Here is a 42,363-nt window from a genome sequence, read left to right on the forward strand (position 1 = left end):
CGGTAGAGAAACGGATAGGAATCATTTATTCCTCTTTCGTGAGCCACGACATGACTACTTGTAAACAGCGAAGCCAGAATCCACTCCTGAGGACGTAAGAGTGTGTTATTTAAATGAATGAGGTCAATCTTTTCTCTTTTGATGAAACCGATACACTGGAAAGACGGCAGGAGAAACAAACGGAAATAGTTAATTAGCTTTTGCAAAACAAGAAGAGGAGGGCCATAGATGGAAGAGACTTTGTTTGAAGTATATTGGTTATTGTTCTTCTTGAAAAAATTCAATGGCATGGCTTTGTCGATGATATGGACCTTACAGCCCGCCTTTTCGTACCGCTCGATCAATTCGTTCTCTCTGTAGAAAGCAACCGTAGGGACATACTTAGTCTTATCAAGTCCCTGGATGAGATAGAGAAGGCTGAAATATGATCCGCCGATGGTCCCATCAACATTTGATTCGACATACAGTATTTTTTTGCGGTTGTCATTCACAATGGGTATGTCCTATATGCTTTATGAAATAACGGAAAGGCCAGTCCTTGAGCGGGTAAACTTATCATTTCATTTTAGATTCGTTCACCAGAAAGTGGGATGAATCAATAGAGAGGAGCACAAAAGTTGAACCTTATCTCATCTTTGCGCTCCTCTCCAGATTCGTACGATTACCTGTCGCCGTTGCCACTGATAGCCGGCACCACCATCATCAGTATGGCACTCTTTTTAGTGAACATGGCAGTACATACTTTCGACGCATCGAGTGTGACGTTGCCAGCGCTATCGCAATCACCGAGCCAGGTCCTGAAACGAGAGTCATCATCGGCTGTAGCGGTCAGGGACAGATTAGAACCGGCATCAAATACAGAATCGGCGTCGAAGAAAAATCTACAGTCGTCCCGGCAATATATGCCGACGTCGTCAGAGGTGGAGGTATAGGCGCCGGTGACTGTCCCCGATCCTGAACCGGGCATGGAGATGTCGAGGCTGTAATAGGTATTCTCTCCTCTTACGGCCCAACCGTTATTGCTGCTTGCCTCCCCCTGCCGTGCAATGATCCCATGCTCGAAGTTGGCCTTATATACTTGACCCTCATCCGGATACGTTGGATATGGCGAAGAACTCCAATAATCGTAATTGCCGCCGCTGCTCGGCACATTTATGAAGTGGGGCGTGGCCGGAAGAGCGGTAGTGTCGGTTCCGAAATCCATCAGACTCCACAATTCGAGAATATTGGGAAGGCGCCATTCCCCAGGGCTGTAGTCGTCAGTCAAACCGCAAACTCCACTGTCTAATGAATCCACCCAGGAAAGGGTTTCCTGCCAGTTATTCAGGCCTGCACAACCTGCATCGCGCAACCATATCAGGCCGGTGAGATTATCGGTTACCGTGCCGTTTCCGTTGGCGACAAACCTGGGTGAAGGAAGGGGAAAGCCGCGTTGCAGATCCCCATCTTCAAAGTCACTGTCACTGGAAAATGAAGTAGCCTGTCCGGTCATTGGCACATCCGCCGGGGCGGCGAAAAGATTTGTCACTGCCGTCACACTGAGCACAATCATGAGAAGCAAGGTATATATTTTCATATTTTTCTCTCCGTTGATCACGCAGCTGACTATAGCCGATGAACTGGTAGTATGGATGAGCTGCGATAAAATTTTCATTTATAAAAAAGTATAAAAATCTCGACATTGCCTGTCAGCATATTTCCTACCATGTGCTAATCGCATCCACCACCGCCTATGCTGCTGCAATCCTTTACCGGCCAGGAATAGATTTCTACCGCGATACCTATATCGTTTACCGGGTTGACCTTATCGTATGTTGCGGTAATTCCTCGAGCTATATTGACCGTATGAGCAAAATTATCCGCAAAAGCGGAAGTGGAGGTCCAGTAAAGCGCAGTACTCTGGAGAAACTGGCCGTTGTTGAAAGGATTGCCCTCACTCCACTGTGCTGAACCATTCGCATTCGACAATGCCGGCTGGCGATATTTAAAATTCATAAGGCTTACCAACTCACGAATATTAGGCAGCCGCCAGTCACCAGCGCCGGACCCGTCGCTCAGCCCGCACTCTCCATCGCTAACCGACACCGCCCAGTCGAGGGCATCTGTCCAGCTCATGTCACCGCCGCAGTTGACATTTTTCAGCCAAATAAGACCGGTAAGATTATCTCTGACCGTCCCGTCGCCATTGTCTATGAAGCTGGGAATGGGATGAGGCATGCCAGCCTGGATTTCACCGTCATCACCTGCGACTCCGCTTAGGTCTTCGGTTATACCGGTGCGTGGCATATTCTGTTCAGCCATCACCAGCGGGGAGATAAATAAAGTCGCCAGCGCTATAATTATTCCTGTTTTTCTCATACCCTTGTCTCCTTTACAAATGTTAAATCTTCAAATTCGTACGCAATTTCTACTCCGGTTCAAAAAAAATTACACAAATGAAGAACGATTGAATTACCACAAGGAAAACTACTGTTTGCCTCCGGGGCGAAAACCATATAAATGATTGATCCTGCCCCTTTTAGCTTGTTGTGAAGGATAACATAATTAAGTATAGCGATTTAGCGCCCAAACACAAGCAACTCATCTCAAGAATTACATAAAATCAGATTAACACATTGAATATGTGTCATTATATCCAGATAATTGTTTTTTGAATAAATTCAACTACTGTACCCATGGTTGCATCAATTATCTCCACTAATAATGTCTTTATGCAAATTCACCTGAAGCGGACTTTTTCGAAAACAAGAGCCGGCAACTTCTGTTTTTAGACTCATGGCATCATTGCTCAATCGTCACCAAAACCTTCAGGAATCATCAACAAACTCAAGGTGGGCTAACCTCTGGTATTTGGTACCCATATCTGATATTACATAATATTATTCATCAGAGATGAAAGCTCTGGGGCAAGCTTCCTAGAGAGGTGTCACCTCAATTCAAGGTACTTTTTTTTAAATGGCAAAGGTGGGGAAAAAGAAAACCGGGCGGTTGGGCGGGAACTGACAATTACGGACTCAACCCGCTCGATCCCACCTGTAATACCAGGTGGGACCGAGCGAGATTTACCAAAGCAATCAAACCTTAAAAAGGTGATCTAGATCCTTGAAAAGTGAGCTGACGGCAAGAAAGGAGGCAGGTTATTTATGAGACGAGGCAGAGGGGTTTAGATTGGATTGGTCTGCGCGAGAATCAGATCGTCATACCACTGCCTTCCATTGGAGCCGCTGCTGTCCGTGGCATAGCTTGATAGTATGAGCTTGTTCATGCCGTAATTACTACGTTGCCTGATATCGACGTTGTTGTAATCAATCTTGAGGGTATCGTTGACCCAAAGCCGTACGATGCCATCCGATGCTCCCGGTGTGTTCAACCGCACAAAGAGTTTCAATTTATCCCAGCGATCACCAACGACCGCTGCCGGTGAACCGATATTGGTCGGTAATCCGTTAAACTGCCAGGTGTCGATGTAAGAATGATCCACTGCGTATTGTCCATAACGGTTGACATAGACGTAGACCTGATAACGCCTCTGGCTGCTCTGACCGTCAGTCAGATTGATAATGGCGATTTTCTGGGAATTGCTCGGCCAGGAATATCCAGAGGAAAATTTCGAGTAAAGCTGCAAATACACCTCCTCCACCTTTTCTCTGTTGACATTGAAAAAATCGCCGAAGACGAAATCGGCATAGTTATCGCTGTGCGTACCCCTCGTCAGAGGGGCAGTCGCGCAATACGTACCGCTACGAGGGGCATCGCTGCTGACGGCGAGATTGGAGGTTACGCTGCGATTGAATTCGCTGAAATCTGCGGACTCAAAAGTCGCTCTCCAGGGTAAGCCTGTATCGGCAATGGGCTCCAGTGGCGTATTAGAGGTGGTGCTTGAGATCGAAAAACCAGAGGGTATGGAAACACCTGGCCTGATGCTCCCTTGGGAGCCGAAACCGGACGGCGGACCTATGTAGTTCGTATCAATGACGACCTCATCTAATTTGAAGTAGGCCGTCGGATCGGAACCGCTGAAAGACCGAGCTTCCCAATAGCCCATGATTCTCTGAACGTGATACCACCAGTTTGAGGTGTCGACATAGGTGTAGGTTTGATATGGACTCCTTCCGCCCTCGGAGTTCTGTTCCCCGTCGAGGGTATCGATAAAGAGCGAGAATACACCGGTGTTCAGATCAAGTTCCGCCTCGAAGGAGATCCACTCTTCAAGGTGATCGACTATATTGAATCTGGTTTTGCCCGGCTCCGGGGGCTCCTGTCCGCCGCACTCGATATTCTCGCAGATATAAGGCGACTGTTCAGCGGAATTATGGTGCTCCAATATCATACCGCGTTGACCGGAATCGCCTATGCCGGAAAAGTCGGCGTTGCTTCTTCTGACGATGAGTGTCTTCACCTCTGATGTCTGGGCGTTGTGATAACCGCTTCCGTAATAGGCAAGCCAGCGGATATTGATCCTCTTCACCCTGCTGCCGCTGCCGGAGGGAAGATTCCAGACACCCAGTCCGGAACCCTTCTCATTGCTGCCGCTGACAAAGGTGAATTTCGGGGCTCCGCTTCCCTGCCAGCCGCCGGAAGATTCATGGGTGAAGGTGGAGATATCGTCGTATTGCAGCACCAGTGCATCGACATACTCCGTCGAGTTGAAATTTTCGTGGTGCGGGAAAGAGGTTATGTTTCTGCCGCTGCCGATCATATCGGCCACGACGGGATTGCCCGCCAGGGCAATACTTCCAAAAATAATTAACAATACATAATACTTGCAGTTCATATACGTTTTCCTCTATTAAATGAAACTCATGACGCATGAACGCGCCAACACTTTTTATCCAGTTCTTAACTCCCTGCAGTTTTCCCTTCTTGGGAAAGTGCTTCCCGCCTTATTGCACATTCCATACCAAAAAAAAGAAAACCCAGTTTTACACACCGCTCCGGCGGAATAGCGTGACCAAGCTGCTGATAACATGTCGACATTGGTTTATTGAAGAAAAAGCGGTCTGCAATCCTCATTATGGATAAGAATCACCCTTGTGTCAGACAATCGGCAAAGATACAATCACTGCACACTTTCTGCAAAGACCTCACAAACTCTGCACACTTTCCGTAAAGACCCTATACAAGTCATTTACATGACAGTGAATTATACATTACATTCTTACCTATCGAAAAAAAAACAACACTGCTGAGGCGTTCATTGAACAATATGCGAAATGATAATTCGATGCATTTCAGATTGGGTCCATTGATTATTGCTTGAAAAGTATACTATGATATGAATACGTTCTCCTAGAGAAAAGAAGTGCACCATCGGCATCCCTCGCCAAGACAAGCGGAAAAGAAATTTATGTGTGGAATAGCAGGGTTCTTTAACATCCCCAGAAATTTGACGCCGGAAAGATCAATCCTCGAGAGGATGATTGTCACCTTGAAACACCGAGGACCTGACGGCTATGGTCTGTATTACGGAAACGGAGTAGGGTTGGGTCATGCCCGGCTCTCCATTATCGATCTTTCCACGGGCTGGCAGCCGTTGGCCAATGAGGATCGCACCCTCTGGATCATTTTCAACGGGGAGATTTTCAATTATCCCGAGCTGCGCAAGGAGCTTATCGGCCGTGGCCATGTCTTCGCCACAAATTCGGATACGGAAGTCATCATTCATCTTTTTGAGGAAAAGGGGTGGCAATGCCTTGAGCACCTCAACGGCCAGTTCGCCATTGCCATTTACGATTCCAGGAAAGACGAACTCTTTCTGGCCCGTGACAGAATGGGAATTCGACCGCTCTTCTACACCTTACACAATGGAAATTTCTATTTCGCATCCGAAATTAAAGCCCTGTTCAATGCCGACCCTGCGATTCCCAGGGAACTTGACCCTCGAGCAATCAGCGATATCTTCACCTTCTGGACCCCTACCCTGGAGGAAACCGTTTTTCAAAACGTCCATCAGCTGCCCGCCGGACACTGGCTGCGAGTCGACAAATCAGGAGTGCATACCCCCCGACGTTACTGGGAAATGCCTCTACGTCCTGACGTCCCCGGTATCATTTCAGAAGCGGAGTATGCAGATGAGCTGCGTGAGTTGCTCATCGATTCCGTCCGCCTGCGGTTGCGCGCCGATGTGCCAGTCGGCGCCTACCTCAGCGGCGGACTTGACTCGTCAACCATCACCTCGCTCATCAAAAACTTTACCAGCAATCCGCTCAAGACCTTTTCCGTCTCCTTCGCCGACAAGGTCTACGACGAAAAAGAGGAGCAACAGGAGATGGTGCGCTATCTGGGAACCGCTCACCATGAGGTAGCCTGCTCTTATGGTGACATTGCCGCCACTTTCCCCCAGGTCATCTGGCATACCGAAGTTCCCATTCTGCGCACAGCCCCATCACCACTCTACCTGCTCTCATCGCTGGTCCGAGACAATCAGTACAAGGTTGTGCTCACCGGCGAAGGTGCCGATGAAATGCTCGGTGGATACGATATTTTCAAGGAAGCGAAGATCCGTGCCTTTATCCATAAAAACCTCGACTCTTCTCTGCGGCCCCTGCTCCTCAAACGGCTTTATCCCTATCTGGCCCTTTCCCCGACCCGTTCGGCGGAGTATGCCAGGAAATTCTTCGATACCCATGCGGATCCCGGGAGTCTTTACTACGCCCATGGTCCGCGCTGGAAAACCACGGGTCGAACCCATGTCTTTCTAGATGAGAGGATCACAAGGGATATTTCTTCACCCCGAGAGCGTCTGGCCAATCTAGCAGACGACTTGCAGGGACTTGATTTTTTTCTGGGTGCCCAGTTTCTCGAGTCAAAACTGCTGCTGGGCAATTACCTGCTCTCCTCTCAGGGTGACAGGATGGCCATGGCTCATTCCGTTGAAGGCCGTTTTCCTTTCCTCGATCATCGCGTTGTTGAGTTTGCAGGGCGCATTCCGCCACAGCTGAAGATGAAGGTACTCAACGAAAAAAACATCTTGAAGAAAGCGGTACAGAATCTGCTGCCTCAACATATCGTCAGCCGTAAAAAGCAACCCTACATGGCACCTGACATACTCAGTTTTTTCGAAGAACAGGAAGCGGAGTATCTAGACCATTACCTCTCTCCCCATCTGCTCAGAGAATCGAAAATTTTCAAACCTGAGGCCGTGGCCGGACTCATGGCCAAATGTAGGAAAAAGAGCCGGCAGGGTTTCAGGGAAAACATGGCCTTTGTCGGAATATTGTCAACACAAATTATTTATGATAAATTCATTAAAAGCTTTCCGTTTGAAACACCTGATGAGCTCCCCCATGTCAAAGTGAGAGTGAACGACACAGGATCCAGATAATCCTTAATATATTGAGTTAAAACATGTCAGAACACATTGCCTCCATACGGTCCTTTCTTTTTGAGAATTTTCTCTTCGATGCCGAAGAGGATGCCCTGAAAAACGATGACTCCTTTCTCGAAATGGGTATCATCGATTCCACCGGCGTCCTTGAACTCGTCGAATGGCTTGAAGAAGAGTTCGACATCCAGATCGAGGATGAAGAGCTGGTTCCGGAAAACCTTGACAGCATCGAACAAATTGCTGCCTTTATACAACGCAAGAAGAGCTAATGCTTGTTCACAATCTACTGCAAAATTCTGCCGACAGGGCAGGCGGAAAGGCTGCCTTGATTTATGACAGCAAAAGAGTCACCTATCGCTCTCTTGCAGCATATTCCCGGCAAACAGCAGATCTGCTGACTGAAGAGGGACTGAAAATCGGTGATCGGGTAGCAATCCTCACCGATAATCCAGCACATTATATCGCCTGTTACTTTGGAATTATGCAGGCGGGAGGCATCGTTGTGGGTTTGAACACCCTAACCTCGGAAAGATCCCTGCAGAAAGTGCTTTCAGACTGTCAGCCTTCCTTTCTTCTTGTCTCCGGACGCAGCAAAAAATATAGCCGATATATCCTCAGCCACTGGGAAACTATCAAAATACTGGATATAGAAACCCCTGTCGCACGCGTTGAAAAGGGTATTTACAACACTCTCGCGAAGCCCTCCCTGCAACCGCATAATATCGCTCAAATCATTTACACTTCCGGCACCACAGGGCATCCTAAAGGAGTCATGCTCTCTCACAGGAATTTGACCGCAAACACAAGCTCAATCATTGAATATCTAGGCCTTACCGAAAATGATAGGGTTATGGCTGTCCTGCCCTTCTTCTACTCCTACGGAAATTCGGTAATGCTAACTCACATCGCCGCAGGCGGTAGTCTGGTTGTCAACCAAAGCTTTGTCTATCCCAACCTGATCCTGGACCAGATGGCTAAAGAAAAAGTTACCGGTCTTTCCGGGGTGCCCTCAACGTTTGCCATTCTGCTGCACCGCTCTGCAGCAAAAGAATATTCCTTTTCCCATCTTCGCTATCTGACTCAGGCCGGGGCTCCCATGTCCCCTAAACTGGCAAAACAGCTTCATCAGTTGTTCCCGCAGAGTGAAATATTTATTATGTATGGCCAAACTGAGGCATCTCCCCGCTTGTCCTATCTTGCCCCTCAAGATTTAACAAAAAAGCCCGGCTCTATCGGCAAAGCTATTCCTGGAGTTACCCTGGAAGTTCTAAAAGAGGATGCGACACCTGCGGCTGCTGGTGAAATAGGAGAAATTGTCGCCAGCGGCGACAATACCATGGCAGGCTATTGGCAACGACCTGAAGAGACCAGGAAGGTCCTGCGCCATGGAAAACTATGGACTGGCGATTTGGCTTATTACGACAAAGACGGCTTTTTATATATTGTCAGTCGCAAGTCAGACATGATCAAAAGTGGTTCCCATCTTATTGCGCCCAAAGAAATTGAGCAAATTATCGACGAGCTTGAAGGTATACAGGAGACCGCAGTGATCGGCACAGAAGATGAAATTCTCGGCCAAAAGATCCATGCCTATGTTGTTCTGCAGCCGGGATATTCTTTGACCGCCAAAGAAATCACTTCTTTCTGCCGCAAAAACCTCCCCATCTTCAAAGTACCTCACTTCGTCACCTTCCTCGACGAGTTGCCTAAATCCGAATCAGGAAAAATAAAAAAAAATGCTTTTAGCTTAATGGTGAAAAACTGAAATCCATTTAATTAACGGGGACATAATAAATATCAATGGTCGTTTGAGATGAAGGCATAAGGCTCCTGTTCGCCGTTTCCGGGGAGATAATGATCCGGGGAGTGTCAAGATCCTCTTCGGGATCAAATTCACCGTTTTTATAAAAAGTCGGCACCCCGTCGATCTCCCTGAATTCCCACTTTTCCAGATGGTCTTTATAGAAATCCACCACCTGCTCGACGGTATCAGGCGCTCCCATAAAGATACGGTTCGGCAAATCAGCCAGAACACCGGCTTGCTCGATGCGATTATCCATCTGAGTGAACAGAATCCTCGCCTTCGGATATGCCGGAATCCCGACCTCTTCCTGGGAAGGGATGACGCTCTTTTGGGTCGTTGCAGCTTCCAGAAAAGAAATATTGCTGCTGCTCAAATCGTCAGGAATATCCACAAGGGGTGCAAAAGGTTCCGCCATCACCAGTCCGCAAAGGATTGTCGCCCAAAAAAATCCCGTCATAACGGATATAACCTTCATCATATTCTCCTCTTCTATATTCCTGTTTTGCGCTTTCTGTAAGTTTCCCGGCCAACCTATCTTAATACTGCGATTTTTGCTATATTTTTCATTTTAATCGAGGAGAGCTCTTCGTTCTCTCCGTTGAGCAACACAAAAGAGGGCCCGAAGACGGCAGTCACTGAGATTTCTTTGCTCCAAGTATTCCTTTCACCGCCGGTCCCCAGAGTACTTTTCCGTCCTTGTCAAAGCGTGATCCATGGCACGGGCAATCGTATGTCTGATCATATTCATTGAATACCAGTCCGCATCCCATATGCGAACACATATGCTTTCCCTTTACCAGACTTCTCAAAGTATCCTTGCCTTTTTCGATTGCAGTCGAAATAAGCTTTCCCGTTCGCCACGGAGAATACAGGGTGGCCCAGGGGTTTTCCCTGCCGGCTATCTTATCGGCAATAATTTTTGCAGACACCATGGCATGAGTTATTCCCCAGGCTCCAAATCCAGTTGCGGCAAATCGTTTCCTGGTCATCGGATCATAGCTGCCGATAAAAGGAACCCGATCAGGGCTCTTCTGGTCATGTGCCGACCAGCGAGTCAGCTCTTTGCCGACTTTAAATTTCTTACGAGCCTTCTCTTCCAGTGTCTCGTAACTGTTTTTTTCTTCACCCATATGCTGATGCTGTCCAACAACAATAAGTGTATTTTTATAATAGCGAAATGAGATATCGTTAACGCCAATATACATGCCCTCATGTTCCTGCTCCTCTACAGAAAAGGCCATTCCATGGTGCAGGACCGGCCTGAGCCGCATGGCGAAGAGAGTATGATCAAGAATTGGATACAGTGTTGCATAAACTATAAATTCGGACTCATAGCTTCCTTTCTCGGTAGTGACTGTGCAAGAATCCTTTTTCTCTTCCACCTTGAGGACACGGGTATATTCGGCAATAGATCCCCCTTTGTCGATGATTTTGGACGCCAGTCCCATCATATATTCCCGCGGATGAAACTGTGCCTGCCGATGAAAAGCCAGCGCCTCGTTTTTGCTGAAGGATACACTGTCCATGGAGCATGGCAAACCCAGCTTTACCGCAGCATTATACTCTTGTTCCAGGGGGCTTGAATCTGAATGAGAATAAACATAGGCCGACTTTTCCCCGAGATGGCAGGCGATCCCTTCGTTGTTGATTAAATCGATATATTCCTGCACAGCCCATTGATTGGCATCTGCATACATTTTTGCTTTCTCTTCACCAAACTGATCAAGCAGATAGTGATAGATAAGGTGATGCTGACTGGTGATCTTCCCGGTTGTGTGTCCCGAGGTGCCGCACCCGACCTCGGCTGCTTCCAGCACGATAACATCACGCCCTTCCCGGCACAAGAGCCAGGCTGCAGCGAGACCGGTAAGCCCTGCACCAATGACGATAACGTCTGCCTTTTTCTTTTCTGCTGCATATCCGATACCTTGTGTATCTTTGAGCCATAATGACCGTTTCATTACACACCTCTTCATTTTGGGTGATGGATTACACTGCAGTTTCCTTTATAGATAGGGGTAAATAGCGTTAGGCGCTTCGTCAAGGGTTCTTCCGCTGCCGACATCACCACCAAAGATTCCGACCATTAGTTGAAGAAATTGTCGGTTATTTTCTACGATTATGCGTGCCGTGAATTTGAGTAGAGGGAAGACAGGAAATTCGATATTTCGCTGGTGCTAAGAGTTTTAAATGCTTGGGAATACAATTTCGTATGCAGGGAATATTATATACAACCCAGAAGCACTTCACGTCCTGCAGGGTCTATATAATGACAGAAAAAAATAAATTGCCGATAGCGGAATCCGAAAACATAAAATCTTCCGGATTCCGGTTAATTTTATTAACGCCATAAGGTAGTTGCGGCTGTAAGCGTCAGCAATACCCGATGATCCTCATAGGAATCGATGCTCAAGTCTCCATCCTGTTTGTAAAATATATAACCGACCGAAGCGGTGTACCATCTCCAGAAAGCATAATTTATCCCAGCCCCGACAGAAAAGGCGTCTCTGGTATAGGTCACATCTCCGATATCACTCTCAAGCGCCGGATCACCATTGCCAAGTGCCGCGATATAGTATTCTCCATCAGGATTGAGGATTTCCTCATACCGGTATAACGCGAAACCATCAAAGGTAACATTCGGACTCATCTCATAGTTGATATCAACTCTTACATCAGTGACATCCACCAGCCCGGTATCGCCTATACCGGAAAAGCTCCGCGGCAGATAACTCTTTGCTATCAACGCCTCGACCGTGCCGTGCTGATAACTTCTTATATAATTGGCAAATACATTATAGTCAAATTCACCACTCAAATCATCAGTTTTCGCATAAGACGGTCCAGCTCCGACAATAAAATGATTTCGGGAGTCCATTACATAATCCCAGCTGAATGTCAGTTCATTCCCCCAGGCGTCGTCCCGCAGATCTTCATAATCTATGCTTTGAAACCTGTAGCCAATGGGAAAAGAATTGTTCATATTTTTGCTGTACCTAAGTTCCAGATCCACCAAGTACTCCTGCAGATCCTGTGACAGTTCCTCAACTCCCGGATCATCGAAATCACCCTTGATATAGCCGAGGTCAAATTCGCTGCTCCAGGTCGGGGAGTACCTGTGGGACCAGAGCGCAGAGACGCCGTGCCTGTCGTATTCATCGTACTCGATAAGTTCATCACCCCCGGAATCATTACGCAAAACCCGATATTCATAACCGAATTCAGCATTACTCTCAGCGGCATAGGAATATATCGTCGACATACTCAGTAAATTTGTCCAATACCTCCTCGTGCCTAAGTTCTGGGTTAATCCATTTGCACCTATTAATTCATCTGTTGGATCTTCCAGGGGGGCTTCCTCAGCAACAGTTCCAAAAGGGCCTTCATAGCGGGTTGGATCACTGGAAAAAACAAATTGATCAGTCAATTCAAAGCTCCACTTCCGGTTTATCTGGGTAAGCCAGTTCAAGTCAAGATATTGATCTATATCCGTTTCGCTTTCCAGATCATCATATCTGACTACAGGTGAATAGCGTAACAGCAGGGAATCATGGATTCCGGAAGTTTCAAACTCGAACTCAGGCCATACTAAATAATCCCTCCGGTCCCCGAGGTCCTCTTCGATTATCTCTTCTTCATTATCATAGCTTCTTTCCCCATAGTGATAACCAGCGCCGATACCACCAGTCAGTGAATTCTGCCGAGCAAGGGTATTCCCAGACCAGAACATGACCATAAGTGCAGTCATTACAAGAACAAAATACAGCAATCCACCCTTCTTCTCCATAATGGCTCTCCTCATCCTTTATATTAATGAACGACTATGACATCTCCGGATTTGATCAGAATATTGCTCTCCAAATTCCTGCCTTTAAGAAAGTCATCAAAATCAAATTTGAATGACTCACCCTTAGCGTTTTTGGCATTGCCGGCCTTCAAGTTTGCCTTGTTGGGCCTAATGATGGTTATGTCGGATTTGGCCCACTCGGTAAATCCCCCCGCACGGGCAATGGCCCTGACAACCGTGAGGGGAAAATCGAGATGATAGAGGCCTGGCGAAATAACCTGGCCCATGACAGTATATTGCAGGCTGTTGCTCTGTACAAGAGTAACTGTAACATCGGGATCACTATAAACGGCTGAATAAAGCTGTTTCAGGTAATCTGCAATTTCGGTTACAGTCATGCCGACAACCGCTACGTCACCAATATGGCGCAGAGATATCCTGCCATCCAGGCGGACTTCTATGCCGGCCCCCCTTCCTCTGATAAAATCAACAGCGGGTGCCTCACCTTCCGCCATGGTTGCCGGTGGCTCTGCCTCAATGCCGCCTCCCACTGACATCGAACCCTCGCCATAAACACTAACGTGCAGTATGTCCCTGTAGCCTACCACATATTCGTCATCCACGGAGCCACCTTGGCCGATAATCTGTTGGCGCAGCTTTTCCTTGAGAGCGGGGTCCACCGTCACATCCGATGCGGATTGTGCCGCAAACACCAGCGCCGGCAGAGAAAAACAGATAAGGATGAACACCGCAACATACATCAGGGAACTTTTGTTATGCTGTTTCATACACTTTAACCTCTTGAGAAAAGGGGATCTTCACCACCCAGGCGGAAAGAAAGGGCAGTAAATCATAGTATAAACTCCGCCATCAGGCAGTTCCGCTGCATTATTCCGTTACTTAATCAAGAAAACGGTCGGCAAATAAAAACAGATTTCTATCAAACTGCCATCCTGGTCAAATTTCAAATGTTCAGAGGATGACAGAGAGTGTGCTCCTGATAGTTATCTCTTCAGACTTTCAGATCAAGTTGGTACCACAAAGAGCAAACGAGAGCTCCTTATCGACGAACACGAACACACTGAAAGCTTACTTCATTTTCAATTCGAATTCAAAAAAGCGAAGTAATTTTCTCATTTTTTTTTAACTACTAATCCCCTATTCCTCGTTTTTCGCCAGAAACATTAATATTCTCCAATATTGAAAAATCCCGACCATCTCCTTCCAAAACCATCCTGCAACACCATCATTCTCGTACAATTGGCCGCTTCATGACCGGATTAACAAGAGCTAATGTTATTTGTTCAACATCCGGACCTGCTTCGCTCTAGCTTTTCAGTTCTCGGAAAAATAGAGAAATTGCCCCGGCAATTTCCCTTCCGGAAATAGCAATTCACTTCCACTCCTCCGCCAGTGAGTGTGCAGGAAACGTCACTTCCCGTGTACACACTGAGCAAATTTTTACCTAAAACCATCCAGATTTCAGTAACCTTTTTTCCGCCAAAATTTAATTCTTCGCCCCTCATCTCCGATAAGTCATTGAAAGCCATAATTCATTTCACAGGCTGTTAAGGAGATTTTCCAAGGATGCATCAATAACACCAACGGGCATGAAACCTGCTCAAGGGCCAAAGACGTATATGCCTGCTGGAAAAGTTTCCATCAGGTTTAAAGATCAACCTCAAAACATTTAAAAACAAAATGACTTACGAAAAAGAAAAAGCACTACCCTTGAGAAGGCTTCAACTCAGCAGGATTTTTCTTTACTCTTTCTTCGCCTTTTTCATAAACACAATTCCGGCTGAAGCTTATGTCGGCGGAAGAATTTCTTTCCAATGGCAGGCAAACCCGGCCGCAGAAAATGTTACAAGCTACAGGCTCTATTACGGATCCCAGTCCAGATTTGACTCCCGTGGAAATCTAAAGAGCAACTTCGCCTATGATCACTACATAGATCTTTCAGAATCTGTACTGTGTAATAATTTGAGCTATAATAACGATTGCGAATATTTACCTAGAAGTGAATTCTACTGTGAAGGCTTAAACAGTGGTACTCCCCAATGTACACTATCGAATCTTCAAGGAACCTTGCATCTGGCCTTAACCGCTCTTAGTCCCTCAGAGGAAAGTAATTATACCCGGGAGATAAGGATAGCACCGAATAGTCAATCGACACCACCGGGCTCCGGAAGTTCAAATGTCAGAGCGCTCCCAGCTATCCGCATGCTGCTCCTTAATAGTGCTTCCTAGCCCGAACATTCCATGAAATACTCACACTCTAGGTATGAAAATATAGTATATATATAGAGTGTTCATGTATGTGCCGAGTATTTTTCATGCAAGTTTTTCACCCTTCGAACGAGCCTGGCAGGCTCCTGTACAGGGTTATCACGAACTTGCAGTAGATTACAACGGATTTACTCGTGATGCCTCGTCCATAAACCTGCCAGACTCGCGAAATATCCTGGCTAAGCGTTCTGCACTTTCATCATATTGAAAGATGATCTCAAAAAGCGGTCTGTGGAATAGTATGAGAAAATATTTAGGCAGAATTTGGGAAAAACATGGTTCACCATATACAAGAGCAAGAAAAATTTGTTATTGTTAATGAGAATGTTTTAAATCTAAAACCCGCAGTCACTCCAACTCCTGTGCAGGAGTGGCTGTGGTTTCAGCTTTTTATCGGCGTTAATGGCTATAACAAAAGAAATCTCCTGCGAATAGCACCAGGAAATGCTACTCAGGGAACTGAAATACCCTCTGTTGACAGGATAAGATAGTCTTCCGGTAATTTTCTAAGAACGATGAGGTTGCATATATGACAGATAGCTTTTCCGAAGCAGTCCTGAAGCTCGATCTCCAGCATGAGGCAGAGTTAATCTGTGAAAAAATTAAACACTACCTGAGAGTACCCTTAAAACGCAGGGGACTGATCGTTGCCATCTCTGGAGGAATAGATTCCAGTGCCAGCCTGGCGTTGGCTGTCAGGGCCGTCGGCAAAGACAAGGTCTTCTGTCTGCAGATGCCCGAGGCACATTCTTCGGAGGATACCATTGGCATCAGTTCAAGACTGGCCCAACATTTCGGAGTTGCGACGCAGCATGAGGATATCACCTCTATCCTTGAGGCCGTCGGCTTCTATAAGCGTTATGATGATGCCGTTCGTCAGGTTGTTCCTGAGTATGGACAGGGATGGAAATCAAAAATTGTCATACCCAATGTGGCAACCTCTAAAGGATTCACCTTTTTTTCTCTCATCGCACAGTCGCCAGACAATAATATCATTAAGCAACGTCTGCCGCATAAAACGTATCTGGCCATCGTCGCAGCGACGAACTTTAAACAACGCATCCGCAAGATGCTGGAATATTATCATGCCGACCGTTTGAATTACGCTGTGGTCGGCACACCAAACCGGCTTGAGTATGATCAAGGATTTTTCGTCAAGCTGGGCGATGGCGCGGGAGATATCAAACCTATTGCCCATCTTTATAAATCACAGGTCTACATGATGGCTTCTTATCTGGGTGTACCTGAGGAGATACGCAATCGCACACCGACCACAGACACCTATTCCCTGGAACAGGGGCAGGATGAATTTTATTTCTCGCTGCCTTATGCAGAGATGGATCTCTGCCTCTATGGAAAGAACCACAATATTGCTCCAAAAGAGGTAGCTCGAGCTATAGGTCTAAAAGAGGAACAAGTCAAAAGAATCTATCAGGACATTGACACCAAAAGGGCAACCACCACATACCTGCAACTTCCACCTTTATTAGTATCTCCGGTCGTGGAGATAAATCATGAAGTCTAGGAGTCCGTCGGATAATAGGCTTTTTTTTCATAAGAGAGCTTGTCCTTCACTGCTATATCATTAGGAGCTTTCATTGCAGCCTCTTTCTGAAAAGCTCTTCGTTATTTATCATATACTGCGAAAGGATTTTATAGCCCTCTTCGGAGATATGGCTACCGTCATCCTGAGTGAATTTTTTTTCCCGCATCAGTCCCTCTTCGTCAGCCAGTACTTGCTGGAACTCAAGCACAGACAGGCCCTGCTCAGCAGCATATTTCTTCAACCATTCATTCACTTTCCTGACATCTAAATTAACACGCTCCTGATAGCTGACTTTCCCCATCAACCCTGCTATAAATCTCACAATCGTCTCTTTGAAACCTCCCCTTGGGCCCATTGTTATCTCGGTTGCAAGCAGAGGTTCTATACTGTTTTCACGGGAGAGACGCACCATTTCACGATAGCTCTCCTGAATCCGGACGATAGCGTCATCCATCTTCCCAGGATCAGCTCTGAAAATATCATTTATGAATCCCCAGATCACAACCTTACGGGGATTGAGATTAATGACATCATCTTGAAAACGATCCAACATTTCAAAGGACTGCTGCCCTCCGACTCCCTTGTTGATCATCGTCATGCCGGCTACTTCATTCAACTTCAGGCCCTCAGCGTAAGATGCTCCAATAAGCACTATATCTATGTTGCTCTGTCTTTTCTGTTCGGGTGCAGAAAAGTCGGTTCCATGGGTTGGGGAAGTGGTTTCGCTATCTCCTCCATAGCCAACCGCCGGCAAAAAAACACATAAAATGCAAAAAATGCCGCTAATTATTTGCCACCAGCCTGTATGTACTGATAATGGCTTGCGATGATCTCCCTGTAGCATTTTAACCTCGAGTGTCGGTTATTCCGGACATTAATCCATCCACACATCGTTCGATTCTTGCAAAACATTCTGCAAACTCATCAGAAGACTTGCCGTAGGGATCCTTAATATGATAACGACTCCAGCCTCGATATTGAGAAACAGACTCTCCTTCAAAAAAGGTAAGCAGGAAAAATTTATCGGAGTACTCGGGGAATCTGTTTCGCAGCAATCTGATTTGCTTCGGCTCCATAGCCAATACCATATCTGCCGTCTCTATCATTTCTGCATCAACCTGTTTGGGAATATGGCCAGCCAGATTCACACCACGAGATTTTGCCGCAGAAATTGCTGTTTGAGGAGAACCCGCATCTTTTACATGCAGTCCTGCAGAAAAAACCTTAAGCTCTTGATTGTCCCTCTGAAATCTGGAGGCAACATAATGATGAGCATATCCGCTTCGGCAAATATTGCCGAGACAGACAAAGAGGATCTCCTTGGGTTTTAAAGGAATAGCGGGATTCTTCTCCTGTAGACCATATACCGACCAGAAGGAATCTCTCAGAACATGCTTTACTGTTTGTCTGGCTTTCCTCAGGATCTGCATATCCCTCGCTTTCTGCACCAGCAATTTTTTTATAGCCCTGCTGTTAATAATTTCTTTCTCCATAAAATTAAAGTATTTTCCTTGTTTCACGGTATCAGCTTGCATCAGTTTTCTTTGATGAGGTGCCGCCCCCAGGATTTTCAGGATTCCTGCCGCCTCCCTGCATGAAGTGCGATATCATGTCCATGGGCAGCGGAAAGACAATAGTCGAGGCATTGCCGGTACTCATATCAGACAAGGTCGACAGATAGCGCAACTGCATGGCTCCGGAATTTCTGGACATAACCTCGGCAGCCTCCACCAGTTTGACGGAGGCCTGCAATTCGCCCTCGGCATGTATGACCTTAGCCCGCCGTTCACGTTCAGCCTCAGCCTGCCGGGCGATGGCGCGTATCATGCTCTCATTCAGATCGACATGCTTGATCTCGACATTAGAAACCTTGATTCCCCATTCTTCCGTCTGCGAATCCAGTATTTCCTGGATATCGGCATTAAGCTTATCACGCTCCGACAGCATTTCATCGAGATCGTGCTTCCCCAGCACCGATCGCAGAGTGGTCTGAGCAAGCTGCGTGGTCGCTCCGCCATAATCCTCGACCCGGATAATGGCTCGCTCCGGATCAACAACACGATAATACAGTACGGCGTTGACACTCACGGTGACATTGTCTTTGGAAATTACGTCCTGACTGGGAACATCCAGGGTAATGACCCTCAAGTCAACCCTCCTCATTACCTGCAGTCCGGGGATAATGATGACCAGACCAGGGCCTTTCACACTCTGGAAGCGACCAAGAAAAAACACCACGCCGCGCTCATACTCCGGCAGAATACGAATGGCCGAAGCCAGAATAAGCACCAGCAGCCCGATAGGGGCGAGATATGGAAGCAGTTCATTCAACATAGAACCTCCTGGGTTGTAAGAGATCTGTTTGGACAATCACTCATACCGCTTTTCAGTCGGTACATCCTCTTTCAATATTGATGATCTCGAAAAAAGCTCTGCAATATGCGCAATATTCGAGAAAGTTCTGTCCCCAACGACGTGGATCGAGCTTTTTACGAGCACGTCAGTCCTTTTCAGCAACATGCACTGTCAATCCTTCTATGCGATCCACCTTCATCTGCTGATCCTTGGAGACTGGTTTTTCACTGACTGCATTCCAGCGTTCGCCACTGAGGCGGATATGCCCTCGATAGACTCCTTCCGCGGCAATGAAATCTTCCAACGCCACTACCGTTTCATGCCGCATCTTTTCGATCCCGCTGGCGTGAGCACCCCTGCTCACCGACATAAACCGGGTGACCGTCCACAACATGAATCCGGCCGCAACCGCAGCCGTACCTCCAATGAGGGGCAGGGAAATTTTCTGATTCGTACCGTCCATCAGGATGATCGAACCCACCACAAAGGCAACCATACCGCCGATACCCAGAATTCCAAAACTTGGCATAAATGCCTCGCCGACTATAAAGGCCAGGCCGAGCAGAATCAGAGCCAGCCCTGCATAGTTTACCGAGAGAACCTGAAAAGAAAATAGAGCTAGAATTAAACAGATTGCCCCGATTACTCCGGGAAACAGGCTACCCGGGCTGGCAAGCTCGAAAATGATGCCGTAAAATCCGATGATCATCAGAAAGTAAGCGATGTTAGGATCGGTTATAACGCTAAGCAGCCTGGTTCTCCAGTCAGGATCCAGCCGATTCAGTTGCAGATCGGCGGTATTCAGAACGCGTTCACCACCTTCCATAACCACTGTACGTCCATTTATCTGTGACAACAGATCATCAATGTCATTGGCAACAACGTCAATGACGTTTATCTCAAGCGCAGGCCCGGCACCTAAATTAACTGCTTCACGCACTGCTTTTTCGGCCCATTCCGCATTGCGGCCGTGCCTTTGTGCCAATTCCCGAATATAGGCGACCGCATCTTCCAGGATTTTTCGCTCCATGGCGGAACCGCCCCTTCGCTTCTCTGCAGGCTGTTTGTCCTGGCCCTCTTCCGACACCTCACCTTCAGAATCGGCCTTTTTATCCTCTTCAGTGGGAGCGGTTTCCTCTTGTTCTTCCGGTGCACCTGGCAATCCTCCCATCTGTACCGGAGTCGCGGAACCAAGGTTTGTAGCGGGTGCCATGGCGGCAATATGGCTGCCGTAAAGGATGTAGGTTCCCGCACTGGCAGCACGGGCGCCTGCGGGGCTGATATAGGTTGCCACCGGAACCGGAGAATTGAGGATTTCCCGGATGATGCCCCGCATGGCGTTCATCAGGCCACCCGGGGTATCCATTATCAGGATCACGATCTCGGCCTGCTCTTCGGAGGCCTGCTGTAAACCGCGGATGACATAATCCATGGTGGCAGGTCCTATGGCGCCATCAATGGTCAGTATCAGACCCTGTTTCCGGGTGTCGGAATTTTCCGGCAGGACCTCTTCGACAAAAGACATCTGCAAAATGGCCAGTCCTGGAAAAAAGATCAGCAGCCACCACATTTGTCGGAGTTTTCCGCCTCTGGCTAGATTCGCGATTTTTTTCGGAATCATCTATCTACTCCGGGGAAGTATTAACCTGCTTGTGTATCTATAAATATCTATATCAGAATGTGATGTGTCAATGAAAAGAAGAGCCTGAGAGCGAACTTTTGACACCGGCATCATGATAAACTTTAATATTTGTTGAAGTGCAAAATGTTGCAGTGCCGCCTCGATGTGATAGGTGACCTCTGCACAACAGCGTCAGCATGGTGTCGTTTAGTGTGCAATGACAATATTTAGAACCGTAAAGTCTGTTTTTTAGTTCTTTTGGCAAGAAAACAACCTGCAAGATGCTAAAAAGTTGATTTGGAGAGGATTCAGGTGCGAAATTCTTACAGGAAAGATATAAGGAGCATGTTTACCATCCCTTTGACGACAAGTGCTTGGGAAAATCCATATCAAGGAGGATGGCCGACATCGCTGGTACAAACTTGATCCGGAATCCATCTTTCTTTGATAGCTCTGGATCCCGGATCCATTATAACGGACACCAATCGGGGACCGTGATAACGACAAAAAGGGCTCTAGGAAGACCTTCAAGCCCGGCAGCATGAAAATGCTGAAATTCATCGGTAATCAGCAGAAGATCCTATTCAGACTTGGCCTCCTCGATTGCCTTTTCTATTTCTTCACCTGCTCCCTCAATAGCATCCTTGGTGGCTTCTATCGATTTATCAACCTCTTCACCAGCTTTTTCGGCCGGTCCTTGAGAATCGCAGCCAAAGCTGAAGATTATTAGAGAGAAAGCGAGTATGAGCAACAGGGATGATACGATTTTTCTTTGCATGGTGAGGACTCCTTTAGAAGTGCATGGTAATAATCACGCTTTTTAACGATGTATGAGGAAAATAATCCTATTCATCATTTCCGGGCTTGCCCTGTAGACCAGTTTTTTCCACGGACAGCCTTTGTAATTTGTCTCAAACTCCCGGCTTCCAAGTAATGAGGGCCGATGTAAGCTTTTTGAAACGTGTATTGCAATTAGAATAAAGCAATATTTTTTTATTACAAGGACTTGAGGTACAACTATTCTTTCCCTTCAGCCGGGAACGAATCGGTTAAGTCCCCGGCAACAACCCCGACTTGATTCGAATCGCCGGATGGAAACCCGCTTTGAATTTCGCCAAAGCTCTGTCATCCAGTCTTACGCCCATCCCACGTGATTGAGAAGTTACCGGAAATCGCAGCCTACGGGTTATTGTAAAGAACGCATTTGAGAAATCCAGCCAGGCATACAGCCCTGAGCATCGAGCTTAAAAAGGTCTTCAATCTGTAGATGTCGGCAACATTCCTCTGATAAGCCAGGAGCATATCCCTATTCTGCTTTTCAAAGATTGAGGGAATTGTCCAGATCGCATTCCTTCTTTCACTGATGATATTTATTTTCCTTTAAGGGCAAAGGGCACAATAAAGTCGAATCACTCATGAAATCCTCGACTTAGAGATTTCGACTGTGCCAAATACCCTGCATGATGCGCTCAAAGCTGCGCTTGAGCATTGGTCGCGCGATGGGCGAACCAATTGGACCTGTCATTATTAAATGACTGGGTATAACAACCGGCTAGAGAGCCGACAACAGGACCATTATCATCTTAGCAGATAAAAAAGATGAACCAAGATGCTATTGGAGGTTTTACCATGGAAAGATATGTAGACGGATTCGTCATTCCTTTACCAAAAGACAAGGTGGAGGAATATAAAGACATAGCCGAAAAAGCAGGTTCCATATGGAAGGAACACGGGGCTCTGGAATATTGGGAGTGTTTAGGTGATGACCTGGAAATTCCAGATATGGTTTCTTTTAAAAAAGCTGCTAATACAGAGAAAAACGAAACCGTTGTTTTCGCATGGATCGTTTTCGAGTCCCGTGAACACCGTGACAAGGTAAATGCCGCAGTAATGGCTGATCCCCGAATGGGTGATATGATGCAACAGGGATCCGAGCCTTTTGATTATAAACAGATAGTTTACGGAGGTTTTAATACTCTGGTTAAAATGTAATAAGACAAACAGTAAGCAGGAGTCGATTATTGCATCGCTCCTGCTGCCATACTGGTGTTTCAGTATGGAAAGAGCAACGCGCTGCTTTTCACGACCAAAAAAATGGCAAACCCCCTATCCTTTCTCCGCCATGACCACATAAGAACACTTTTGGGATTTGCCGAATCATTAACACCATGGGATGGGTTAACCAACCCAAATAGATCTTGGTCACTTCTCTCACAATCTATCTTTCTTCGTTAGGACAGTGCTCGCGCAATCACACAGATAACAATCAAGATCACAGTTACGCACCATCACTAGAAAGGCATACCAAACAATAAGACTCACCGATAGCATTTCGCCACCGTCTTCGATTACGCCTAAGATAAAGCTGACCTTCCAGCCTGCGTTTATAGCTATTTGAGCCATGTCGACAACGATACCGAAGAAGACCAAAATCATTATCAGGAGGGCAAGGTCTTGGGATAATTTTCGGAACACCCTCGAGCCATTCCTGAAAGCCCAGGCGAGAGGAAGGAATATAATAATTACCGCAGCGGCTGAGACGGCGAGTTCTCCATAGTCTTGGAGCCTGAGCCCAAAAGCAGGTACCAGACTTAGATTTGCCGCAATATAGCCTCCGACTCTCTCATGTAATTGCAAGGCGTCATCAAGAAGAAAGTATACAAAAACCAATGCCCACAAAACATAACGCAGAGAAGCATTTCTAAATGAAATGAAGACCAGGATAATGATAATCCATAGAAATTTTAGATATTGGTACACTTCTGAATACCCTCTATCTTTTTCGAGATTAAGCAGAGGATTTTCATATATGGGCGTCAAACTATTAATAAAATGCAGCATGACAAAGGCAAGATCACCACTAAGAAGTAAGATCAAGAAGAATGAGGCGCTACGCTCGTTGAAGTTTTTTATATCTTCTTGGGCTGTTATGATTTTATGCATCATTATCAGGCCTAGCTTGTTTACTAGCTTTACGGTTTCCAGCCAGGGTTCGTCCACAAGGAGAAGAGAGGCTGAACCAGATAACTCAGCCTCCCCTAATTAGGTCACTCACCAGGGCGCTTCTGGTCGCTAAATGCCCTGTCCGCCGAGTGAGTAGTATGATAATAGCAAAAGCGGAGAGATTTTAACAAAGAAAATGCTCTAAATCAGCGGTGACAATTAGAAAGGTTGTTAAAACGTGATCGGAATATCTTATGAGAGAAACAAAACTATTGTTTTGTGAATTTTACTGCCGTTGGCAGATAGGCCAACAAATTGTCACTTACTTGCAGGTATTGTACTAATTTAAAAGGAACAAACTCGATATATTACGCTATATAGACTGTTAAGCTTTTGGACGTTGTCGATAGAGATACTGAATTATAAATTCGGCTATACTGTATTGACATTTAAGAAGGGATATATGAACGAAAAAAGCAGCCATACCCGTTTGTCATTTGCTATGCTTTAGTGATGCTCAGTTTCTTTAAAAAAGTCGGTCGGGATAAGCACCCTCAATTTTTACTAATTACATTATCTTTTCTCTCAACCAGATATTTTTACCCAGTTGTCTTAGTTTAAAATTGCATTCAACCGCTATTTTTTATAAACTTTAGAATAATAGTTTTGATTGCATTCAACTGTTTTTTCTAAGCTCCCAACTATCAAAACGAAGAAAAAGATGAGTGCCACAAACCGCAGTAAATTTATTTTAGTTCAAATCGAGTTGGTTCTAATTTTGCATGGAATTGAGTTTCATTGCAGACGATACGTTCTACACCATAAACAGATAGTACAGCAATTCGTTGTAGCGTGATCAGGTATTGTTAAAAATGCCTGACATCAGGAAAGAGCAATTTTTGCTTGTTTATATCAGGGGATATCTTACTAAGAGATTGTTGTAATATTATCGCATCAGTGGGGATAACGATGAAAGTTCACTGTTTCATCTGTGCAGCACTATTGTGCTCTGCACAATGGGGGCATCGTGCGTCATTGTCGAAACTGGATATGCAAAATGCCGCAGCCTTAGGAAATCTTACGCAGAAAGAACTGACAGGCAACCAGTATATGCAGGCTGGTGCTGCTTCTGGGAACAATGAGAACAAGACCCGGCTTGATACAAGTATAACGGGAAGTTTTCAGGATTTTAACTCCTTAAGCAAAATCGGCAAGGTCTTAGTTCAACCGACCGAGAAGCGGTCTTCAAAATCCTCTCCCGAACCAGGGACCGTATTTCTTTTAGGGGCGGGAATGGCCGGAGTTATATTGATTACCCGGCGAAGAAGAAAGCGGTAAACCTAGCTTATTTAGAGTTCCAGCCTTCACTTGAAGGGTTTCTACAGGTGATTGCAATCCCATCTCACCCTAACGAGAACATTACGTATCCCCATCAACAGTCTGTCGCGTACTGCAAACATTCTTCCTGGAAAGACAGGCTGCAACTGCTCTGCATCCACTTCAAACAGATCTAGCTATGTATGAAGACAACAACCTAGGAAATATCACTTTCAGCCTCGATGTGTTTTGCACCGTAGCTGCGTTTCTCATCGCATTCTGGGCCAGAGATCTCTTTTTTCCTGTCCTGGAAACGCTCAACCTGAGCTCCCATGTTTTTCTTCTTCCGCTGATAATTGTCCTCGTTACCAGCTTTCTCACCTATTTCGGCGGCTACACGCCCCCCGGGAAAATCTCCTACGTCGGCTATTCCTGGGCCATCATTCGTGCCATGGTACTCACCTTCAGCGTCACACTCGCTCTGCTCTTCTTCCTGGAAATCAGATATATCAGCAGATTCGTCATCCTCATTTTCGCCATCGTCGAATATTTTGCTCTGATGGGGGTAAGAGCCTATATTATCTTCCACCATAAGAGCCAGACAAAAAGCGGCAAACGAAAGTTGAAAGTACTGATTATCGGCTCACAAGGCCGCGCCAAGGCACTGGTTGCAGCATTAAAACAGCAACTAGATGAAGATATCGAGATTGTCGGCTTTCTCGATCCCGATCAGGAAAAAAAAGGAAAAATTATCTCCGGCATCCCGGTTATCGGCACCATCGAAAATACCAGCGAATGCCTGAAAAACAATATCGTCGACGAGGTTATCATCGCCATCACCCGCTCCATGCTCAAGGATGCCGAACCCATCGTCATGGCCTGTGAGGAGGAAGGCATCCGTCTCTGTTTTATGGCCGATGTCTTCAACGTCCAGGTCGCCAGAGTGAGCCTTACCACTGTTAAGGGTATACCGCTCTTAAACATGGAGCCGGTCGCCCAAAACCATCAGCAGCTCGTCGCCAAGCGCATCTTCGATCTGGCCCTTACCACTCTGGCCATACTGCTGCTGCTGCCGATTTTCGCTTTTATTGCCATCGCCATCAAGATCGACTCTCCTGGTCCGGTCTTCTTTGTCCAGCAGCGTGTCGGACTGCGTAAAAACGTTTTCCCCATGTATAAATTCCGGTCAATGTACACTGATGCCGAAGAACGACTCAAGGATCTCGAGCACCTCAACGAGGCGGAAGGGCCGATATTTAAAATGAAGAATGATCCGCGAATGACAAAGGTGGGCAGGTTTCTCCGCAAGACCAGCCTGGACGAACTGCCGCAACTCATCAATGTCTTTATAGGCGAAATGAGCTTAGTCGGTCCCCGCCCCATGTCTATTCGAGATGTTGATCTTTTCGACCGCGGTATTCAACGCAAACGATTCAGCGTTCAGCCTGGACTCACCTGTCTCTGGCAGATATCCGGCCGCAGCGATCTGCCTTTTGAAAAGTGGCTGGAATTGGATCTGGAATATATAGAAAACTGGTCATTCTGGTTGGATTTAAAAATTCTCTACAAAACCGTCCCTGCAGTATTATTGACTAAAGGAGCATTGTAGTTGGAAAGATTCCCACACATAGGCACGGTCGGGAGATGGTTTTGTATACATACAGGACATCGGTCATCTTCTCCTCGAAACTGGGGTCACGCAACTCTAGAAATTAGCTGATTTTATATGGGCGAACGTCACCATCTGTGATGGATATCACGAACCTTGCTCTGCTCTCTTTGCTCAGGTTCAAGTGCCCCTTTTGTTCGGTATGATTTCTATAAGGAGAGCAATAGAACCAAATTGCCTATTGCCCTACAGCACGAGATTCCTATCAGAAAAGAGACTCTTTTCATTTGCAATATACTTTATTTTTGGGTTAACATAATTGAAAATAGAGAAAATATTCACTAAGTCGCTCGTTATCTAACTTTTAGATTCTGTGCCAAATGATAAAAACGATGAGCAAATCGACTGGAAAAGGTGGAGCGGACAGTATCCTACCGGGCCAAGGATTAGAAAAAAAATAGTGAAAACCACAAGCATCCTGGCAGCTAGATTTAAGATCCTGCGGTTCCGACAGGAGAAAGCACCCCAAATCTCTAGCTACATTCTTACAAACCCGCATGGTCAAGGCAGCTTTGGGGTTATAAACTGGAATACTACAATGAAATGCCAGAACAGGTGGCGAATAACTCCCTCTTAAGTGGCTTAAGAACAGTACTAGAGCAATCAGCCAAGCAGCACAGAGATTGAAAGGACTTGCTTCTGGTACAAGAACAAATCGCCCAAAGAACCTATATGCTTGCCCAGTTTTCAACAGGAACCGATCCGATAGGGAATGGACATGCCCATAACACTCTATTCAATACAACCCAGCAGATCCGTTTGCGGTTGGCTCTGTTGAATAGTCGTGGCTTATACATTTATAATTTCATTTTTTGCTCACCTTGGCAACCCTGACTGCAATTTGGTTACATAATTGTGAGTTAGCGATTTTACATTTTTTTATAATAGTTATTTCATTTCGGTTAAATACATATTCCAAATAGAAACTGGCAAAGAATTTGCTTGGACATGTTGCATGGAATTCTCTGTCTTATGTTAAAGAAGTATATAATATTGAAACTATTTGGGATTTGAAAATGATATACAGAACATTATTTCAACGGTACATTGTGCTAGCATCGATATTTACCCTCTTTTCTCCGGCTATTTCGCTGGCTCTAACTCCTGTTGCACGCTGGGATGTTGTACCCTTTCAAAGGATTGAATTTGGAAAATCTTTCAATGTAGGAGTAGTTGCATTTTCCAAGGATGGGATAGACAGGGTTGAATTTGAAGTTGATGGTCAAGGGTACTCTGGTGAAAATCCTCTTATATCAAATTCTATGACGTATAATTCTCGAACCAATGTTTATGAGTACTGGGTCCCATTACGCAGTTCTGGTTTCGCTTCTAATGGTGAATTTAGTGTGGTAGCTACTATATATGGCAGCGACGGAGACACAAGAACCCTTCAAAAAATTCCCTTAATTGTCGATGCCACAGGAAATCTTTTTCAGCATAAAGCTTGGGTCAGCAGTATTACAGGAAATGATGCCACTGGTTTGGTAAACGACAGTTCCACGCGTTTCGCGACTATTGCAGGAGCGGCCAATGAGATTCAAAATAGGAATGGAGGAAAAGCTGACGGCGCAATAATTTATTTGGATGAGGGAACATATGCCATGGGGAGTGGATCAATAAATACTATTGACGAGTGGCTTACAATTGCAAGAAACGCCGATGCTGAGAAAGAAGAGACAATACTCGATACTGGTGGAGATCTCACTGACACAAAACTCATAAAGGTAGATGGTGTTACCTTGCTAAGCAACGGCTCCAATAAGCTTATCTTCAGCACAGGTTTTCCGCAAAATCTCTGGATTCACAACTCCCGTATCATTGGCTCAGGGAGATGGATTCAAGGTTCGAATCCTATCAATCATAAAGACGCGTATTATACAGATACATATATTTATAATGTTGATAGAGCAGTGCGCGGAGGTCTTATCGCTCGTGGTCTCGAGATCAAGCATATAGGAGAAGATGCTTTTCAAAATTTTCCTCTTGTCATAAACACCACTTTAGATGACCAGGATCCTGGTAGTACGTATTGGCACGCTGACTCATACCAGTCATGGGGAGATGGACCATCCAATCGGATTATTTATAATTTTTACGGAACCGATTTACATTATCAAGGATTATTTATGCGGGCTACTCAATCCCCAGGAAACAATAATGCATTTGTAAACATGTTTTTGGAGATGCGCGAACCCGGAAGGCAGGGTAGCTCCGGGGGAAAAACCATACTTACAAATGGTGCACTTTATGGAGTCTGGGATCATTTATTGTTATGGCATTGCACGTTTCCGACGGAGTTTTTTGCTATAAATGCTGATGATTCTGGCTTTGGTTTCACCAATTCTTCGTTCATAGGCAATGTATTCTATGAATACCGTGATAATGTCACGAAAAATGGTGGAGATCCTTCTTATGCCGCTCCTGAAAATTTTGGAAATAATGACTTTCAGCATAATCACTATATTTGGAGTTGTACCGACCAAGGAAATTGCAGCGGCTCGGAGCCACACTGGTATTCAAAATCACCCGATAGTGACATCAATGTATCCCAGACTGTCGGGGACCCCCAAATAGACCTTACAGATCCCGCATCCACTACCTTTGGAGAACCTCTTGCTGGCTCACCGCTGGTAAATAGGCTATCTTTTTCTTTAGTTCCCGTTGACGTGCGGGGAAATTTAAGAGATCAGACTCCGGATGTAGGAGCTTTTGAATTTATGACAAATGACTCGCCACCTGTGTCAGTCCCTCGTGGTTTCAGAATACTAGAGTAAAGAGGTTTTTCAGCTGCATATTGATGTTTCTTTTGTCCCCATAGTAACTGAAGATTTACGGTTCATAGGCTTTTAAATTAAAAAAAAGATGAATACTACCTAAAATTGGAACCCATCCCGGATACACATCTGGATGATTTTTCTATCGGGAATGCCTCTCAACAGAATGCACGAAGGTTAAATATTGCCTATCTTACCACAAAATATCCTTCGGTAAGCCACACCTTTATCCGTCGAGAACTATGTGAAATAGAGAGAAGGAGGCACAAGGTTTTACGTCTTGCAATTCGTAAATCAGACGAACTACTTGTGGACCCAAAGGACCAAGAGGAAGCTGCCAAAACCATACATTGCCTCAATCTGCCTTTTTTCAAACATGCTACCTCGCTTCTTCGAATTGCCCTGTCCAAACCGTTAGATCTTTTTGATGCACTTCGTGTAGCCATAAGGATGGGAGCCCGAAGTGATAGGGGAATACTCAAACATCTTGCATACCTCGTAGAGGCTTGTTCACTTTACAGGGTTATGCAAGAGCATGGAATCCAGCATGTTCATGTCCACTTTGGCACCAACTCCACTGCTGTAGCTAGGTTGATATATCGATTGGGGGTAAGTTACAGTTTTACCGTGCATGGACCTACTGAATTTGACTCAGCAAATGCATTTGATTTGCAAGGTAAAATTAGCGATGCACTGTTTGTTGTGGCAATAACAGATTTTTGTTTTGCGCAGCTTTGTCGTTGGAGCAGTCCAAAGGATTGGCAGAAGATTCATGTTGTTGGATGCACGGTTGGTGAAGATTTTTTCCACTCATTGGAATACAAACCGTTATCATTGAGCAATAAACAATTTGTCTGCATTGGTCGTTTGACTCCGCAAAAAGGACAACTCGTGCTTCTTGAGGCTTTCGTCAACTTAATCACAAGGGGATATGATGCCCGTTTAGCTTTCGTGGGCGATGGCGAACTTCGCGATATTATAGAACAGAAAATCTCAGAAACTGGGATAGAAGAAAAAGTTCAAATCACGGGTTTTGTTTCAGAAAAACAAGTCCGTGAATATATAGCAAAAAGCCGGGCTCTTGTCTTGCCAAGTTTTGCCGAAGGTCTGCCTATGGTGATCATGGAAGCATTTGCAATGGGTCGACCCGTCATTAGCACTTTTGTTGCAGGAATACCTGAACTTGTAAAGGATGGAGAAAACGGTTGGCTCGTTCCAGCCGGAAATATCAGTAAATTGATGGAAGCTATGATTGATGTGCTGAAAACACCTGTCAGCCGGCTGGAAGAAATGGCTGCCAACGGGTGTAAGTTGACTTATGAAAACCATAACACGAATACAGAAACAGCTCGTTTAGAGCAGATATTCATGAAATATATCAAGCCAATCACTGATGACTAAAAAGAAAATCCTGGCCATCTCCTCAGGCGGAGGACATTGGATACAATTGCTCCGACTCAGACCTGCTTTTGAAGGGCATGAAGTAGCTTATGCGACGACCAGAAAGGAATACGCTGCCGAAGTACCTGACTGTCGATTCTTTTTAATTAATGACGCAACTCGCTGGAATAAAATAGGTCTGGTCAAAATGGCAATACGTATTTTCTTTGTTTTATTGTCCTTTCGCCCCGATGTTGTCATTTCTACCGGAGCTGCCTGCGGTTACTTTGCTTTGCGTTTTGCAAAAATATTCAATGCCCGAACTATATGGTTAGACAGTATAGCTAATGTAGAAGTCCTCTCGCTGACAGGACAGCTTGTTCATTCGTATGCCGATTTATGGCTCACTCAATGGCCCGAGCTTGAGAAGCCGAATGGCCCATATTTCAAGGGGAATATTCTGTGATATTAGTTACTGTCGGGGGACAGATGCCCTTCGACCGCCTCATTAGAGCAGTTGATAGTTGGGCGTCGGGGAATCAGCAGATTTATTGTTATGCGCAAATAGGGAAAGGCGGCTGGCGCCCCAAAAATATGGAATGGGTCGAATTACTGCCACCAAAAGTTCTTGCCGAAAAAATAAATAAAGCAAGTCTCGTCATTGCGCATGCCGGTATGGGAACGATACTTAGTTGTTTAGAGTTAGGCAAAAAACTGATCGTTGTCCCCCGCTATAGTTATTTGCGTGAAACCAGGAATGACCATCAGGTGGCAACAGCCCAACGCCTCGCCGCACTTGGCCTCCTAGTCTATGCAGCAGATGAGGAAAGAATCGTGCATCATCTTGATAACTATGAGAAGATAGCACCTCGCAAAAGCACTTCATGCTTCGCGTCTCCTGAACTTATTAATTCTATTATTGAGTTTATAAAATCAGACAAATAATCGATCTCTATGACAAAAAAAGCCAAAAATTGGGTCGTCTGTATGGGCGGTGAAGATTGGTGGTATCACAGTCATGCCCATTTTGATATCCAGATTATGAAACGATTTTCCAGACGATTGTCGGTTCTCTATATATGTTCAATCGGTATGCGTATGCCAAGTATCAGAAAAGACAAGCATTTCTGGTTGAGAATTAAAAGAAAAATCAACAGCATTCTAAGGGGCTTGCAAAAGGTTTCCCCTCAATTATATGTCTACAGTCCTGTTCCCTTGCCCCTATACCGGAGTCGCTTTGGACGGTTTCTGAATGCCCTTATCCTGCGAATACAGATTCATGCTGTTTATCTTTATCTGGGAATAAAAAATCCATTACTTTGGATCAATACTCCAACAGCATGGCCGGCAATGGAAAAGGATGGTAAAAGAGGACTCGTCTATCAGCGCACTGATGATTACGCTGCGTATGATTTTGACAATTTTAATGCTCAGTATGTCGCTAAGGTGGACATGAAATTACTCCAACGAGCAGACCTTGTCATCCATGTCAGTGAGGAGCTCCACAAGGAGGCGAAGGAAATAACAAGTTGCTCACTGTTATTGCCTCAAGGAGTGGATGAAATGTTTTTTCGCTTCAATGGATCAACTCCTGAAGATTTAAAATTTATTCCCAGGCCAATATTAGGCTATGTAGGAAGCATGGACACCCATAAGTTTAATAGTCAGCTTATATTTCAAGTCGCCCGAAATCTCTCTGAATGCTCCTTTGTAATGGTGGGCATCCCTCATCCCAGTACGGATGAATTGCGAAAGCTGCCAAATGTTTATTTCTTAGGACACAAGAATCACGAGGCCATTCCAGGTTATATTCACAATTTTGATATATGCATTTTGCCAACCGCGCAGACTGAATGGGGCCTGAAGTGCCGTCCTGTAAAGCTCATGGAGTATCTAGCAGCAAGGAAAGATGTTATAGCGACACCAACCCCGGCATCGAAAATATTTAAAGATCGAATTCATATCGCTGAGGATTTTACTTCATGGATAGATTTGATCCTGCATCTAACTTCATTAAATAATTCCGGAATAAAGCAATACCCCGATGTGGAGATTACAACCTGGGATAGCATATCTAGTATTATTTTCAATCAACTGGAGGAAAAGAAACTTGTCAGCTATTAAATGGCTGCTGAAAAAACAATTTTTATTGTACAGGCAGTTATATAATAAAAATCAGCCTCTCCTATTGTAAATTTAAACCTAATTAAAAATTCAGCTATACTCGATTATAGCATATCTACTTCCATACATTTTTCTCTTTATAAAAAGCATCTGTCCAAAAAGTTGTGGCCATTTAGCTATTACAGTAAAAAAACTGTATACCATTGTACTCCTATAATTGTTGGTTCTATTATATGACTTGATATAAATCTTCATAAAGAGAAAAAAATAAAGAAGCGCCAAGCATAAAAAATATACATTGAATACTATAGATACAATTACAGTAAATGTCGGAACAAAAAAAGCCCATATCCAGCAGCTTAAAGACTGCTTTAAGCAAAAGCTCTCTTTTTCCAAAAAGTGAAGGCTGACCCCCTGGGCATAAGCATGTCCGGTCCGGACCGTCCTTCTCCACCATTGAGAAAAGCAGCAAATGTTCGCATCGTGTTTTGCCATTAGTTTGTCAAGCCGAAATATTTTCCAGTTAAACTGTCTTAACCTGTAGCACATCTCCGGTTCCTCGCCTGCAATAACAGAAGGATTAAATCCTTTAATCTGTTGAAATGCAGATTTGCGGATCATAAAATCACCACCGCATGTTTCAGTTTCACCCGCTGGTATGTTCCATTCTATATCGCATAGAAGATTAAAGACACTGTTGTTAGGATATTCTTCTTTTCTTCTGCCTGCGACAACAGCGTACTGTTCATTTTCATCTAAAAATTTAGCAGCGCTGGAAAGCCATCCTTGGGACAACTGGCAATCTCCGTCAATAAATTGTATATATTCCAATGAATTTATCTTACTTTCAAGCAGTTTAAATCCTTCATTTCTTGCTCGGCCAGCACTAAAAGGAATTCTTTTGTCAAGTTGGACAAGGTGTATCCCCAGAGAACGAGCATAAGCTACGCTTTCATCTTCAGAACCGGAATCAACATAGACAATCCTCCTGCCATCTATGTGACAGAGAAGTGTTCTGAGGCATCTTTTCAATCGCTCACCCTCGTTCCGTCCAATAACAACAACCCCTATTGAAGCCTTCAAATATGTCATGTTCTAACGGTTATCCAGGAGTGAGAGGAGGTGGCTGAGGTTACTGATTGCTTAAAATTTCTACAATTTAACTCAACCCCTACTTTTCTACCTAACAATTCCAAATCCTCATCAAAAATCTGTTCGACATGTCGCAGTACTCCATCAGAAAGCATTGGTCTCTCGGTCATTGTCCAAATTCGTCTGACCTTCCTTCTGACTGATTTCGGAATAAACGCTCTTCGAAAAAAGCGCAATGTTGGATCGTTTACTAAGGCATCGCGCCAAGCGCAGACCTTGAGCCGCTCCGACGATTTGTTGCTTTGAATATCATGACACCATTCGGGTTTTGCTGGAATTTCCAAGAAGTCAAAAATGGCCTGTAACTCTTGGCGAGGAGTAATTTGTAAACGCTCTGTAAATAAAGGCAGAATGGCGGAAAAGCCAAAGGTCGATATATATGGTTCCAACTGCATATTGTATCTGCCATATTCAATTAATTCAGGATGATGCCTTACGGCTGTATTTATATCGCATGATATATTTCCCTGGGACCATTCATGGATATAGTGTGATATAAGCCGGTCGACCGGATGGCGCATCAGGTAAATGCATTTGATTTCAGGACAAAATGATTTGATTCTGTTAACTGTCTCCGGATAGTTTGGCAGCTTGGAATAGTTCGTACTTGACTCACCCTTGACTTGACCATGCCCGGCTTTTTTGAAAAAAGACTGATACCAGATAGAACCTTTATCATAATTCTCAATATCGCTAAAAAAACTAGGTTCCTTTGGAGTTGTCATAAAAAAGGATTCATGAAGGCTAAGCTGCTCATGAAGTGTACTTGTTGCACATTTCATGGCACCAATGAGGATAAAATCCGGTTTATAAATATCAGTTGTACTTTTCATACATTACTTTAACCACTGGATTTCCCATTATTTTAAATATTTTCTCGTCCGCTCATTTAATAAAAGTTTTATTTTTCGTTCTGAAGATTCTAATCTTAATTTTTTGGCCAAAAAGTATCCTGCGGTTAGCCGGAAACCATAACGTCGAAATCTAAAATTTTTTCGGAAAATCCAATTTTGTATTTGAAGAAAAATTTTCAGCATGCAAAAAGGCTCATTTTTCGTCCTAAAACAAGGTAAATACCCTCTAGCAGTCATGCGCTCAAAAACTTTGGATTCAACCAACTTGATTTGCCTCTCAGACATTTTTCTTCTCCACTGTTGAGTTAGCCTTGGGTCTGGCAGTGAATACGAAGTATGATCTGGGTATGACATCATTTTTCCATCATATTGAACATCTAAAAAGCTACAAATAGTTGAAAGTGTTTCTTTTGGTGAGAGGATCAATTCTTCTGATTTGATTTCGATAAATGCGTTTATTTCTAGAACTTGTTTAACACGTTCCCATAACCTTTCAGCTTCCACCCATCTATCGACACCATTCCAGACATTTCCAGCCCATCCCATTCCAATATTTGAACGAGCAACATCACGAGGGTCGCGGAATAAATAAATAAAGCGAGCCTGAGGAAACACCCGGAGCAATCTATCATAGTGCCTATGACAGGTTGCTCCTATTATTGATTTATTGTCTAATTCTTGTTTTTGGGCGAGAAAACTTTTTACTATTTCAAGATATTCTGAAGATTTGTCCATTTTTAAACCAGACGCTTGAAAAATTCTATTGGTTGACAAGTAATAGATATAATGTTCAACATTTGGCAATCTTTCATCTTCTGTAATAAGATCAACTGCATATTCGAATTCATTTAGCCAAGAAATATCTGGATGCCCATTGAGCATCAAACGAAGCAATGTAGTTCCAGATCTTTCAGCTCCAACTAAAAATATCGGATTCATTGCCATGTATTTATCTTCTTTTCTGAAGTTGTTGGATTCTCTGCCATCTGTTCTATCTCCAGGGAAAATCGCCCCAGAAGTGGAAGTACAGAAACATATTCATAATTAAGGGCCTGCCTGATGATAATTTGCCTGAGCCATAAGAAGTATTTGAGAAATTTTACAAATTGCAATCGAAAAAGAGATGAATAAGGATGGAAAGAGTGAGAGGTCAAGCTTACTAGGATAAATTATTAATTTAACGCCTAATCTAGCCTATCATAACTGAGTTCCTCACTCTCCATCCTCTCAAAAGTCTATCATTTTTTTAACTGCTTTTTCCACCATAATCCTCCTCCTTCTCAAGTTTGTTCTTTCTGATTATCCCCCCGGAAACTCAGCATCTCGTAGCCTAGGCCGGGACTGCTTCTTTCATCGGGACGCCGTAAATCCGTCCATGGGAGCTTCGCGGCAGACGTCCGGGCTGCGGAGTTAATCAGGTTATTCTTTTAATTGCTACATTACTCACGCCATACCTATTTCTAACATTTTATGCATGTAGCCCATTACCATGGCAATTGGTAGCTAACCATTAATCGGCAACTTGAAAGGTCTTCCCTTATCCTTTTTTTCATATATATATATTTTCAAATACTTATCTACATTCCTCTCCGGTTGTCATTTCTCCCTCAAGCAAGGAAAAATTATTTTTTCTATATACTTTTTTATGATTTCAGGTTTGCTCTCAACTCGAAGAATTTGCTATAATGAACAGCACAAGACGATAGGAATTCCAGAAAATCGATGGCCTGGCACAAAAAGACATCGACTTGCCTCTCGCCCAGAAACGTGCACAATTCATACCTAGTGCCACTACATTTCATCAGATCGGGGAACGGGTAATTTTCGATCAAGTCTTTCACTTATCCATTAGTATCCACTATATTCTCACCCTATTTTGTTCCCCGTAGGTAACCAGCTATTTTAAAATGGCAAAATACAGTTATAAAAACAACTCTTCCTAAAAGATGAACAAATTGAATCAAAAAGTGGAAATATTGGGAATATCAACATTCCTAATCGTTTCTATCCTCCTTTTACATCTTCTTTCAGGTTGCAATGAAGGGAAAATGAATGAAAACAACGCACTCCACGACGAACTATCTGCTGTACCAACTGCAAAATGGCAACAGCTTGCGAACAAAAAGATATACTTCGGGCATCAATCCGTAGGTATGAATATTTTGGACGGTATACAAGATATCATGAAAGAAAATCCGCAAATAGAATTAAATATCCAGGAAGCAAGTAGCGGGTTCAGCCAACACGGTGGAGGAGGCTTTTTCCATTCGCGTATCGGGAAAAATAAAGATCCTATATCGAAAATGAGAGAATTTGAAGAAAAAATGACCTCTGATTCTTCAGAAGAAATTGACATAGCCATTCTGAAATTATGCTATGTGGATATTACCGGAAATTCAACCCCTGAAGAAATATTTAAGGATTATGCTTCAACTATTGAAGAGATAAGAAAGAAAAACAATAGAACCAAGCTCATTCATTTTACAGTTCCCTTAACAAAGAATGAGAGTGGTATTGAGGCCTGGCTAAAGGGAATATTTGGCAAGCCTTTAAACGGACATAAAGAAAATGCCAACAGGTGGAAGTACAACAAGCAATTGCTCATTTATAACCACGGAAATGAAATGGTTTTTGACATTGCCAAAATAGAGTCGACACTGCCTAATGGCTCAAAAGTGGCCTATAAACTGGACGGCAATCAATATTATTCCCTAGCCCCGGAGTATACATATGACGGAGGCCATTTAAATGAGGTAGGACGAAAAATAGTGGCAGAAAAGCTATTGCTATTCTTAGCAAATCATCAATAAGACTGCATTGCAGGAGTAAGCATGAGTACTGAACCAGCCATTCCAATAGTGAAGGTTACTTTATCTGGGGAAGCGAGTACACCAACTCATGCTAAACACTCACTAAGAAAACATGCAATACATGGTTCGTTTTGGACGCTGGTCAATTTTGCTTTTTCAAGGCTCCTTCGGTTAGGTGGCAATCTGATTCTCACACGAATGCTTTTTCCAGAAGCGTTCGGAGTAATGGCTTTAGTTAATGTTGTGATCCACTCGCTGGAGATGTTCTCCGATCTCGGTATAGGGGCCGCACTCATACGTGACCCTCGCGGAGAAGATCCTCGTTTTTTTAATACGGCATGGACGATAGCTGTCCTCCGAGGTCTATTGCTATGGCTTGTTTCAGTGGCCATATGTTTCCCTGCAGCCCATCTCTTTGAAATACCTTCACTTGTACAATTCATTCCGGTCGCAGCACTAAGTGCGGTTCTTACAGGACTGACTTCGCCGGCTGTATATATTCTGAGAAGACGAGTCGAGTTAAGACCACTTATGATATGGGAATTAAGCTCGCAATCGCTAGGCCTAATCAGCATTATTCTGATTGCCTATTTTTTTCCTTCAGTATGGGCTCTAGTGATTGGCAACGTGATTCGCTCGTTTGTAGCTTGTTCTAGCTCATATCGATTGCTTTCCGGCTTGTCCGTTCGTTTTGAATGGAACTCTCGGGTTGCCCGGGAAGTAATCCGATTTGGAAAATGGCTGTTTTTAAGCACTGCAATAACAGCCTTGATCAGGGAGGGCGACAAAGCAATACTCGGTATAAATATAAATATGAACGACCTGGGGCTCTATGCATTGGCTACTTTTTGGGCAAATAACGTAATAATTATGTTGACGCAGATAAACTCAAAGGTATTGTTTCCACTCTACTCCCAAGTGGCTAATCAAGACGAAAATCAACTTCGACAAAAGGTTTTCAGAGCGCGGCTGGCTTTAATGGCACTTTCACTACCTCCATTATGGATGCTCGCTATCGGAGGACAATTGTTTATCGAACTACTCTATGACCCACGCTATTTAAACTCTGGATGGATGCTGCAGCTTTTGGCGGTTAGCGCCATTGCACAAACTCTCGGTATGGGGTCGCTCAATGCCGTATTGGCAAAGGGAGATTCATTTGCCTGCATGGTCGTTCAAACAGCTCGTGCCGGGCTGGTCATCATCTGTATGTTGATGGGTTGGTTCATCGCCGGACTTGCCGGACTCATCGGCGGGATCGCCATAGGTAATCTTTTAGTATATCCAGTTTTGACATGGGCCATATCCAGGCATAAGCTTTGGTTGCCGCAGATAGACCTGTTAATCATCGGATCTTCGGCCGTGATTATTTGTATCGGCCTTACATTCATCCGCTGATTCTGTTTCTATAGGAGTCCATATGTCCAGCCTGACATCCTGCAGCAAACCTGAGGATTATACAAAGCATAGGCTACCTGACTTTGTAATTATTGGTGCCGCCAAGTCAGGAACAACAACATTGCACAGATACTTGATGCAATTTGAGCAGATATTCGTTCCCATCCAAAAGGAGTTGGAATTTTTCGTACGGAATACCTACACACGTAGTTTGGATTGGTACTCCTCACAGTTCGCAGACGCAACGAATTCACAGCTCTGCGGAGAAGCCAGTCCTTCATATTCCTTCTATCCTCAGTTTTCAGAAACATCTCGCCGGATGCATGAAGTGATCCCAGATGCAAGAATCATTTATATCGTACGCCATCCCGTTGATCGGGCGTTCTCACACTATTACCAACGTGTGAAATCAGCTCGATATTTAGCGCGAAGAAATAAAGACAGATACCAACAGTGGAGCATTGAAGAAATTGAGCTGTGTCAGATGATTCAAGCTGCAGAACAGCTAGGTGGACTTGCAAAAGGGGCTAGTTTTGAGGACGTAATCGAAAAGGCGAACTGGATTATTGAAGCTGGCAGATACCATTCCCAGCTGGAACAGTATTTACGTTACTTTGACCGTGACAAGATATTGGTCCTGTTTTTCGAAGACCTGGTGAACAATCATACCAGAATGCTTGCAAAGCTCCTTAGGTTTTTAGGGGCGGATCCGGCTGAGGCAACTAAGGCAGCAACAGTTAAAGCAAATACATCGGCAGAGCATAGTCGGGTCATAGCATGTGATCATATTATCGCCTCACTCCGCTCGATACCGGGGGCAACGTCCATTGGTAATCTTTTGCCTAAAAGGGTGAGGCATTTGCTTTATTCGTCTATGGAAGCAACAGCCTATGGTAAAGACGTAAGGCGAAAATATGATCCCCCCCCAATGTTAGCCGAGACGCGCCAACGACTGCTTGCAGATTACCGTGACTCTAACAAATGGCTTCAAGAGTTTACAGGACGAGACTTGAATCATTGGAACAAATGATTGCTCCGCTTCGCACCTCGGGGAATAGCTTATCCACATTTACGATGTCGGCAAATTTAGGAGACATTTCATGAGGTATACCAAGAGCAAACTTCGTATCAACTGGATAATGCCAGGCGCAAACCTTTCAGGAGGCATAAAGTCAAACCGGCTGATCGCCGAAGCGATGGTTCGGCTTGGGCACGAGGTTAATATTGTCTTTATCGCCCTTTCGAAGCCCTGGCCGAAGATTTGGAAGCCTCGAAGATGGTTGCGGCGTGTCAGAGATGAGTTGGCGATATATGAACGACAGCACCATCACCTTGAACACTCATTTGCAACATTAATACCGGTGATGGATCACAAGATCCGGCCAAATCATGTACCGGACGCCGACATCACCATCGCTACCTGGTGGCAAACACGAGAGTGGATTGAAGATTTGCCAGCCACGAAGGGGATCAAGGCTTACTTTATCCGCCACCACGAAATTCACGGAGGCGACCCCGAAAGAGTAGCGGCTACATATCGTATGCCAGGAATAAAGCTAGTCATATCGAAGTGGTTGCAACGCATCATGGCAGAAGAGTACGATGACCCAAAGGCCGTTCTTGTCCCTAATGGTGTGGACTGGCAGCAATTCGAGTCTCAGCCGCGAGGACGTGCTACAAGACCTACGGTAGGCCTGCTCTACGGTCGGGAAGAATGGAAAGGTGCGACCACGGCATTTGAGGCCCTGCGTCTAATCCGGGAAAAATTTCCTCACTTGCGGGCTGTCGCCTTTGGATCATCACTCATTCTACAGGCATATAATCCACCTCAATGGTTGGAATTCCACCTCAGACCTGAACAGGACGAAATCCCCAGAATCTATCAACAAACAGACTGCTGGATTGTGCCATCGACTGTTGAGGGATTCGGAATGCCGGGCCTTGAAGCCGCTGCTTCCCATTGCCCGATTGTAAGCACGCGATGCGGAGGACCAGAGGATTATGTTGAGAACGGTAGGTCGGGGTATCTGGTTCCTCCCGGTGACCCTGTAACGATGGCCAACGCTGCATGCAATGTGCTGGAGCTGGCAGATGATCAATGGCGTGCAATGAGTCGAGCCAGTTATGAGATATCTAAGCGGTTTGACTGGGACTTGTCGGCAAAAATTCTTGAGAACGTTTTTCATCATGCAGTCGATGACCAGAAATCAACTGATCGACAATTGCCGGGAGGAAGCTCCTAATGCTGCCAACGGTTCATATCATGATGTTCGGCTGGCCGATAGTGAGCTTACTTCTGTTTTTTTGCTGTCGCCCAAGAAGTGCCGTGCTTATAAGTCTCTTGTCCGGCTGGCTGCTGTTACCCCAGTTTTCTTTCTTGCTGCCTGGAATCCCTAATTATACGCGAACAGCAGCAGTAGTTCTTGGTATTTTATTAGGCGTAATTATCTTTGATCCTGGTCAACTGGCTCAAATTCGCCTCAGATTTTTCGACATCCCGATCATTGCCTTGTGCATGTGTCCAATGGCCAGTTCTTTAAGTAACGGGCTCGGGATTTATGACGGCATTTCTGCAGCCTATACAAACACAATAAATTATGGAATACCTTACATAATTGGACGAACCTATTTTTCGGAGCCAAAAAGTATGCGAGAATTTGCAAAAGGATTAGTCATTGCCGTTCTCTGCTATACTCCTTTGATCCTTTATGAGTACCGCATGAGTCCTCAGTTACACAAAATCATCTACGGATTTATGCAGACTCATTTCCACATGGTCCTGCGACTAGGCTGGTATCGACCAATGGTCTTTTTGCGTCACGGTCTGGAACTTGGAACGCTGGTGAGTGGTGCCACGTTAACAGCTTTCTGGTTACGGCGAACCCGCTCTGTTGCGAGGTATGGATGGCTATCTGCGGGATCGGCAGCTTTATTTTTATTCGTCATTCTTCTACTCTGCCGGGCATTGAATGGATATGTCACATTTATTATAGGTATCATAGTTCTTTTCGCAATCAGTATACTCAAAATCCGCACTGTAGCATTCTTGCTAGTGTTGCTTCCGATGATATATATCCAAGGGCGTATTGTAATGGACTGGGATGCAGCCCCGTTGATAGGAGCAGCCGAATTAATCAATGTATCGCGCGCCAGATCTCTGGAAAGCCGAGTCTGCCATGAGTCCGCGCTTATCGACAAGGCGTTACGACGCCC

At 44.8% G+C, this 42,363-nt stretch carries 34 protein-coding genes (1 of these 34 only partly in view); 17 read left to right on the top strand and 17 right to left on the bottom strand.

Annotation, left to right across the window (positions count from 1 at the left end; translation table 11 throughout):
• The 4 genes from JWG88_RS15875 to JWG88_RS15890 all read right to left on the bottom strand — a co-directional run.
• Positions 1-491, bottom strand: partial view of a glycosyltransferase gene (locus JWG88_RS15875; RefSeq protein ID WP_205234768.1) — the start only. Its footprint begins 775 nt before the window's first position; the window shows 491 of its 1,266 coding nt (coding positions 1-491); its start codon is at positions 489-491; the stop codon falls past the left edge of the window.
• A 170-nt stretch (positions 492-661) separates the two neighbouring features.
• A complete protein-coding gene (locus JWG88_RS15880) occupies positions 662-1,576 on the bottom strand; it encodes an Lcl C-terminal domain-containing protein (protein WP_205234769.1) in 915 nt (304 codons plus the stop codon).
• A gap of 134 nt (positions 1,577-1,710) precedes the next feature.
• The gene (locus tag JWG88_RS15885) at positions 1,711-2,358 is read right to left on the bottom strand and encodes an Lcl C-terminal domain-containing protein (RefSeq protein ID WP_205234770.1); all 648 of its coding nucleotides are present in this window, start codon (positions 2,356-2,358) and stop codon (positions 1,711-1,713) included.
• 805 nt (positions 2,359-3,163) lie between these two features.
• The gene (locus JWG88_RS15890) at positions 3,164-4,774 is read right to left on the bottom strand and encodes a polysaccharide lyase (RefSeq protein WP_205234771.1); all 1,611 of its coding nucleotides are present in this window, start codon (positions 4,772-4,774) and stop codon (positions 3,164-3,166) included.
• A 573-nt stretch (positions 4,775-5,347) separates the two neighbouring features.
• Here JWG88_RS15890 and asnB point away from each other — a divergent pair.
• Genes asnB through JWG88_RS15905 form a run of 3 tightly spaced genes read left to right on the top strand, consistent with a single transcriptional unit; the run spans position 5,348 to position 9,092 of the window.
• Positions 5,348-7,324, top strand: a complete 1,977-nt coding sequence (gene asnB / locus JWG88_RS15895) for an asparagine synthase (glutamine-hydrolyzing) (RefSeq protein WP_205234772.1) — start codon at positions 5,348-5,350, stop codon at positions 7,322-7,324.
• A gap of 23 nt (positions 7,325-7,347) precedes the next feature.
• Positions 7,348-7,596, top strand: a complete 249-nt coding sequence (locus JWG88_RS15900) for a phosphopantetheine-binding protein (protein ID WP_205234773.1) — start codon at positions 7,348-7,350, stop codon at positions 7,594-7,596.
• Complete coding sequence (locus JWG88_RS15905; RefSeq protein ID WP_205234774.1) at positions 7,596-9,092, top strand: class I adenylate-forming enzyme family protein; 1,497 nt, start codon at positions 7,596-7,598, stop codon at positions 9,090-9,092. Before JWG88_RS15900 ends, JWG88_RS15905 begins: the two co-directional genes overlap by 1 nt.
• A 7-nt stretch (positions 9,093-9,099) precedes the next feature.
• Here JWG88_RS15905 and JWG88_RS15910 read toward each other — a convergent pair whose 3' ends face one another.
• The 4 genes from JWG88_RS15910 to JWG88_RS15925 form a co-directional block, all read right to left on the bottom strand.
• Positions 9,100-9,609: a hypothetical protein gene (locus JWG88_RS15910; protein WP_205234775.1), complete on the bottom strand. Its 510-nt coding sequence runs from the start codon at positions 9,607-9,609 to the stop codon at positions 9,100-9,102.
• A 154-nt stretch (positions 9,610-9,763) separates the two neighbouring features.
• Entirely contained in the window at positions 9,764-11,092 is a 1,329-nt protein-coding gene (locus tag JWG88_RS15915; RefSeq protein WP_205234776.1) for an FAD-dependent oxidoreductase, read from the bottom strand.
• 380 nt (positions 11,093-11,472) lie between these two features.
• The gene (locus JWG88_RS15920; RefSeq protein ID WP_205234777.1) at positions 11,473-12,918 is read right to left on the bottom strand and encodes a hypothetical protein; all 1,446 of its coding nucleotides are present in this window, start codon (positions 12,916-12,918) and stop codon (positions 11,473-11,475) included.
• 23 nt (positions 12,919-12,941) lie between these two features.
• The gene (locus JWG88_RS15925; protein WP_205234778.1) at positions 12,942-13,706 is read right to left on the bottom strand and encodes a polysaccharide biosynthesis/export family protein; all 765 of its coding nucleotides are present in this window, start codon (positions 13,704-13,706) and stop codon (positions 12,942-12,944) included.
• 2,030 nt (positions 13,707-15,736) lie between these two features.
• Here JWG88_RS15925 and nadE point away from each other — a divergent pair.
• A complete protein-coding gene (gene nadE, locus JWG88_RS15930) occupies positions 15,737-16,732 on the top strand; it encodes an NAD(+) synthase (protein ID WP_205234779.1) in 996 nt (331 codons plus the stop codon).
• 70 nt (positions 16,733-16,802) lie between these two features.
• On the opposite strand, the gene JWG88_RS15935 is transcribed toward nadE, so the two are convergent.
• From JWG88_RS15935 to JWG88_RS15955, 5 genes are all read right to left on the bottom strand, one after another.
• Entirely contained in the window at positions 16,803-17,597 is a 795-nt protein-coding gene (locus tag JWG88_RS15935; protein WP_205234780.1) for a GDSL-type esterase/lipase family protein, read from the bottom strand.
• Position 17,598: 1 nt separating this feature from the next.
• A complete protein-coding gene (locus JWG88_RS15940) occupies positions 17,599-18,246 on the bottom strand; it encodes an arsenate reductase/protein-tyrosine-phosphatase family protein (RefSeq protein WP_205234781.1) in 648 nt (215 codons plus the stop codon).
• Between the two features lie 31 nt (positions 18,247-18,277).
• Positions 18,278-19,087, bottom strand: a complete 810-nt coding sequence (locus JWG88_RS15945; protein ID WP_205234782.1) for a slipin family protein — start codon at positions 19,085-19,087, stop codon at positions 18,278-18,280.
• Between the two features lie 166 nt (positions 19,088-19,253).
• The gene (locus tag JWG88_RS15950; protein WP_205234783.1) at positions 19,254-20,729 is read right to left on the bottom strand and encodes an NfeD family protein; all 1,476 of its coding nucleotides are present in this window, start codon (positions 20,727-20,729) and stop codon (positions 19,254-19,256) included.
• A gap of 580 nt (positions 20,730-21,309) precedes the next feature.
• A complete protein-coding gene (locus JWG88_RS15955; RefSeq protein ID WP_205234784.1) occupies positions 21,310-21,507 on the bottom strand; it encodes a hypothetical protein in 198 nt (65 codons plus the stop codon).
• A gap of 851 nt (positions 21,508-22,358) precedes the next feature.
• Between JWG88_RS15955 and JWG88_RS15960 the strand changes: the two genes are divergently transcribed.
• Entirely contained in the window at positions 22,359-22,721 is a 363-nt protein-coding gene (locus JWG88_RS15960) for a DUF1428 domain-containing protein (RefSeq protein ID WP_205234785.1), read from the top strand.
• Positions 22,722-22,940: 219 nt separating this feature from the next.
• Here the strand turns inward: JWG88_RS15960 and JWG88_RS15965 are convergent, their stop codons facing one another.
• On the bottom strand, positions 22,941-23,675 hold the full coding sequence (locus JWG88_RS15965) for a DUF8692 domain-containing protein (protein WP_205234786.1): 735 nt from the start codon (positions 23,673-23,675) through the stop codon (positions 22,941-22,943).
• Positions 23,676-24,782: 1,107 nt separating this feature from the next.
• On the opposite strand from JWG88_RS15965, the gene JWG88_RS22180 reads away from it, so the two are divergent.
• The 7 genes from JWG88_RS22180 (at position 24,783) to JWG88_RS16000 (ending at position 32,936) form a co-directional block, all read left to right on the top strand.
• Positions 24,783-25,010, top strand: a complete 228-nt coding sequence (locus JWG88_RS22180) for a PEP-CTERM sorting domain-containing protein (protein ID WP_353740688.1) — start codon at positions 24,783-24,785, stop codon at positions 25,008-25,010.
• Positions 25,011-25,188: 178 nt separating this feature from the next.
• A complete protein-coding gene (locus tag JWG88_RS15975) occupies positions 25,189-26,598 on the top strand; it encodes a sugar transferase (RefSeq protein ID WP_205234788.1) in 1,410 nt (469 codons plus the stop codon).
• A 998-nt stretch (positions 26,599-27,596) separates the two neighbouring features.
• On the top strand, positions 27,597-29,432 hold the full coding sequence (locus JWG88_RS15980; protein ID WP_205234789.1) for a hypothetical protein: 1,836 nt from the start codon (positions 27,597-27,599) through the stop codon (positions 29,430-29,432).
• Between the two features lie 105 nt (positions 29,433-29,537).
• A complete protein-coding gene (locus JWG88_RS15985) occupies positions 29,538-30,833 on the top strand; it encodes a glycosyltransferase family 4 protein (protein WP_205234790.1) in 1,296 nt (431 codons plus the stop codon).
• Positions 30,826-31,278: a UDP-N-acetylglucosamine--LPS N-acetylglucosamine transferase gene (locus tag JWG88_RS15990; RefSeq protein WP_205234791.1), complete on the top strand. Its 453-nt coding sequence runs from the start codon at positions 30,826-30,828 to the stop codon at positions 31,276-31,278. Before JWG88_RS15985 ends, JWG88_RS15990 begins: the two co-directional genes overlap by 8 nt.
• The gene (locus JWG88_RS15995; protein WP_205234792.1) at positions 31,275-31,757 is read left to right on the top strand and encodes a glycosyltransferase; all 483 of its coding nucleotides are present in this window, start codon (positions 31,275-31,277) and stop codon (positions 31,755-31,757) included. Before JWG88_RS15990 ends, JWG88_RS15995 begins: the two co-directional genes overlap by 4 nt.
• 42 nt (positions 31,758-31,799) lie before the next feature.
• Positions 31,800-32,936: a glycosyltransferase gene (locus JWG88_RS16000; protein WP_205234793.1), complete on the top strand. Its 1,137-nt coding sequence runs from the start codon at positions 31,800-31,802 to the stop codon at positions 32,934-32,936.
• A 90-nt stretch (positions 32,937-33,026) separates the two neighbouring features.
• On the opposite strand, the gene JWG88_RS16005 is transcribed toward JWG88_RS16000, so the two are convergent.
• Genes JWG88_RS16005 through JWG88_RS16015 form a run of 3 tightly spaced genes read right to left on the bottom strand, consistent with a single transcriptional unit; the run spans position 33,027 to position 35,887 of the window.
• Complete coding sequence (locus JWG88_RS16005; protein WP_205234794.1) at positions 33,027-34,028, bottom strand: glycosyltransferase family 2 protein; 1,002 nt, start codon at positions 34,026-34,028, stop codon at positions 33,027-33,029.
• Positions 34,025-34,921, bottom strand: a complete 897-nt coding sequence (locus JWG88_RS16010) for a sulfotransferase domain-containing protein (RefSeq protein WP_205234795.1) — start codon at positions 34,919-34,921, stop codon at positions 34,025-34,027. Before JWG88_RS16010 ends, JWG88_RS16005 begins: the two co-directional genes overlap by 4 nt.
• 27 nt (positions 34,922-34,948) lie before the next feature.
• A complete protein-coding gene (locus JWG88_RS16015; RefSeq protein WP_205234796.1) occupies positions 34,949-35,887 on the bottom strand; it encodes a sulfotransferase family protein in 939 nt (312 codons plus the stop codon).
• A 1,103-nt stretch (positions 35,888-36,990) separates the two neighbouring features.
• Between JWG88_RS16015 and JWG88_RS16020 the strand changes: the two genes are divergently transcribed.
• From JWG88_RS16020 to JWG88_RS16040, 5 genes are all read left to right on the top strand, one after another.
• Entirely contained in the window at positions 36,991-37,752 is a 762-nt protein-coding gene (locus JWG88_RS16020) for a hypothetical protein (protein WP_205234797.1), read from the top strand.
• Between the two features lie 21 nt (positions 37,753-37,773).
• Positions 37,774-39,150 carry an oligosaccharide flippase family protein gene (locus JWG88_RS16025; protein ID WP_205234798.1) on the top strand — a complete coding sequence of 459 codons (1,377 nt, stop codon included), beginning with the start codon at positions 37,774-37,776 and terminating at the stop codon, positions 39,148-39,150.
• A gap of 22 nt (positions 39,151-39,172) precedes the next feature.
• Positions 39,173-40,180, top strand: coding sequence for a sulfotransferase family protein (locus tag JWG88_RS16030; protein WP_205234799.1), 1,008 nt, complete (start codon positions 39,173-39,175; stop codon positions 40,178-40,180).
• Between the two features lie 70 nt (positions 40,181-40,250).
• Entirely contained in the window at positions 40,251-41,393 is a 1,143-nt protein-coding gene (locus JWG88_RS16035) for a glycosyltransferase family 4 protein (RefSeq protein ID WP_205234800.1), read from the top strand.
• A partial coding sequence (locus JWG88_RS16040; RefSeq protein ID WP_205234801.1) for a hypothetical protein occupies positions 41,393-42,363 on the top strand: 971 nt, incomplete at its 3' end. The genes JWG88_RS16035 and JWG88_RS16040, both read left to right, overlap by 1 nt.

It is taken from the genome of Desulfopila inferna (assembly GCF_016919005.1).
GTDB lineage: Bacteria > Desulfobacterota > Desulfobulbia > Desulfobulbales > Desulfocapsaceae > Desulfopila_A > Desulfopila_A inferna.

Excerpts from the sequence above, each read along its gene's own strand:
- JWG88_RS15880 (WP_205234769.1), bottom strand. The coding sequence starts at position 1,576 with ATGAAAATATATACCTTGCTTCTCATGATTGTGCTCAGTGTGACGGCA.
- JWG88_RS15885 (WP_205234770.1), bottom strand. The coding sequence starts at position 2,358 with ATGAGAAAAACAGGAATAATTATAGCGCTGGCGACTTTATTTATCTCC.
- JWG88_RS15890 (WP_205234771.1), bottom strand. The coding sequence starts at position 4,774 with ATGAACTGCAAGTATTATGTATTGTTAATTATTTTTGGAAGTATTGCC.
- asnB (WP_205234772.1), top strand. The coding sequence starts at position 5,348 with ATGTGTGGAATAGCAGGGTTCTTTAACATCCCCAGAAATTTGACGCCG.
- JWG88_RS15900 (WP_205234773.1), top strand. The coding sequence starts at position 7,348 with ATGTCAGAACACATTGCCTCCATACGGTCCTTTCTTTTTGAGAATTTT.
- JWG88_RS15905 (WP_205234774.1), top strand. The coding sequence starts at position 7,596 with ATGCTTGTTCACAATCTACTGCAAAATTCTGCCGACAGGGCAGGCGGA.
- JWG88_RS15910 (WP_205234775.1), bottom strand. The coding sequence starts at position 9,609 with ATGATGAAGGTTATATCCGTTATGACGGGATTTTTTTGGGCGACAATC.
- JWG88_RS15915 (WP_205234776.1), bottom strand. The coding sequence starts at position 11,092 with ATGAAACGGTCATTATGGCTCAAAGATACACAAGGTATCGGATATGCA.
- JWG88_RS15920 (WP_205234777.1), bottom strand. The coding sequence starts at position 12,918 with ATGGAGAAGAAGGGTGGATTGCTGTATTTTGTTCTTGTAATGACTGCA.
- JWG88_RS15925 (WP_205234778.1), bottom strand. The coding sequence starts at position 13,706 with ATGAAACAGCATAACAAAAGTTCCCTGATGTATGTTGCGGTGTTCATC.
- nadE (WP_205234779.1), top strand. The coding sequence starts at position 15,737 with ATGACAGATAGCTTTTCCGAAGCAGTCCTGAAGCTCGATCTCCAGCAT.
- JWG88_RS15935 (WP_205234780.1), bottom strand. The coding sequence starts at position 17,597 with ATGCTACAGGGAGATCATCGCAAGCCATTATCAGTACATACAGGCTGG.
- JWG88_RS15940 (WP_205234781.1), bottom strand. The coding sequence starts at position 18,246 with ATGGAGAAAGAAATTATTAACAGCAGGGCTATAAAAAAATTGCTGGTG.
- JWG88_RS15945 (WP_205234782.1), bottom strand. The coding sequence starts at position 19,087 with ATGTTGAATGAACTGCTTCCATATCTCGCCCCTATCGGGCTGCTGGTG.
- JWG88_RS15950 (WP_205234783.1), bottom strand. The coding sequence starts at position 20,729 with ATGATTCCGAAAAAAATCGCGAATCTAGCCAGAGGCGGAAAACTCCGA.
- JWG88_RS15955 (WP_205234784.1), bottom strand. The coding sequence starts at position 21,507 with ATGCAAAGAAAAATCGTATCATCCCTGTTGCTCATACTCGCTTTCTCT.
- JWG88_RS15960 (WP_205234785.1), top strand. The coding sequence starts at position 22,359 with ATGGAAAGATATGTAGACGGATTCGTCATTCCTTTACCAAAAGACAAG.
- JWG88_RS15965 (WP_205234786.1), bottom strand. The coding sequence starts at position 23,675 with ATGATGCATAAAATCATAACAGCCCAAGAAGATATAAAAAACTTCAAC.
- JWG88_RS22180 (WP_353740688.1), top strand. The coding sequence starts at position 24,783 with ATGCAGGCTGGTGCTGCTTCTGGGAACAATGAGAACAAGACCCGGCTT.
- JWG88_RS15975 (WP_205234788.1), top strand. The coding sequence starts at position 25,189 with ATGTATGAAGACAACAACCTAGGAAATATCACTTTCAGCCTCGATGTG.
- JWG88_RS15990 (WP_205234791.1), top strand. The coding sequence starts at position 30,826 with ATGACTAAAAAGAAAATCCTGGCCATCTCCTCAGGCGGAGGACATTGG.
- JWG88_RS16000 (WP_205234793.1), top strand. The coding sequence starts at position 31,800 with ATGGGCGGTGAAGATTGGTGGTATCACAGTCATGCCCATTTTGATATC.
- JWG88_RS16005 (WP_205234794.1), bottom strand. The coding sequence starts at position 34,028 with ATGACATATTTGAAGGCTTCAATAGGGGTTGTTGTTATTGGACGGAAC.
- JWG88_RS16010 (WP_205234795.1), bottom strand. The coding sequence starts at position 34,921 with ATGAAAAGTACAACTGATATTTATAAACCGGATTTTATCCTCATTGGT.
- JWG88_RS16015 (WP_205234796.1), bottom strand. The coding sequence starts at position 35,887 with ATGGCAATGAATCCGATATTTTTAGTTGGAGCTGAAAGATCTGGAACT.
- JWG88_RS16020 (WP_205234797.1), top strand. The coding sequence starts at position 36,991 with ATGAATGAAAACAACGCACTCCACGACGAACTATCTGCTGTACCAACT.
- JWG88_RS16025 (WP_205234798.1), top strand. The coding sequence starts at position 37,774 with ATGAGTACTGAACCAGCCATTCCAATAGTGAAGGTTACTTTATCTGGG.
- JWG88_RS16030 (WP_205234799.1), top strand. The coding sequence starts at position 39,173 with ATGTCCAGCCTGACATCCTGCAGCAAACCTGAGGATTATACAAAGCAT.
- JWG88_RS16035 (WP_205234800.1), top strand. The coding sequence starts at position 40,251 with ATGAGGTATACCAAGAGCAAACTTCGTATCAACTGGATAATGCCAGGC.